Here is a 57,671-nt window from a genome sequence, read left to right on the forward strand (position 1 = left end):
TTAGTGAGGATTTTGTAGAAGGTTGTCCGTTTTTGTCCGGGTTCATCCCAACCCTGTTCCCTGTTACTTGCCCTGATGAGACAATTTACAATCTCATTTAGGACTGCTATAGCTATAATATTTTGGCGAAAAGTTGAAAATTTGCTTGAGTCATAAGTGTATGTGTTCAGACAAACACGACTTTGAGTTTGAGCAAATGCTAGAATCTACATTGATTCTACGTAAATCGTTAGAACAAAATCCCAAATCACAAACATTGTTGTATCATCTGCAACTCAACATTTCCGTTGAAAAATGTGAATGGGGAAAACTCTACACTACAAGCCAAAGATTTTAAAATTGAACATTCTTGCTTTTTTTGCAGTGGCTGTTCAGTCCACACGTAACTTATGGCGCATTGGGCAAACCGTACTGGGCATTATCTTTCGTCATCCCATTACTGGTACGAGCATCATCCCGATTTTACCTGATGGTCGAATTGTGCTGATCCGGCGGCGCGACAACGGTCTATGGGCATTACCTGGAGGTATAGTGGACTGGGGAGAAGATGTACCCAATGCTATCCGACGAGAGTTGATGGAAGAAACAGGACTAGAACTGCTATCAATTCGACGTTTAGTTGGTGTCTACTCCGCACCAGATCGTGATCCTAGAATTCATTCAATTTGTATTGTAGCTGAAGCAATAGTCCAAGGAAAAATGGAAATTCAAGATACTTTGGAAGTCATGGAAATTCAGGCTTTTCCACTGGATTCGTTACCTCCGGGACAGATGTCTCATGATCATAGTCGCCAGTTGCAAGACTATTTAGATGGCTTGACAACATTAGCGTAATCAAAAGTAGCTCAACTTAATTAAGGACAAAATATCATTACTTAAGCGCAAAGCCCACGAATCCAGTATTAGCCCAAGTGCAAAACGCACACCGGAGGCGTCCTTGAAGCGTGTCCCTTTGGGACTTACAAAGCAGCGTTCTTTGAATACAACAAGTGCATCTGCAAGTGGAGATACAAACCAGTGAGTAAGGGAAAGCACACGGAACATAATGTAGCTAAGTAATCGCAAACATTCTATTTTACGTTTTTATCTTTCTACCAATAAACAAAAGGATACATGCAAATGTATTTATTCATACACAAAAAACAAATGCACAAGCTAATCATTCAAGCCCCCCGATTTATGAGTCAATGGCATCTTGGGGGGAACCCCAAGAGGAGCATCTGGTGTCCTGGTTGTGCAACAATAGCGCAAATTTTGAATCAGTGAATGCCTAAATTAAGCAAAGGTGTTGACACAAACACCTCGCTTACTTCCTCCACTTTTCAGAGTATGTTTTGAGACTAATAATAGCTAAGTAGGAAAATCTTAGCGAAACCCGATCTACATTGGTTCGCTGCTTTTTGCTTTAACCGAACCGTATTGAGCTATAGTTAAGAATTAGTAGTTGGCTAAAAATAAAATGATTTTATAGTAACAATCTAGTACAGCTTTGACAAATCAAAATCACCGAAGTTGTGATCGGCGGAAGCCGGCGCTCAGACTTCTCTCAAAATTCAGAAATATGGCTGATATGGCAAGCTTTTAGCTAAATTTGAATTTTCAGTTTATTTCTGTAGTTTTCTATTAGCAATAACTCTTAACCTCAAAATAAAAATATATTTAATATAACGCTTACATTAAATTCTTAAATATGCATTCTATATTCCGTAACTCCCGGATAAAGACTTCTCAAGGAATGCTTTTCTGGCGTGAGATTGGAGAAGGAACTCCAATTATTTTCTTACATGGTACTTGGAAAGATAGCAGCCAGTGGATATCCGTTATGGAGATGCTAGCACAAGATTTCCATTGCTTTGCACCAGATTTGTTGGGATTTGGCGAGTCAGATTTTCCGAATGTTCATTATTCAATTGATTTGCAAGTGGAGTGTTTAGGACAATTGCTACAGGCTCTAAAGCGTGCTTTAAAGCAAGAAAGGGTATATTTAGTTGGAGATTCTCTTGGAAGTTGGATTGCAGCTAGTTATGCTTTGAAGTATCCAGAACAAATTAATGGTTTGGTGTTACTAGCCCCAGAGGGTGTAGAAATACAAGGGCAAAAAAAGCGTTGGGAGAAAATGCAGCGGATAGCAAACCGTCCACCACTTGTGTTTCAATTGTTGCGACTATTTCGTCCGCTCATGAAAATCTTTGGTTTGGATCAAAACATTAAACAGGATTGGCAGTTGCATCAGGTGATGCTGCAATACCCCACAGCTTGTGAGCTTCTCTTCCAACGCCAGCACTTAGAAATTCAAGCAGAATTGCTACACGATGAATTATCCTTTATAACAGTCCCAGTTTTAATTTTACAAGGTGAAAAAGACAACCAAGAAGCTATAGCCATGAGTCAGTTGTACGCTCAATATATTCCTCATACAAAGTTGAAAATAGTCGCTAGCACAGAGGATAATTTGCCAGAGTCTTGTAGCTCAGCTGTGGGTGGGGATATTCGTAACTTTATTAATAGTAAAAATAATGCTGAAATTTACTACTCATAATTCTTAAGTGTTTTTTGCATTCCCCAAAAAATCAAATTCGCTTCAACATTCAAACTATCTACAATCTCAGGAAACTGCGATGCTCCTTTAGGAGCCTTCATGGGCGATCGCATATAATTTACCAGCAAAGTGCGATCGCCCCCAGTCATCACAACATTCCCTTGCGGAAAATCCCGCCACCAAGCCTCTATAAAATCTTTGATTCCAGCAACTAGAGTGTAAATAACCCCGCTTTGTATTGCTTCTTTTGTATTTAGAGCATATCTGTAAGGAAGTTGCTGGGGTAACTCTACTGTTGGTAATTGTCCTGTTTTTCCAGCAAGAGTAGCAAGCTGCAAGCCCAATCCTGGAAGAATTGCGCCTCCAACCAAATGTTGGTTAGCATCCGCACCAGTGAAGGTTAGTGCTGTCCCCGCATCAATCACCAGTATAGGAAAACCCCAATTCTGCCCAGCACCCAATAAAGCTAACGCACGATCAATTCCGAGTGTGGGATAAATTCCCTTTATAGGAACTTGGTCTAAAGTAAGGATGCGAACATTAGGATAACTTTGCCATAGTGCGGTTTGACTAGGAACAACCGACGCTAGGATTATAGGAGGAGGAGAGGACACAGATGAGCAGAGTGTTTTTAGAGAATCTTCTATGTTTCCGTGTCTTGCTTTCCCAGTTGCTTCATCGTTTGGGAAAATCTCTAGTAATAAATCCTTCAACGTTTGAGATTGAGACAGTCGCTGAATAACATCTGCTGGTAGATAGTCTGTGTCCCAAGCATAAATAAGCGTATCGCCTGTAAAGTACGCCCAATGCAGTCGGGAATTTCCAATCATCAAAGCTAGCCACAAAGAGCTATTAGCCAGTGACATCCTCGTTTGCTAAGACAACGTTTGGGCTTGTAAGCAACAACATACTAACACTATTTGATACTTTTATTTTTTTTAACCTGAGGATAAAAATTTTAAACAAAATTTACAAAATAAACATGTCACAATAGGGACAGAGTAATAAATACTCAATTGCTAAGGAGACTAGTTATGGTAGCGCTCACCGAAAAAACCAAAAAAAAGCTAACCATCGAGACTGTAGAGATTGCCTCCGAGACGACGGCAATTCGGTCTTTGGATTGGGATCGCGATCGCTTTGATATCGAGTTCGGTCTACAAAACGGTACTACCTACAATTCATTTCTGATACGCGCTGAAAAAATAGCGCTGGTTGACACCTCCCACGAAAAGTTTCGTCAGCTGTATTTAGATACCCTTAAAGATCTTGTTGATCCAGCAGATATTCAATATCTTATTATCAGTCACACTGAGCCAGACCACAGCGGTTTAGTCAAAGATGTTTTGCAACTTGCGCCGGATGTAACGGTTGTTGGTTCTAAAGTTGCTATCCAATTTTTGGAGAATATGGTGCATCGTCCGTTTCAGCGGAAAATTGTCAAGAATGGCGATCGCCTGGATCTAGGCAACGGACACGAACTAGAATTTGTCATCGCACCAAATTTACACTGGCCCGACACCATCTTTAGCTTTGACCACAAAACCCAAACTTTGTTCACCTGTGATGCGTTTGGGATGCACTATTGCTCAGATAGCACGTTTGACGAAGACTTAAAAGCTATAGAAGCAGACTATCAATATTACTATGAATGTCTGATGGCTCCCAATGCCCGTTCAGTTATCTCTGCTCTCAAGCGGATGGATGAACTGGAAAAAATCAGCATGATTGCTACAGGTCACGGACCATTATTACAACATAACGTTGACGAACTCACTGGGCGTTATCGCACTTGGAGCAAAACACAAGCGAAGGCAGAAACTACCATAGGAGTCTTTTACGTATCAGATTACGGCTATGGAACTCGCCTAGCTCAAGCAATTGCCACGGGTATCACCAAAACTGGCGTCGCTACAGAAATGGTAGACTTACGTGCAGGCATTGACTTACAAGAATTACGGGAACTTGTAGGTCGTTGTGATGGTATTGTTGTTGGAATGCCTCCAGCTTCTGGTGCAGCAAATATCCAAGCTGCCATCAGCACTATTTTAGGCTCAGTTCATGAAAAACAAGGAGTGGGCATTTTTGAATCAGGCGGTGGTGATGACGAACCAATTGACCCGTTGCTGAGTAAATTCCGGAATTTGGGCTTAATAGCAGCGTTTCCAGGAATTCGGATCAAACAAACACCCACAGAAAACACTTACAAGCAGTGTGAAGAATCCGGAACAGACATAGCACAGTGGGTGACACGCGATCGCTCGGTCAAGCAGATGAAATCCTTAGGTGCTGACGTTGACAAAGCGCTAGGTAGAATCAGTGGTGGGTTGTATATTATCACCGCCAAAAAAGGTGATGTATCCAGCGCCATGTTAGCCTCTTGGGTTTCTCAAGCCAGCTTCAAACCTATAGGAATATCCATAGCTGTCGCCAAAGATAGGGCAATTGAATCACTGATGCAAGTGGGTGATAAATTTGTCCTAAATGTCTTGGAAGAAGGTAAATATCAAAAATTGATGAAACACTTCCTCAAACGTTTCGCCCCAGGTGCTGATCGTTTTGAAGGAGTGAAAACCCAGCCAGCCGAAAACGGTGCACCCATCCTTGGAGACGCCCTAGCATATATGGAATGCGAAGTTATAAGTCGGATGGATGGCGGCGATCACTGGCTTGTGTACAGCACCGTATACGCAGGACGAGTGAGTAAGCCAGAAGCGCTAACAGCAGCCCACCACCGTAAAGTCGGAAATCATTATTAACAACACCAGTCTGCTCTACTGATAACTGATAACTGCTTATGACTCTTTTCTGTTTAGTTCACGGTGCTTCCCTGGGCGCTTGGTGTTGGAAGCTACTCACCCAAGAGATAGAAGCGCGTGGTCATCAGACGGTAGCAGTGGATCTCCCAATTGAAGACCCCACAGCTGGTGTTGTTCAATATGCCGAAGTTGTGAACAAGGCGCTGCAAGGATTTGAAGACGATGTGGTGCTGGTTGGTCACTCTATGGCATGCTTAACTATTCCTCTGGTTGCCAGCCAGCGTCCAGTGCGTCAGCTTGTTTTCATTGCTGGGCTGATTCCACATATCGGTTTAAGTCTGTTCGACCAATTTTATGACGAATTAGATCCTAATTTCCTCCAAGCAATAGGCTATAACCTGCCAGAAGCTGATAAGTTCGAGCAGTTCAGCGATGAGCCAAATATGTTCAATCCGGCAGCACTGAGGATAACCTCTTTACAAGACGAGGCTGTCGCCAGAGAATTTATCTTTAACGACTGTACCTCAGATGTGGCGCATTGGGCGTTTCCGAAGTTGCGCAATCAGCAGTTTTTATATATAAGCGAGGTCAGTCCTCTACAAGCTTGGCCAGATATTGAGTCTACATATATCGTTTGTGGTGAAGACCGTTGGCTTTCACCTGCATGGTGTCGATATGCTGCACGCAAACGTCTTGGAGTTGATGCAATTGAGTTACCTCGAAGCGGGCATAGCCCAATGTTATCTCATCCTGTTCAGCTCGCCGATATGCTAGCTAAAGTCGCCTCTACATAAAACACACAGTTCAATATTAAACCTTATTAAATATGATCTATGCCAGAAACTAAACCTCGTGACGTTCAAGTTTACCCCATCGCAACAGACACAACTGTGCTTCGTTCCCGCAGTTGGACACGCCTAAGATTTGAGATAGAATACGCTTTGGCAAAAGGGACAACAGCAAATACTTATCTGATCAAAGGAGATAAAATCGCTCTGATTGACCCTCCAGGAGAAACTTTTACAGAAATTTTCCTCAAATCGTTACAGCAACGCTTTGATGTCAAAGAAATTGATTACGTCATTCTTGGTCACGTCAACCCTAACCGCGCCGCAACTCTCAAAGCTTTGCTGGAACTTGCACCGCAAATCACCTTTGTGTGTTCCAACCCAGGAGCAAAAAGTTTGCGTGCTGCACTGGAAAACCCAGAATTACCAGTGATGGTGATGCGCGGGGAAGAAACTTTAGATTTGGGCAAAGGTCATGATCTAGAGTTTATCCCCACTCCCAATCCTCGATACCCAGATCTACTTTGTACCTACGATCCGCAAACAGAAATTCTCTACACAGATAAACTTTTTGCAGCACATATTTGTGGCGACCAAGTTTTTGATGAAGGTTGGGAAATCTTTAACGAAGATAGACGCTATTATTTTGATTGCATCATCGCTCCCCATGCTCGTCAAGTCGAAACAGCACTGGATAAACTTAGCGACTTATCCGTGAGGATGTATGCGACTGGACATGGACCTCTGGTACGCTACAGCTTAATCGAACTAACAGAGTTTTATCGCCAATGGTGTCAGGAGCAAGCATCGCAAGAGACATCTGTGGCGTTGATTTATGCTTCTGCGTATGGAAGTACGGCGACTCTTGCCCAAGCGATCGCTCGTGGGATGACAAAAGCGGGCGTTGCTGTAGAATCAATTAACTGCGAATTTGCTGAACCAGAAGAAATCAGGGCTGCTGTGGAAAAAGCGTCTGGCTTTGTGATTGGTTCTCCTACACTTGGAGGTCATGCACCGACTCCCGTGCAAGTCGCTTTGGGTATTGTGCTTTCCACTGCGACTAACAACAAACTTGCTGGTGTCTTTGGTTCTTTTGGCTGGAGTGGCGAAGCAGTCGATATTATTGAGGGTAAACTGAAGGATGCTGGCTATCGATTTGGTTTTGATACTATCAGGGTGAAGTTTAAACCTGATGATGCCACCCTGCAAATGTGTGAAGAAGCAGGAACCGACTTTGCTCAAGCACTCAAGAAAGCTAAAAAAGTGCGCACTCCAAGCCAAAGCGCCACAACTACAGAACAAGCAGTCGGGCGCGTTGTTGGTTCACTGTGTATCCTCACAGCAAAACAAGGCGATATCTCCAGTGCAATGTTAGCCTCTTGGGTATCGCAAGCAAGCTTTAATCCTCCTGGTTTAACAATTGCTGTCGCAAAAGACAGAGCAGTGGAATCACTGACGCATTCTGGTAGTAAATTTGCCTTAAATGTCTTGAAAGAAGGAAATCACATCGGCTTAATGAAGCACTTCCTCAAACCTTTTGGTCCAGGACAAAACCGATTCGACGGCGTCGCAAGTAAAGAAGGTGAAAATGGTTCTCCTGTTCTGAATGATGCCTTAGCTTATTTAGAGTGCTCCGTAAAAAACCGGATGGAAGTAGGTGACCATTGGCTTGTTTATGCAACCGTGGATAATGGCAAAGTACTAGACGCTAAGGGAATTACTGCTGTGCATCATCGTAAGTCGGGGAATCATTATTAATTTGGAGTTTGAAATTTTGAATTGTAAGCAATGTAGAGACGTAACATGCTACGTCTCTACATTTCGCCAAAAGTAACTGACCACAATATCTTCAACAACGTTAAAATCAGAATGCGTTTTCATTCATTGAGTAATGAGTTCTCTTGCACAAATTAAAACAGCAATCGCACAACTGCCTGAAGTTGAAGCACGAAAGCTTTTAGAATGGTTCCAGGCATATCTGGATCAGGCTTGGGACAGACAAATCGAAGCAGATGTAAAATCTGGTCGCCTTAATAGTTTGCTGCAACGTGCTGAGGCAGATATTGCTGCAAATCGTGTCAAACCAATCGATGAAATCCTTAACAACTCCTGATTTTTGGCATTCCTATGCCGAACTTTCGTCAGAAATGAAAGACCAAGCAAGGAAAGCATATCGACTTTGGCGCGATAACCCGTTTTATCCATCGTTGCATTTCAAAAAAGTGGGAGATGGCTTGTGGTCTGCTCGAATTAGTGGTGGCTACCGTGCGCTAGCCCTGAAGAAGGGAGAAAATTATTACTGGATTTGGATTGGGTCGCATGATAACTATGAGAAGCTGATTGATTAAAACAGACAGTGTTCAATAAAAGCTAACAGGTTGTGTCGTGCACATTTCCCCACTGAGCGATGGCGCTTTTCTCCCGCTCCTCTGGAGCGATAACTTCGCTGCTGCCTAAGCGCAAAGCGCACGCATTCGCGTTCGGCAGATCACCAAGCTTGCAAGTATTTTGTGCAGGTCATCTTCTGTATTCCATAGGTCACGATGAGAATACCGTCACTGGAGTTAGTCGGGATGGTCACAACACCAACAACCAGCCTCACCTTAGACAAGCGAAATTTGTTCAGTCGGGGAAGTGTCAAGCCCAGAGCGTTTCTCCCTGTTTGTGGTAAACCCGACGGAAGAATTGCGGTTTATCAAATATTGCTATGCAGAAAATTGACACTGAAGACAAGGCAATGTTATATTTGTTCCGTTAACCCATATTTGTCTAATCAAGTTACAACGTAAGTTGTGCTTGTGACTGGCAAACAAATAGTTCGTTGAGTTGTTTATCGAGGCTTAGTGTGACGATGACTTAGTTTATTTCTCCCATGTTATTCAGAAATTCCGAATCATAGGATTCGTGTGTCTGAATGTACAAAAAAAGGGGGAAAAAATGCTAAATCGCAGCCAAGTCAACAACCAGGGGAAAAACGCAAGCTTTAAGAAAACTGAAAAGTCTTCTCAGACCTTATGCGCCTTCCATGCTACGGAAGAAACAACAGAATGGTGCGTGGAGTATACTGACAAATTTGGCGCGTGGTGGGATACTTTGAGCGAGGAGGAACAAATCGACGTTACAGCCGTAGTCGGTTTACTTGAGAAGATGGGACCGACACTTCGCGACCGCCATAGCTCTAAAATCAATGGTTCCAAGCTTTCTCGCCTACGCGAATTGCGTATTCAGCACGCAGGTCGTCCTTATCGCGTACTTTATGCTTTTGACCCCAACCGTACTGCCATTCTCCTTGTTGGTGGAGATAAGACTGGAGATAATCGGTGGTACGAGAAGAATATCCCTGTAGCAGAGGCGCAGTATGCAGTTCATCTGCGTACTTTGAAATAGGGAGGTGAACTGTAATGGCTAAATCTTTTAAAATACTTCGAGCGAAAATGTCACCAGAAGCTCGCAAAAGAGCCGAGCAGAAGACGCAGGAACTTCTACAAGAAATAGAAAAACTTGCTTTAGAAACAGCGATCGCTTCCGAGGACAATCAGGAATCTTCGGGTAGACCACCACCGTCAATCCCTGGGGAAGCATAATTGTGTTTTGAGATCCAGTTACTGAGCTTGGGGTAAGAAATTTTACTTTTTCCTTTAACCCTTACCCAAAGCCCCTATCCCTTGCAGTATTGAGGCATCTACGACTGCTGCACTGTTTTCCTGCCAGCACTCCATAATCGCATCTATTAAATCTTGTTTCGATAAGTCCTTGCCAGCCACTTTTTGTGATAATCCAAGGACTCTGGCAACTTTTCGTGCAGTTCGTAGGCTTAAATTTGTAATTGTTTCAAGGGTACTTCTTTCAGATTTTCAATGGTGTCAATGATGGCATCAACGCTAGCATTGACAGAGTGAGTCACGCGATCGCCGATTTCAATTTGCAAATGGGGCACAGCGATAGCCTGATGCTGCTTGGGTAAAATTGGAACGATGGGAAGCACTAACTGCTGAGCAGCGTAAAAAATTCCCGCCACTGATGCCTGACTTTGTGATTGAACTGCGATCTCAGAGCGATCGCCTCAAACCTCTGCAAGATAAAATGCAGGAGTATCTAGAAAATGGTTTACGTTTGGGTTGGCTTATCAATCCTCAAGATGAGCAAGTAGAGATTTACCGAACTGGGTTAGCCATAGAAGTCGTTCAAACCCCAGGGCTTCTTTCTGGGGAAGAAGTTTTGCCAGGGTTTGAGTTACAAATAACATGAGAAATTCTTTCTAACTCTCTACTCTCTTCTCCAAATATTGACCAATCATCACCTGTTCCCCAGCGCGAGATATGATAGATTGGCGTGTACGGTATTTGCTGCCAATCAGCTTTAACTCTTCGTCAAACACTGAATTGTTGTATTCTGTTCGCAAACACAATGTTTTGGAGTTGGGGAAGTAATATTGGGCGCTGATAGGTTTGGTTGTGGCAAAACCGCGATCGCGATACAACACATTCCCCAAAGCACCAAATATCGTGGAACCCTGAGATTCCTTCCTTCCCGTCACAGAATTCTCACTTTCCAAAATCACTTGGCTACCACAAATCAAACTAACTGTATCAGGTAGGTCGTGCATCTGAGCCAGCTTTTGCAATTCATCGCATCCCTGCATCAAAAACCGAATGGTGATCATACTCACCATTTCCTTAGTTTCTCCATCTGGTAGTGTGTAGTAGCGCCGTTCCGAACGCCACTTACCAACTGATTCTTGAAAAAATTCTGCCAGTAGAGATTCGTCAGCAGTTTGTGTAAATTTAATCTGTGATGTCACCGTTATTGTTCCTCGTATTAAGTCAACTTACAATCGTTTCGAGATTATATACACCATCTCTGTCTTAAATACTAATTTTCTTTACTTTTCTTAATTTTATCTTGCTCTTATGAAAATTGTTGATAGTTTTGCTACATTCAAAAACGCAAGAATTTGTGTTTTTTTGACCAAACTAAGGGTGTAGGGGTATAGGGGGAAGAGGAAACCCCCCTAGTTGTTGACAACTATCTTAAGCAAGAAGCTGAGAAAGAACAGTTTAGTTTTTTCACAAAAACATTTTGTGGTTATTGTTGGAACTTGTAGACAAAAAGCTTCGTCTACATAAACAAGGCTTATTTTTGCAGACATGAGTGCTTGTGCTGCTTACTGTTTTTTGATAAATCCTTAGACTTCTCTATCGTATAGAGTGTGGGTTTTGCGCTTACTAAGATGCCCTTATCGCAAAGCGTTTCTCTTTGAAACACGAGTCACACTCCTTGCGTAAAACTTCTGTACATAAAGCTGTCTCACCACCTTTTGGCTGTTTTAATCTGTAAAGTTTTCCTTTGCGACTAGATGAAATAGCTAACCCTTGGACAGAGTTAAGGAATCTTAAAAAATAGTTATAATAACTTAAAGAAAATTTGCATTCATAACATAGAAAAAACAAGATGTCCGGCAAAACTGCAGGAAGTAAGAGGGTTACTTTTGTTTTTTAAGTAATTATTTTTACTTAGAGTATGAAATTTTAGAGAACAAAACGACCCGGCTAACCTAAAACTGGCTGAGAGGGGAGTGTACAGATGATTTTGGAAGGAAATCAGCAGCGCAAAACAGCACACAAATTAACACGCGGTAATAGAGAAAACACAGACAGTTTTTTGAGACAGCCAATATTAAAAAAAATGCAAATTAATACAACAAAAAAGATTTTTATTGCTTCTATCCTAGGCGTGGGACTACTAACCGGTGGTTGCGGTTCGTTTCCAAATGAATCAGCAGAAGCTGAATCACAAAGTCCTAGAGGTAGGCAAGAGGCAGACAGTGGAGTCCCTGTGGATGCATCCATTGCCCGTAGTGGCATGTTGCGAGAAGAGCCAGAATATACAGGTACGACTACACCATTCCGTACAGTGTCATTGCGATCGCGAGTCGAAGGGCAGCTTTTAGCGTTGAATGTGGATGTAGGTGACGCTGTTAAGCAAGGGCAAATCATCGCACAGATAGATGACGCCTTACTGAGAACCGCTCAAAATCAAGCAGAAGCAGAACTAGCAGCACTCAAGTCAGAAGTCGCACGGACAAACGCTCAGATTAGTAACGCCCGTGCGCAAGTAGAAAGATTAAGAGCTGAACTTGTGCAAGCGCAGGCAGACTCACAAAGACAGCAGCAACTTTTGAAAGAGGGGGCGATCGCCCAACAAGTAGCCCAACAATCACGCACCGAAAGCCTCACTGCAGCCCAATCACTCCGCGCTGCACAAGAGACAGTCCGCACAGAACAGCAAGCCCTCGCAGCTGCACAAGGTCGAGTCGTCGCCCAACAAGCTGTCGTTGCGGAAGCAAAAGAACGCCGCTCTTATTCAAAGCTAACATCTCCAGTGACTGGAGTCGTCTTAGAAAAGATCACAGAACCGGGAAATCTCCTGCAAGCAGGAAACGAAGTCGTCAGGCTTGGTGATTTTAGCCGTGTCAAAGTCGTAGTTCAACTTTCAGAATTAGAACTGGGCAAAATCCGCTTAGGACAATCAGTTAAAGTGCGTTTAGATGCCTTTGCAAACCAAACGTACACTGGACAAGTGACACGTATTTCCCCAGCTGCTGACACGACAGCTCGTTTGATACCTGTTGAAGTCGTCATTTCCAACAGCGACAGAAAAATTGGCAGTGGTTTATTGGCAAGAGTCAATTTTGAAACCCAGACACAAGCGCGAGTCATCATACCTGAGACAGCACTTCAAGGAAGAGATGGGGGAGCAAGGACAGATCAACAAAAACAGAACACAACAGCTTCTTCCTCTTCTGCCCAATCTCCAAATTCCAATCGTCAAGGGACAGTATTTGTTGTAGCCCAAACAGGTGAGAAAGCAACGGTGACAGAGAGAACTGTAACGCTTGGGGAAAGATCTGATGGTAATGTAGAAGTTTTATCTGGCTTGCAACCAGGAGAAAAATTTGTAACTCGTAGTGGCAAACCGTTGAAAGACCGCAGTATTGTACGTCTTTCTATTCTTTCTGAGCAACAATCATAAAGCAGTACTCACCACTTAGTATCATGCAGCAGGTAAACCAGACTAGCGGATTTAGTATTAGCGCCATTTCAATTCGCCAGCATATAGGCACACTCATGCTCACCGTGGCGGTAATTGTTGTTGGGATATTTTTTCTAACAACCATCCAAGTTGATTTACTACCATCAATTACTTATCCGCGGATTGGTGTGCGGCTGGAAGCACCTGGTATATCACCTGAAGTGGCGGTAGATGAAATCACTAGACCTTTGGAAGAAGCTTTATCAGCTACTGAGAATGTAGTGCAAGTTTTTTCCCGTACTCGTGAGGGACAGGTTAGCCTTGATTTATTTTTCCAGCCAGGAGGCGATATCGAGCAGGCTCTAAATGATGCGACTGCTGCTTTTAACCGAGGTAGAGGACAACTGCCAGATACGATTGAAGAACCGCGTATATTTAAATTTGACCCTTCCCAACAACCAATCTACGAATTGGCGCTGACATCTTCCTCACTACAAGGTAAAGATTTGCGGGTATTTGCAGATGAGGAACTGTCTCGCGAACTCAGTGTTGTACAAGGAGTTGCTTCTGTTGATATTTCTGGTGCTGCTGAAGAAGAAGTACGAGTACTTGTTGACTTAAACCGTTTGCAAGCTTTGGGTGTTGGGTTAACTGATGTACTCAATCAACTTACAGCCAGAAACCAAGATATATCAGGTGGTCGAATTTTAGGGAAAAATTCTGAACCATTAACCCGCACAGTGGGACGGTTCAAAAACGCAGATGAAATCAGCAACCTCTCCTTTCAAGTCTCCTCATCTTCATCATCCCCCTCATCCACATCATCCACCTCATCCACATCATCCCCTCCTCGCCGCGTTTATCTACGAGACTTCGCTGAAGTCAGTGATGGTACAGAAGAACAGCGAATCTTTGTTTATTTAAACCGTCAGCCAGCGGTGAAAGTTTCAATTCAAAAGCAGCCTGATGCCAATACAATCAACGTTGTAGATGGGGTTAAGAAACGAATTGAGCAATTACGAGGTTCTGGCTTAATTGCACAGGATATGGTTTTGACTCCCACAACAGATGAATCTCGCTTCATTCGTAATTCGTTGAATGATGTGATCACCTCAGCAGTTTCTGGGGCGTTGTTAGCAGCAGTAGCTGTGCTGTTATTTTTAGGATCAATACGGCAAACATTTATTATTAGTTTGGCAATTCCGCTGTGTACTTTGGCGTCGATCGCCTTAATGAAACTATTCGGCTTGACTTTGAATGTGTTCAGTTTAGCAGGTTTTACCTTAGTAATTGGTCAAGCCATTGATACCTCAGTCGTCATTTTGGAGAACGTTGCTGAAAAAACAGCCATGACTCCCAATCAAAAAGAGACGGAGAAATTGGCAGATAAAGAAATGGGGAAAAAACCCAATTCAAAATTCTTTATCGACACTACAATTGCAGCTTCCCAAGAAGTCGAATCTGCATTAATCGCTGCCACTGCTGCCAACTTAGTTTCTGTAGTCCCATTCTTGCTCATTGGCGGCTTTATCTCACTGCTATTTAATGAGATGATTCTGACGATTGGCTTTGCAGTCGCCGCTTCCTTGGTTGTCGCTGTCACAGTCGTACCCATGCTGTGTTCTCGACTTCTGGCAATTCCTTGGTCTAGTCGTATCAGAGAGTTCTGGTTACTGCGCCAGTTTAATCATCGTTTTGAAGATGCAACAATCTTATACGGTAAGTTGTTAAAGAACGTTATACGTTATCGGATAATAGCCGTCACTATCGTTTTTCTGATTTTAGGCGGTGGCACCTTATTCATGGCAGGTCAAATTTCTCAAGAAATCTTACCACGCATCAATACAGGACAAGCCAATTTAAGAGTGCAGTTTCCTCCAGGTACACCTTTAGCAACTTCTCAGAAAGTTATGCAGGCTGTGGATGATATCTTGATGAAGCAGCCAGAAACTGACTATGTTTTCTCAACCGTAGGTGGTTTTCTCTTTGGTAGCAACACAACAGAAAATCCTCTGCGTGCCAGCAGCACTATCAATCTCAAACCAGATAAGGATGTTGAAAAATTTGTCCAAAAGGTTACTCGGGAATTTAACAAACTCAATTTAGCAGGAATTTTGCTGCGCTTGAGTCCTGGTCAGGTACGCGGTTTAATCTTGAGTAATACCCCAGCGCAAGGTTCAGAAGTTGATGTTATTCTGCAAGGTAACAATGAACAAAACTTACAGCAAGCAAGTAGGCAACTGCTGCAAGCTTTAGAAGAAAAGGCTACACTCGCTAGATTTCGACCAGATGCTGATCCGCGTCAACCAGAAGTACAAATTCGTCCTGACTGGGAAAGAGTTGCAACTTTGGGACTAACAGCGCAACAAATTGGTGAAACAATTCAAACTGCTATTGAAGGTTCAGTTCCCACGCAAATTCAACGCGGTAACCGCCTAGTTGATGTGCGTGTAGAGTTAAATCAAGAAGCAATTGAGCGTCCTTCTCAGTTACAAGGATTACCGCTATTTACACAAAATAACCAACAAGTCCGCCTTTCGGACGTTGCGCGTATTGAAGAAGGTCAAGCACCAGGAGAGGTTCAGCGAATTAACCAACGTCAAGTTTTTGTGATTGCAGGGAACTTAAGCGAGGGAGCTAGTTTGGGTGACGCCCTTGCACAAGTAAACGAAATAGTCAAGGGTATTAAGTTGCCTGATGGCGTTACAATTGTACCAAGTTCCGCACAGGAAACGAATCAGCAGTTACAAAACTCATTGAAAACTATGGGTGCGCTAGCGACGTTCTTAATTTTCGTCGTCATGGCTGTGCAATACAACTCGCTGATTGACCCTTTAATCATTATGTTGACTGTACCACTCGCTTTAGCTGGAGGGATTTTTGGACTTTACGTCACTAAAACAGCCATTGGTGCAACGGTGATAGTCGGTGCGGTGCTGTTGGTGGGTATTGTGGTGAACGCGGGAATTCTCATGGTAGAACTGGCAAACCAAATTCGTGAGGAGGAAGGTTGCGATCGCCGCACTGCCATTCTCAAAGCTGCCCCTCAACGTTTGCGTCCGATTATGATGACCACAGTCACGACTATCTTGGGGCTGTTCCCCTTAGCTTTGGGTATTGGCGAAGGTTCGGAGTTTTTGCAGCCATTGGGGATTGTTGTGTTTTTTGGGATGGCGATCGCCACACTGCTAACACTATTTCTCATCCCCTGTTTTTACATTCTGCTGCACGATGTACTGGGTGGGAAATGGGCAAAGCCGGTGTTCGGTAGGCTGGGTAAGTTGAGGAAATGGTGAGCCACTCCGTTGGGGTAACCAGCCTTTGTTGCTGTGACTCCCAAGGAGCTTGGTGATAGCTTAGATGAAATTGAAAAGCAACTTCAACCTGTATCGTTTCTATCTACAACCCGTGAGCCTAAAAGCATACAGAAAAAAGTAGGAAAAGCTATTGAAACTAAAAACACCTTACAAAACAAACAATATGATTTAAATGCGGAAAAAAACAAAGAACTCACAGCGCAACTTAAGCTCAAGCCCAGTCTTCGGAAGTATCGGTTTGAATATGCAGAAGTCGAACTTAAGTCCTCTAGACTATTCGGATTCGTAAAAAAACCAATCATCAACGCTCGTCGCAAGGAGGCTAGCTATTTTGTTGAAGATTTGGGTGGTGGAGTGGAATTGGAGATGATCGCCATTGCTAATGGAAATTTTTTTATGGGATCATCTGAACAAATAAATGCAAGTAGCTCAGAATATCCTCAACATCCGGTATCTGTTAATTCCTTTTTTATAGGGAAATATCCCATTACTCAAAAACAATGGAAAGCTGTAGCCTGCTTACCACAGATCAATCGCCCCTTGGTAGTTGATTGTTCTAAATTCAAGGGAGACAGCTATCCTGTAGAACAAGTTTGCTGGGACGATGCTGTTGAATTCTGCGATCGCCTTTCCCAAAAGACAGATCGCTACTACCGATTACCCAGTGAAGCTGAATGGGAATATGCCTGTCGTGCTGGGACTAAAACTTTATTTTACTTTGGAGATATTATTACTCCTGATTTAGCGAACTATAAAGATTGTGAAGATCTTAAATTTTCAAGAGGAGTTTTTCCTAATCAAACTACTCCTGTTGATAACTTCAAGTTTGCAAACACATTCGGATTATATGATATGCATGGGTTAGTTTGGGAGTGGTGCATGGATCACTGGCATAATAGCTATAACAAAGCGCCCAATGATGGTACGGCATGGCTCAATGATAGAGATAGCCAACTTCGTGTAATTAGAGGAGGTTCTTGGGCTGATCCTCCAGGAAATTGTCGTTCAGCATCTCGCAAAAAGGCTCGAATTGATGAACAAGGAACTTACCTCGGCTTTCGAGTAGTTTTTTCTTAAATAAATGTTCGCAAAAGAGAAACTAAATCGATATCGGTTGAAGTTGAATAATGGTTCGTCTACCTAAAGCAAAAAATGAAACTATCTAACCTTACGCTATTTGTAATAGTTTTAATTATTGCTGGAATAATTTTACTTGTAACTGGGAAGAAAAAAGAGAAAGAAACCAGCTATGTTCGTCCTTACAAAAAAACAATAACTGTCCCGGGACATTCTAGAAGCAAACCCAAAAACAAGAGGAAAAATCGTCGTAGCGGTAAACGATGAGACGATTAAAATTGCGATTCAAGCAAGCAGGCTCAACGTTTGCGTCCGATTATGATGACTACAGTCACGACTATCTTGGGGCTGTTCCCCTTAGCTTTGGGTATTGGTGAAGGTTCAGAGTTTTTACAGCCATTGGGGATTGTTGTGTTTTTTGGGATGGCGAATGCCTGCGGCACGCTACGCGAACGCCACAATGCTAACACTATTTCTCATCCCCTGTTTTTACATTCTGCTGCACGATGTACTGGGTGGGAAATGGGCAAAGCCGGTGTTCGGTAGGCTGGATAAGTTGAGGAAATGGTGAGCCACTCCGTTCTTTTCTCCACTCCTGCTTCTGTTGTTCTTCTTCCTCGGTGCTTGCAAGGGGATAGATACCGACACTACCGAACCGTATTGCCTGACTACCTGCTTGGTTTGACGAATTCCTAAACCTTTGTACGGTCAGTTAAGATTTCGTATCCATTGTCAGTCACAAGCAATGTATGTTCAAACTGAGCAGCTAAAGATTTGTCTAATGTGACTACAGTCCAACGGTCTGATAGAGTACGGGTCACTTTAGAACCAGCAGTCACAATGGGTTCGATTGTCAATGTCATTCCAGCTCGGAGTTTCACATTTGGCATTTCACGAGTACGAAAGTTGAACACTGAAGGTTCTTCGTGCATGTTGCGACCAATCCCGTGCCCAGTGTAGTTTTCAAGAACACTCAAGCCATGTGCCTCTACATAGTCTTGAACAGCGCCCGCAATATCCATCAGATACGCTCCTGCTTTGACTTGTTCAATTCCCTTGTAGAGTGCCTCTTCGGCAACCTGAATGAACTTTTCTGTCTTTGGGGGCACCTTACCCACGGCAATAGTGATACAAGAATCACCGTGAAAGTTCTGATAACAAGCTGCTGTGTCAACCTTCAAAACATCTCCAGAACGAATCATCCGCTTACAACTGGGGATGCCATGCACGGCTTCATGATTAATCGAAGCGCAGATAGAGCCAGGAAAGCCGTGGTATCCCTTGAAACTGGGTGCTGCGTCCATTTCTCGGATGCGTTTCTCTGCGTAAGCATCTAAGTCACCAGTCGTCATCCCAGGTTGCACTATTTGAGAAATCTCTTTGAGCACAGTTGCAACAATCGAAGCTGCTTGACGCATAATTTCAATTTCACGTTGAGACTTGACGCTGATACCACGACTTTGCCGTTGAGTAACGGGCTGGGTGAAGAGGTTATCAAGGATATTCATACCGAGAGAGGTAAAATTTAACTATGCTATTGTAGCATAGCTTAGCTTATATAAATATAAGACAATAAAAGCTATAGTAAAATGCTATGGTAAGTACTATCTACGCAATACATAAATTTTGAAATGGGCGGCAAAACTCTATTGTCTGGTGTAACAACCTACATTTCCCCGGAACTGAAAGCAGAGTTAGAGGCATGGGCACAAGAGGAAGAACGCTCTATTTCCTGGCTTCTTGCCAAACTGATTGAAAATAAACTTCAGGAACGACGACAAAAAGTATCACAAGCGTTGATTGCGGGCAACCAGGATTAGCGATCGCCCCCTCAGCAAAAATCTTGTTATTCTACCGGTTGTCACAACTATACGGTCTTCCTCGTCTAATTTAATGAGTCCTTTATGGAAGTAGACGAGGAGGAATTATGACGGTGCAAAGAATTGACCTAAAAACCGTTGAGCCTGCTGCCTATAAAGCAATGTTTGAGCTAGAGAAGTATCTTGCAGCAAGCAGGCTTAGTAAAACCTTGGTGGAATTGATCAAAATCCGGGCGTCTCAAATCAATGGTTGTGCCTTTTGCATCGATATGCACACGAAAGACGCTAGACATCACGGCGAAAGCGAGCAACGGATTTATGCGTTGAATGCTTGGCACGAAACTCAATTTTTCACGCCTGAAGAACGAGCCGTGTTGGCATTAACTGAGGCTGTAACCATGATTACGAAAAACCACGTTCCCAATGACGTGTATGAGGAAGTCAGTCATTATTTTGATGCCAACCAAATTGCACAAATCCTCATGGCAATTGTTGCGATCAATGGATGGAATCGAATAGCGATCGCCACACAGATGATTCCAGGTAGCTATCAGATACAAATACAAAAATCAGCCTAGGAGGTACATTATGACACGTCAAATTGCATGGTATGGAACAGCAGCAGTCATTGTTCATACCATCGTTAATATTCTACACGCGTTAGCACACGTATCGATTCCGGTTCCTGTCACTCCTAGTCAGGCAGTGTTTATTGTTACAGTTATCCTGACTGTTCCACTTGTGGCAATGGTACTCCTGTGGACACCATTGAGTCGCATGGGTGTTGTTCTATTGCTGGTTTCGATGTTGGGATCGCTAATTTTTGGCGTGTACAATCATTTCATTGCTATTAGCCCAGATCACATCTCTCAAATCCCACCTGGCAATTGGCAACTCCTATTCCAAGTCACGGCTGTCCTGCTTTTCCTCACTGAACTGTTAGGCTGTGGCGTAGGAGTGTGGGCAATACAAAAGCTACGAGATGAAGAGAGAATAGCATGAATCGGCTAGAGGAGTTCAACCAACATCGTCCTTTCCTGTTCTCAATCGCTTACCGAATGCTGGGCAGTGTGGTTGATGCAGAAGATATGGTACAGGAAACCTTTTTGCGATGGCAGCAAGTGGCAGAAGACACCGTACAATCTGCCAAAGCGTATCTCTCCAGCATTATCACACGACTCTGCATCGACCACCTGCGTTCTGCCCGTGTCCAACGAGAGCAATATGTGGGACCTTGGCTTCCAGAACCCATTCTTACCGAACAGATGCCAGATCCAGCAAAGACAGTCGAATTGGTAGATACTCTCTCAACCGCTTTTCTCGTATTACTAGAAACGCTCTCGCCCTTGGAACGGGCAGTTTTTTTGCTGCGGGAAGTGTTTGATTATGACTATGAGGAAATTGGACAAATTGTAGATAAAAGTCCAACGAACTGTCGGCAAATTGTGCGACGAGCAAAGCAGCATTTAACATCTAGGCGACCTCGTTTTGAAGTTTCATTACACAGCCGAGAACAGATGACCGAGAAATTCCTGCAAGCTTGCAATGTCGGAGACTTGCAAGGATTGATTGGTTTGCTAGCAGAAGACATTACCCTTTGGTCAGATGGTGGTGGTCAGGTGACAGCCGCATTGAAGCCACTACATGGAAGTGTTAAGGTTGCTAAATTCTTGCTGGCAATTCGGAGCAAGAAACTTGCAAATTATGTGTCTCGAATTGCTAAGGTTAATGACCAACCAGGCATTATTAACTATATTGGCGTTCGCGTAGGGGCTACTTTGCAGTATCATCTTCACAGTGTTATGACATTTGATTTTAAGGATGAGCGGATTCAATCTGTTTTTATTGTTGTGAATCCAGACAAACTCAAACAATTGGCTGACTCAAATATCAAATGTCAATTAGCACAGCCTCACTGAGTACACGTCGAACTTCAGGTTAAATGTGGTGATGTTACTGTCTTTTTTGATTGTGAAGATTGTGGGCGATCGCTGAAGATGATCGCAAAAGGTGATATTCTTTAATCTCTGACCATTTGTTGGTCTCCTGTATATTTTTGCTCCCGCGCCTTCGCTTCACCTGGCGCGGGATTTTTCTTTTTTACCTGCCCATCACCCGGCTTTCGCCATTACCTGGCAGTAGTCCCGCGCCTCCTCAACACAGAAAGTAACTTTTATATTCGAGGAAAGCGTGTGCCAAAACTTTGCGTGCGCGTTCGCCCTCTGGGCGTGCGCTTGCGCTTACGCATATCGCATTGGTGACAAAGCACGCGCTGTAACGATTGCAGCCCCCAGAGTTTGGGTTACTGGTGGTTAGGGAGAGGAAGAAGGGGTGTTAGGGTGTTAGGGTGTTAGGGGTAAGAGTATTTTACTTTCTTCCCCTAAATTTCGCTCATTGTGGAAACTAACTACACGTCACTATAAAAAGGGGTCGCAAATCAAAATTTTGACGACCCTAGACAAAGTTTATCCAACCAGCGAATTCCGTACCTCATTTATGGTGGGCTGTACTAACGAATAAATCATTTCCCCTACACCCCTACACCCCTGCACCCTTACACCCGCGCGTTCATTCCCCTACACCCCTACACCCTTACACCCCTAATTGTTGACGTTGTGGTTAAAAATTCTCTATTTTAAATGACTAGACTGTAAAGTAGTTATGGATTTATTATTGTTGATTGTGGATTTTTTTCCGGGACTATGAATACTCAAGAGATCATCCGCTCAATTGAAGCGGAACAACTAAAATCTAATTTGCCTGAAATATTTGTAGGCGATACTGTCAAAGTCGGAGTCAAAATTAAGGAAGGCGACAAATACCGCATACAACCCTATGAAGGAGTCGTGATTGGTAAGCGCAATGGCGGTATTAATCAAACGATTACTGTTCGTCGTGTTTTCCAAGGTGTGGGAGTTGAACGAGTGTTCCTTGTGCATTCTCCTCGCATAGACAACATCAAAGTCTTGCGTCGTGGTAAGGTAAGGCGTGCTAAACTTTATTATCTGCGTAAGCGTGTTGGTAAAGCTACCCGAATCAAGCAGCGTTTTGACCGCGCTTTATAATTCAACAAAGCAAGATATGGGAAGGGTTCAACAAAAAGCGGCAGCAGCCGCTCATTTGTTCCCTGAATCAAGCTCAAAGAAAAAAATTGCCAAGTTGTGTTAAAATGGGTTAGATTAAGTGCAATAACTGAATAAAAGCCAGCCTGTGCGCTCTTAGTTCAGTTGGTAGAACGCAGGTCTCCAAAACCTGATGTCGGGGGTTCAAGTCCTCCAGGGCGCGCTGTCACAAAAAAACCCGAAAATTATGCAACATCTGCTAAAAGAGCAGCATGATTGAAAATTTCGGGTATAATTTTTGTGTGTACAGCTTATTGCTTCGTCGGACAAGTTAAGTTTGAATACTAAATCTTAACAAAAGGTAAAAATTAACGCTTAACAGTTGTTTGTATCAGGAATAAGGGGAGAGAAGCGACGTGACTAAAAAAAACGAAGCAGAAATAACAGAGTCAAGCAATGGGTCTGGCGTAACGAACTTTGTAAATGGGATAAAAGAAGAGTTCGACAAAGTGGTTTGGCCCAGTCGCAAGCAGCTAGTGAGTGAATCAGCGGCTGTACTGTTAATGGTGACTCTCTCCGCATCTCTGATATTTTTGGTAGATAGATTATTTACTTGGGCAGCACAACAGGTGTTCGGATGAGTTTTGCAACAGACGGAGATTACAATGCGACGCTGCAGTCAGAGGATGCCGCAGATACAGCGTCAGAAGCTTCTCACGAAGCCCGCTGGTATGCAGTGCAAGTAGCCTCTGGCTGTGAGAAGCGTGTCAAGACAAACTTAGAGCAGCGGATTCAGACCTTCGATTTATCTGAGAAAATCCTTCAAGTGGAAATTCCACACACACCAGCCGTAAAAATCCGTAAAGACGGTAGTCGCCAGCATACGGAAGAGAAAGTTTTCCCGGGCTATGTGCTGGTAAGGATGATGATGGACGATGATAGCTGGCAGGTAGTAAGAAATACTACTCATGTGATAAATTTCGTGGGAGCAGAACAAAAGCGTGGCACTGGCAAAGGTCGCGGTCACGTAAAACCAATGCCCCTAGGTCATACAGAAGTAGAAAGAATCTTCAAACAGACCAGCGAACAAGAGCCAGTCGTCAAGATTGACATGGCTACAGGTGATAAGATAGTCGTGCTTTCTGGTCCGTTTAAAGACTTTGAAGGTGAGGTAATTGAAGTCAGTCCAGAACGGAGTAAACTAAAAGCCTTGCTTTCGATTTTTGGACGGGAAACACCAGTAGAATTGGAATTTAATCAGGTTCAAAAACAGAGCTAAATAAGAATGGCGAAGAAAATCGTAGCGGTCATTAAATTGGCCCTAAATGCTGGTAAAGCCAACCCAGCACCGCCAGTGGGTCCCGCTTTGGGTCAACACGGCGTTAATATCATGATGTTCTGCAAGGAGTACAACGCCAAGACATCTGATCAAGTTGGAACGGTAATTCCTGTAGAAATCTCGGTGTTTGAAGACCGGAGTTTTACATTTGTCCTCAAAACTCCACCTGCATCAGTACTCATTACTAAAGCAGCAAAAATTGACAAAGGCTCCAGTGAACCTAACAAAAGAAAAGTTGGGTCAATTACTAGAGAACAATTGAGGCAAATTGCCCAAACCAAACTGCCGGATCTTAACGCTAATGATGTAGAAGCAGCGATGAACATCATCGAAGGCACTGCAAAAAACATGGGCGTAACAGTTACAGGTTAGTTATAAGTCCTTGGCTTTAGACAATTGACTTAGGACAAATGAAAAATTATTCGGGGGAGAGGTAAAGCCTCGCAATTCACCCCAGGAGAGAGAAAAATGGCAAAAAAACTATCACGCCGAATGCAGGCGTTACTAGGAAAAGTTGAAGAGAGGGATTATACACCCATAGAGGCGTTATCCCTTCTTAAAGAAACAGCAACAGCAAAGTTTCCCGAAGCTGCAGAAGCGCATATCCGCTTAGGCATTGATCCAAAATATACTGATCAACAGCTGCGAACAACAGTCGTACTGCCCAAAGGAACAGGACAAACAGTGCGAGTAGCAGTGATTGCAAGAGGGGAAAAGGTCACAGAAGCAACCAATGCGGGTGCTGATGTTGTTGGTTCAGAAGAACTAATTGACGAAATTCAAAAAGGTAGAATGGACTTTGACAAGCTTATTGCCACACCTGATATTATGCCTCAGGTAGCGAAGCTTGGTAAGTTACTTGGTCCGCGTGGTTTGATGCCGTCACCAAAAGGTGGCACAGTAACATTTGACTTAGGCGGTGCGATCGCAGAATTCAAAGCAGGTAAATTAGAGTTCCGAGCTGACCGGACTGGCATTGTCCATGTTATGTTTGGTAAGGTGTCGTTCTCACCAGAAGACTTACTAGTAAACTTGAAGGCGTTGCAAGAAACAATCGACCGTAACCGTCCTTCAGGAGCTAAAGGTCGTTACTGGCGCACAGTGTATGTCTCTGCCACAATGGGGCCATCAATTAGCGTAGATATTAACGCCCTACGCGATTTGAAACTCACAGAAGCAGCATAATATCGTTATGTCATCGATTAGTACATGACAAACGACAAACAACTGAAGGTTGCTAACAAAATAAAATAGGCAATAGCCCAAGACAGCAGGTGCCATTGGCTTAATGTCCTGCCGAGGTTTTCGCCCCAATTGCTACCAGTGCCACGCATAACAAGCGTGAGTACTGCGGCATAAGGATGATAAGGTATACACGCACTGTATAAGGTGTCTATACCACTAAACCCCGGCTGCGAGAGCTGGGGTTTATTGTTTTTAAGCGATCACTGTCATAGTGGTCAGCAGTTGGCAAAAACCTAACAGCCAATACCTGAAAGCTGATTTGTTAAGGAGGTGAGATGGATGCCTAGAACGATAGAAGACAAAAAAGCAATAGTTACTGAACTCAAAGAAACTTTGAGTCAGTCTCAACTAGCACTGGTGATTGACTACCAAGGACTAACAGTTGCTGAAATCACAGACCTGCGGCGACGCCTGCGTCCCTCTGGTACTGTTTGTAAGGTGACTAAAAACACCCTGATGGGCATTGCCATTAAAGACGACGAAAAATGGCAAGTGTTGTCAGAATTGCTCAAAGGCTCTTCTGCCTTTTTGTTGGTTAAAGACGATTTCTCTGCAGCAATTAAGGCTTACCAAGATTTCCAAAAAGCCAGCAAGAAAACAGAAATTCGCGGCGGCGTTATGGAAGGTCGCCTGCTGCAAGAGCCTGATGTCAAAGCTCTAGGAGATTTGCCATCCAAAGAACAACTCATGGCACAAATTGCCGGAGCGATCAACGCCTTGGCTACCAAGATTGCTGTGGGTATCAACGAGGTTCCCGGTTCGCTGGCTCGTGCCTTGCAGGCTGTCGCTGATCAGGAAAAAGGCGGCGAATCTGAAAGCGCTTCTGACGCTGATCACGAAAAAGGCGGCGAATCTGAAGAAAGTGCTTCCTAGTTAGTTTTAGTGCTAGGCAGAACAACTAACAAATAATTTATCAACATAACAGGAGTTATATCCATGTCTACTGCAACTGATGAAATTTTGGAAAAACTAAAAACCTTGAGCTTGCTGGAAGCATCTGAATTGGTGAAGCAAATTGAAGAAGCCTTTGGCGTCAGTGCTGCAGCACCAGTTGGAGGCTTTATGGCTGCTCCCGGTGGTGGTGCACCTGCTGCTGCTGAACCAGTAGAAGAGCAAACCGAGTTTAACGTCATTCTCGAATCAGTCCCAGCTGATAAGAAGATTGCTGTACTCAAGATTGTACGGGAATTGACAGGCTTGGGTCTCAAAGAAGCCAAAGACTTGGTAGAATCTGCGCCTAAACCAGTTAAGGAAGCGATCGCCAAGGAAGCTGCTGAACAAGCTAAGAAGCAGTTGGAAGATGCTGGCGGTAAGGCAACTGTCAAGTAGTTCATAATTTGTAATTCTTAATTACGAAAAGGCAGCAGTCCAGTAACCAGTTTGGTGTGGGCTGCTGCCTTTTTTTCATTGAGAATAAATCAACGCGGTATTATGGAAAATTACTTGGACAAACAAAAACCAGGGGTAACAAAAAATCTTTGCTTGAACGAGTTGAGAACTTGACTATCAAGTTTCAGTGTCCTAATTTTTTTATTCCGAATTTAAAATTTGTGCAAATCTACCGTTATGAGTCTTTCACCTCTAGACTTACTGAATATTACCTTTCGCTCCTTGGGTAAAAACCCTTTGCGTTCTGCCCTAACAGCTTTAGGAGTGTTTATGGGTGTGGCTGCTGTTAGTGCTACACTTCAAGTGGGTAACATCAGTCGGGCAGTTATTGGTCAACAACTAGCAAAACGAGGCGCACCTCAAGCCTCAATCTATCCAGAGTGGGATTCAGGTGGTCGAACCACCCCACTTAAATTGGAAGACATGGAATTCTTACAAAAACGGCTGGTGGGCTTGCGGGCAATCAGTGCTTTTAATTGGGCTGGTTCTCTGCCAACCATATTTCAGGATAAGGAATTAACTCCACCTATGTCACCTGTTTCCCAAGGTTTTTTGCTGACTTCAGGAAAAGCACTGGTTTCGGGACGATTCTTTAGCGCTGAAGATTTTGCCAGCTACCGACCAGTGGTTGTTATCGATAAACTGTTGGCAGAACAACTTTTCGGTGGGCAAAAACCTCTGGGTCAGATGATTTACGCTGGGGACAGACCTTATGTAGTCGTGGGGGTAGTGGCGACAAGTCTGGATGAAAATGCACCTCCTAGTGGTCAACTTTATGTACCAATGTCTGTTTATAACGCCCTGACTGGTAGCCGCGATATTGGTAGTATCCAAATGCGTCCTTACAAACTCCAAGACGTGGAAAACTTGAGCAATCAAGCTGAAGAACTGCTAAAGCAGCGATTCCCCAGTCAAAAATTTAAGTCTTGGAACAATGTATCAGACATCCTAGAACAGCAGAAAACCCTTGAGATGGCGTCCCAAGGACTTGCAGTGGTAGGAGTAATCGCGCTATTGGTTGGCGGTGTGGGGATTGCGAATATCATGATTGCTTCAGTGGCGGAACGAACCGCTGAAATTGGTTTGAGACGGGCAATAGGAGCAACCCAGCAAGAAATCATGCTGCAATTTATTCTGGAGGCTACGCTTTTGAGTCTGATTGGAGGAACTGTTGGTCTTGGGGTAGTGCATGGATTAACAATTGTAGTCACCAATACCTTTAACTTGCCCTACGAGTTTGACGGGTCCATTGCAAGACTAGCGTTGGGTTCAGCACTCGTGGTGGGGGTAGGAGCCAGTTTGACCCCCGCCCTGCGAGCAAGCCAAATCGATCCAGTCAAAGCCTTACGCTCAGAATAATTTCACGGTGATTTAGATTTTGGTACTGGGGAAGCTGTGCCTCTTGTTGAGAATCTTAACAATGTTTCAATTCATAATATTTCTTATTTAGCTACAGTTGCGGCGGATAGTATAGCAGTCGCCAGGTAGATTAGGACACGAACTAATGAGAAAACATGGTCACCAAGAGACTTTCAAGTCTGTTAAGCGTTCCCTGCTATATTGGCAAATCCAACTTCGGGTGGGCAGTGGCTGCCCTAGAGATTAAGATTTTTAGTAATTTGCCAAGAACCTATCCGAACTGTAGTAATGTATATCCTTTTCTGTTTTTAGTTCTAACTAAAGCGTATTGATTTTTAACGTATTTATGCCTTGAAGTTGTGTTACACAACTTTACATAGAGACTGAGCAAATATCTGTTTTTAGAGCCATTGATCGCTATAGTGTTGAGAATTGTTAAAAATCAAAGTTTCAAGTAAAGTTTATTTTCTTTTCATGCGAAAAGAAACTAAATACTGTTAGCCTGTGAATTAAGATAAGCATTAATTAAATTGTAATTACAGATATTTTTAGATTCTTAGCCAAGCCAAATAGTTCTTGAATAATCTTTAGTTTTATACCAATTAATAGACTTCTCGCCAAAAACCCTAAAAAATTATATTCAGTTTCTAAACCTTATGCTGATTCCACTTTCCAGCCCAAACATGAAACATTATCATAATGAATGGATTGAAGAATGGTGCCAAGAAAATGGCTGGACAGATTTATTTGAAGAGCGGCGTAATAACTATTGGGCATTTCCTCCTGGGGCAGTTATGCCGGAGCCAATTCCTACCCATACGTTGAGATTGATAAAAACTCAAAAGGGATTGACATCTCAGGAAAAATTTTGGTCAATCTCAGCACTATTTGGGACAATTGTAGCCGTCGTTTCTACTTACTTATTAAAATGTCCAATACCTCTGGTTTTAGCTTTTGCTTTTGATGCAGTGACGGCAGCGCAACTTGAGGTAGAGTGATCTCAAGAATAAGTCATTTTCAGTAGTACTGAGTGTTGTAGACGCCACAGAATAATTGACACACAGTATTTTGCTTGGGGGCTATTTTTATGATGTGCTGGGATTAATAGCTAAGATTTAGATAAGTAAAAGCGTTCTCCTTAAAGGGGGGGCGTTTTTTGCATTTCTTGTTTTAGGGAGATTCAAAAAAATAAATCTCTAGCCTCAGTCCACAGGAGAAGGGCTTTGCGGAGTATGGTTGATTGTGGACGTAGCTGGTGATTAGTTTTAAAGCAGCTGGAGATTGATTTACGCACTATGTGTCTTAGCTGCTTTTGTCAGCTTCGTTTCGATCTCCAACTTGTAAAAAGAAAGACATCCTGAAAATACCTTACCTTAAAGTGTTAACCAGTGGAATGTGATCAAGAAGAATGTGAAATAAAATACTATATTGATTGATAAGATGTAGTGTAAACCACATTTATTTTGCTATAAAAGCATAACTAAATTACTAAAAAATCATTGTTGATAAATAATTATCCTATGCGACAATTCAATCTACAGAATGTGGAAAATACTCTACATATAAGAAAAAAAAGGAACTTAAATCTATGGATCTCTTATCTGAATCTGCCTTAGACAATCTTCAAGCTTCCCAATCTACATTCAACTTTGGTACTCCACAAGACATCATTAGTGGCGCAAACTTCCAAGGAAGCGGTAGTTCCATCTTTACAGTCAACAGCATTGCCGATGTGGTGGATGATGGTGATGGGGTGACGACGTTGCGTGAAGCGATTAATTTTGCAAACGCGCTGATTGGAGAAGACTCAATTGTGTTTGACTATTCGGTGTTTGCCTCTGCACAGACGATTACTTTAAGCCTGGGACAACTGAGTATCACCGACAGCTTGAAGATCAACGGCTTAGTCGATCCATTGACAGGTACAGACTTATTAACGATTAGTGGCAACAACGCGTCACGGGTGTTTGAGATTGGAACGGGAGCAACAGTCAACCTTTCGGGGTTGATTATTGCTGATGGCAAGGTGATGGATGACAACGGTGCTGGGATTAAAAACAGTGGCACTCTCACCTTAGACAACAGTATTGTTCGCAATAACACCGCGACAACTCTGAACTCGAACAATGCTTCTGGTGGGGGTATTTACAATATAGGCATCCTGACGGTGAACAACAGCACCTTCAGTGGCAACTCAGCAAACGGCAGTTCGACCATCATCAATAGTTTGACCTTCAATAACAGCGGCTTTGGCGGCGGTATTTACAACACAGGCACCCTGACGGTGAGCGACAGTATCCTCAGCAGCAACTCGGTAAGTGGGCCCAACAGCGGTAGGGGCGGCGGCATTTACAACACGGGCATCGTAACGGTGAGCAACAGCACCCTCAGTGACAACTCAGCAAGCGGCACCACATTCACCAGTGCCAACGGCTTTGGCGGGGGTATTTACAACACAGGCATCGTAACGGTGAGCGACAGTACCCTCAGCAGCAACTCGGTAAGAGGGGATTGGACACGTGGGGGCGGCATCTATAACGACAATGGAACCTTTCAGGTGAACAATAGCACCCTCACTGGCAACTTGGCAGACGGCGCTAATGGCAGCAACGGAGGCGGCATGTATAATGACAGTGGCAGCCTGACAGTGAACAATAGCACCCTCACTGACAACTTGGCAAGCGGCGGTTATCTTGTCGGCATCGGCGGCGGCATCGCTAACAGTAGTGGCACAGTCATGGTAAATAATAGCACCCTCACTGGCAACAGAGCACGCGGAAGGGGTGCTGAAGGCGGCGGCATTAACAACGACAGTGGCACATTTCAGGTGAACAATAGCACCCTCACTGGCAACTCCGCAGGAAACGGCGGCAGGTTTGGCATCGGCGGCGGCATTAACAACGCGGGCACGCTAACGGTGAGCAACAGCACTATAAGCAATAACTTGACAACTACCTCCTTCTTCAACTTGGGCGGCGGCGGCGGCATCCATAACACTGGCACTCTTGAGGTTCGCGACAGCGCCATCACCGACAACTCCGCAGTCCAAAGCGGTGGCGGCATCAATAACCGTGGCGGCACTGTGACAGTGAACAACAGCAACCTCAGTGGCAATTCGGTCAGCGGCGGCAGCTTCTCCCCTGGTGGCGGCGGCATCTCTAACAATGGTGGCACTCTTGAGGTGAGGAATAGTGCCATCAGTGGTAACTCAGTAACTGGGGATAGCACAGGCAGTGGCGGCGGTATTTACAACACAGGTACGCTTCAGGTGAGCGACACTACCCTCAGCAGCAACTCGGTAAGTGGGCGTAACGCAAGTGGCGGCGGCATCTCTAACGACAATGGCACCCTTCAGGTGAACAATAGCACCCTCAGTGGCAACTCAGTAAACGGCAGTTTGACCACCGATAACAACGCCTATGGTTGCGGTATTTACAACACAGGCATCGCAACGGTTAACAATAGTACCCTAAATGACAATAAAGCAAACAGCAATAATCCCAGCAGGGGCGGCGGCATCTATAACGAAAGCGGTACTCTTGAAGTCAACTACAGTACCATAAGTGCCAACAAAGCAACCAGCAATTCTGCCAATCCCAGTGGCGGTGGTATCTATAACGAAAGCGGTACCGTGATGGTGAAGTACAGCAGTTTGAATGACAACTTCACACAGGGCTTCAGGGATAGCGGTGCTGGTGGCGGTATCTATAACAGCAGCGGCATTCTTGAGGTGATTCATAGTAATATCACCGGCAACTCAGCAAGCGATGGCGGCGGTATCTTTAACGGTGGCACTGTTAAGGTCAGCAACAGCAGCATCAGCGGTAACCCGTCAATTCAGAGGACCTTCTTCTTCCGTGGCGGCGGCATCTCTAACACTGGCACTCTTGAGGTCAGCGACAGCAGCATCAGCGATAACTTGGTCGGACGCAGCTTCATACCAACCTATGGCGGCGGTATCTTTAACAGCGGCACTTTGAGGGTCACCAACAGCACCATCTCCGGCAACTTGCCAAGTGGTAGCTTTTTATCTGGCGGCGGTATTTATAACAGTGATGGCACTGTTGAGGTGAGCAACAGCGCCATCTCCAGCAACTCAGCAAGCCAAGATGGCGGCGGTATCTATAACGCCGGTGGATCCAACAAATCTACTGTAACAGTGACCAACAGCGCCATAGACAACAACTCGGCAACCAACAATGGCGGTGGTATCGCCAACTTCAGCGGCACCATTGAAGTCAGCAATAGCACTCTCCGTGGTAACATGGTAGAAAATAACGGTGGCGGTATATATAATAATGCTTCTCTGACACTAGTGTTCAGTACGAGCACGCTCAACCAAGCCGCAAATGGTGGAGGTGTGTTCAATAATACTTCTGGGACAGCCAGAGTGGGAAACACGATTATTGCCGCTAACCTCGTCAGTTCGGGTGGTGTCAACCCCGATGTGGCAGGCAACTTCATCAGCGATGGCTACAACTTGATTGGGGACAGTACTGGCAGCAGTGGATTTGGAGCCACAGGAGATATAATCGATACCACGATCAACCTGATCGCTTCTGGTGTAAACAGTGACGAAGCTGATATTGAGGCGTTGGAATTTTCCATTGCCTGATGGATATAGCGCAATATGGTGAGTCCAGCGCTGCGGGAGGGTCTCCCTCGTGCCGGCTCTGGCGAACCCTCCGGGTTGCTGTTAAGGATTGATCCTAAACTAGCCCTCCTTAAAAAGGAGGGAACTAAGCCCCTTTTTAAGGGGTTGGGGAATCTTACAAAACTAAATACCATTAACAGCAACTGTATTGGGGACTCCGAAGTCCCCGTTGTAAGCCCTCAACGGCTTACAGCCCTCTCTCACCTTCTAGCTGTGGGATGTGAATTATCGATATAACCAAACACGCAACAGCGAAAGCAACTGTTCAATGTCTACAGGTTTGGTAATATAATCTGATGCGCCTGCTTCAATACACTTTTCTCTGTCACCTTGCATTGCCTTTGCGGTGAGTGCGATGATTGGCAGGGATTTAAACTGATTGTTCTGCCGAATTAGGCGCGTTGTTTCGTAACCATCCATTTGTGGCATCATAATATCCATCAAAATAACATCAATGTCTGGTGTGTTTTGCAAAACTTCAATGCCATCTCTACCATTTTCGGCATATAAAATCTGCATTTGATAACGTTCTAGCATGCTCGTGAGGGCAAAGATATTGCGCATATCGTCATCTACGATGAGAACTTTTTTACCCGCAAGTACAGGATCATTGGAATGCAACTGTTCTAAAATTTGTCGCTTGGGCGCAGGCAAATTTGCTTGAACTCTATGCAGGAATAAGGCTGTTTCATCAAGAAGACGTTCAGGCGATCGCACATCTTTTATAATAATCGTCTCTGCCAAGCGCCTCAGTTGAGTGTCTTCTGCCCGACTCAACTCTCTTGCGGTATAAACAATAATTGGTAGTGCTTGACCATTGGGATGCTGTTTGATTCTTGTGATCAGTTCAAACCCGCTCATGTCAGGCAGACCCAAATCGAGAACGACACAATCATAATACTGGTTTTGTATCGCTTCTAGCGCCTCGCCAGCAGTTTTCACACCAGTCATTGCAACATCTGTGTTACCAATCAATTCCATAATACTATGGCGTTGATTATCGTCGTCTTCCACAATCAGCAGATTCTTGACTGGGCGTTCAACAAAACCTTTAATATTGCTGAGTGCTTCAGACAAGACCTCAGTGCTGATGGGCTTTTGCATATAAGCAATTGCACCTAGTTGCAATCCGCGCTGTCGCCCTTCCTCAACAGTCATGATATGTACTGGAATATGACGGGTGCTTGGATCATGCTTGAGGCGATCCAGTACCGTCCAACCATCCATTCCTGGTAGGCGGATATCCAAAATGATCGCTGAAGGCTGAAATTGTTGTGCCAGTGCTAACCCCCCGCTACCATTATGGGCAACAATAACTTTAAATTCTTGTTGCCGTGCCATGTCTAAAAGGATACGGGCAAAATTGATGTCATCTTCAATTATAAGAAGTATGCGTTCGCCTTGTTCAATATTGCCTCTGTCGTCGGTGAGGGGAGTTAGGGAGTGAGGAAATGAGAGAGTGTTAGCGAAGCGAGGCGTAGGCTGGGAGGGAGGGAGTAAGGGAGAAAGTTCTAATTTTGAATTGATTTGTTCTGCTTCCTGAGGTAAGTACAGTGTAAAAGTACTACCTTCCCCAAGACGACTGTGAAGTTTAATTTCTCCACCAAGAAGACGGGTGATTTCGCGACTCACCGATAAGCCTAACCCCGTACCGCCATATCTGCGACTGGTGGTGCCATCAGCTTGTTGAAACGCCTCGAAAATTATCTTTTGCTTATCTACAGCAATGCCAATGCCCGTATCGCTGACTGCAAATGCTATCACAGTTTGAGCGCGATTCAAACTTTCCTGGTCATGACTCCACCCTTGTGTTGTCACAAACACCTGCAAGCCGACTTCTCCACGATCTGTAAATTTAAAAGCATTGGCAAGGAGATTTTTTAAAACTTGTTGTAAACGCTTTGCATCAGTGTAGATGCTTCTTGGCAGTTCGGGGGCGAATTTGATCGTGAAATTCAGCCCTTTATCAATCGCGATTTGTCGAAAAGTTCGCTCAACGTTTTCTTGCAATTCTGCAAGCAGCATCTGCTCAATGTCAATTGACATTGTTCCAGATTCAATTTTTGCCAAATCCAAAATGTCATTGATCAGCGTCAAAAGGTCGTTTCCTGACGAGTAGATCGTACGACTATACTCGACTTGTTTAGCTGTGAGATTTTTGTCAACGTTATCTGTGAGCAATTTCGCCAAAATCAACAAGCTATTTAGCGGTGTGCGTAGTTCATGGGACATGTTCGCCAGAAACTCAGACTTATATTTTGACGAAAGTGCAAGTTGTTCGGCTTGCTCTTTTAAATCTAGGCTTGCTTGTTCAATTTCATTATTTTTGCGCTCAACTTCTTTGTTTTGCAAAGCTAATAATTCCGATCTTTCTTCTAGTTCAGCGTTCGTCGCTTGTAATTCTTCTTGCTGTTTTCTCAATAAATCCTCGGAGGACTGGAGCGATTTTGCTTGTTGTTCTAGGCGGTTGTTTGTTTCCCTGAGTTCGCTTTGCTGACTTTGTAACTCCTGTGCCAAAGACTGGGACTGTTTGAGTAACTCTTCAGTACGCATACTGGCAGCGATGGTGTTTAATACAATCGCGATGCTTTCGGTAAGTTGGTCGAAGAATGACAAATGAATTTCGTTAAAGCGTCGGAATGAGGCTAGTTCAATCACTGCTGTGACTTGTCCTTCAAATAGGACAGGTAACACAACAACATTCAGCGGAGTCGCTTCACCTAAGCCAGAACTAATTTTGATATAGTCGTGCGGTACCTCTGTCAGCAGAATTCGTTCTTTTTCCAAAGCGCATTGTCCGACCAAACCTTCACCCAACTGAAAGCGGTTTGCAAGATGCTTGCGCTCACGGTAAGCGTAGCTGCTGAGTAATTTTAAGTACTTAATATCTACTGTAATATCCATGATAAAAAAGACACCCTGCGAAGCCCCAACCAGCGGTGCTAACTCCGAGAGAATCAGTTTAGACACCGTTTCAAGGTCACGCTGACCTTGAAGCATGCGGGTGAACTTGGTTAAGTTAGTTTTCAACCAGTCTTGTTCAGTGTTTTTCTGCGTTGTCTCGCGCAGGTTAGCAATCATTTGGTTGATGTAGTCTTTCAGCATGGCGACTTCACCTTGCGCCTCGACGGAAATTGACCGCGTTAAGTCGCCTTTGGTGACAGCAGTTGCGACTTCGGCGATCGCCCGTAATTGAGTGGTGAGGGTAGCAGCCAGTTCATTCACGTTGTCGGTCAAATCTTTCCAAGTTCCCGCAGCCCCCGGCACTTTGGCTTGTCCACCCAACTTACCTTCAATCCCCACTTCACGTGCTACAGTTGTGACTTGGTTGGCAAACGTCGCCAGAGTACCAATCATCTCATTAATCGTTTCTGCCAAAGTTTCAATTTCTCCCTTGGCATCTAGCGTGAGTTTCTGTTTCAAGTTACCATTAGCAACCGCCGTCACAACTTTCGCTATACCCCGCACTTGTGCCGTCAAGTTACCCGCCATCGAGTTGACATTATCGGTCAAATCTTTCCAGGTACCTGCCACGCCAACAACCTGCGCTTGACCGCCTAATTTCCCTTCAGTGCCGACTTCCCTCGCAACTCGCGTCACCTCTGAGGCGAAAGACGAAAGCTGATCCACCATCGTGTTGATAGTGTTTTTCAACTCCAAAATCTCTCCTCTCACATCAACAGTGATTTTCTTCGAGAGATCACCATTTGCCACCGCCTTTGTGACTTCGGCAATATTCCGCACTTGTGCCGTCAAGTTACCTGCCATCAAGTTGAAGTTGTCGGTCAAATCTTTCCAAGTGCCTCCTACGCCTCTGACATAGGCTTGTACACCCAGCTTACCTTCAGTTCCCACTTCCCGCGCAACCCGCGTCACTTCCGATGCGAAGGAGTTGAGTTGATCCACCATCGTATTGATGGTGTTTTTTAATTCCAGAATTTCACCTTTAACGTCAACAGTGATTTTCTTCGAGAGGTCACCTGTTGCCACCGCCGTGGTGACTTCGGCAATATTCCGCACTTGTGCAGTTAAAGAACCCGCCATCGAATTCACACTATCAGTCAAGTCCTTCCAAGTGCCAGCAACGCCTCGTACTTCTGCTTGCACACCCAGCTTACCTTCAGTTCCCACTTCCCGCGCAACCCGCGTCACTTCCGACGCAAAGGAATTGAGTTGATCCACCATCGTGTTCACGGTGTTTTTTAACTCCAGAATTTCACCTTTGACTTGCACAGTGATTTTCTTGGAGAGGTCACCAGTTGCTACCGCGGTGGTGACTTCAGCGATGTTTCGCACCTGTGCTGTCAAGGAACCCGCCATGAAGTTGACACTGTCGGTTAAATCTTTCCAAGTGCCAGCAACACCTCTAACATCTGCTTGCACGCCCAGCTTACCTTCACTGCCCACTTCTGTTGCAACCCGCGTCACTTCCGAAGCAAAAGAGTTGAGTTGATCCACCATAATATTAATAGTGTTTTTCAACTCCAAAATTTCCCCTTTCACCTGCACAGTGATTTTCTTAGAAAGATCACCGTTAGCGATCGCCGTCGTCACTTCCGCAATATTCCGTACCTGGGCTGTCAAAGAACCCGCCATAAAGTTGACGCTGTCGGTCAAGTCCTTCCATGTACCAGCACCACCTTTGACATCTGCTTGTACACCCAGCTTACCTTCGGTTCCCACTTCCCTAGCAACTCGTGTCACCTCGCTGGCAAAGGAACTGAGTTGATCGACCATTGTATTGATGGTATTTTTCAGTTCTAAAATTTCGCCTTTGACATCAACAGTTATTTTCTTCGAGAGGTCACCTGTTGCTACCGCCGTAGTCACTTCGGCAATATTCCGTACCTGCGCTGTCAAGGAACCTGCCATGAAGTTGACGCTGTCGGTCAAATCTTTCCAAGTTCCTGCAACGCCTCTCACCTCAGCTTGTACGCCCAGCTTTCCTTCTGCACCGACTTCCCTTGCAACCCGCGTCACTTCTCCAGCGAAGGAACTGAGTTGATCGACCATAATATTGATGGTGTTTTTGAGTTCTAGAATTTCACCTTTAACATCAACAGTGATTTTCTTGGAGAGATCACCATTGGCGATCGCTGTCGTCACTTCTGCAATGTTTCGTACCTGCGCGGTTAAAGAACCCGCCATCAAGTTCACGTTGTCCGTTAAATCCTTCCAAATCCCAGCAACGCCGCGTACTTCTGCTTGCACACCGAGTTTACCTTCGGTTCCCACTTCTCTTGCAACCCGCGTCACCTCAGAAGCGAAGGAGTTGAGTTGATCGACCATCGTGTTGATAGTATTTTTCAACTCCAAAATTTCACCTTTGACATCAACAGTAATTTTCTTGGAGAGATCACCGTTTGCGACTGCTGTTGTCACATCCGCAATATTACGAACTTGTGCGGTTAAGTTTCCCGCCATTAAATTCACACTGTCCGTCAAATCCTTCCAAGTTCCAGCCACACCTGGAACTTCTGCTTTCACCCCCAGCTTACCTTCAGTTCCCACTTCCCTGGCAACTCGTGTGACTTCGCTAGCAAAGGAATTCAACTGACCCACCATTGTATTAACCATTTGGGCAGTTTGGAGAAATTCTCCTTTGAGGGGTCTACCTTCAATTTCTGGTGCAATCGCTTGAGATAAATCACCATTCGCCACCGCCCGGATCACACGCGCTGTTTCCTCTGTCGGCTGAACCAAATCTGTCACCAGGGTGTTGACAGAATCAACACAAACTGACCAAGAACCACGAACATTTCCTAAAGAGGCGCGTTCACTAATTTTGCCATCTTTACCAACAACATGACTAATCCTCTGTAGCTCTGTTGTTAGCCGCTCATTTTGTTCAATAATATCGTTGAGCGTATCGGCTATTTTTCCTGCCATACCAGTTTGGTCTATGGGCATACGGGCAGAAAAGTCACCTTTTTTAACAGCTACCAGCGTTTTCAGCAGCTGTTTTAAATCTAAATTATCGCTTTCTTTGGTTAACTGTTCAGTGGACATAGTGGCGGGCCAAGAATATCTATATTAATTATCTTTGCTATTGCTTGCTATCAGTTCCAATTGCGTTCTTTACACAAAAGGCATACCAAATTATGACGCAAAAAAGAAACTTTGGTCTTCAATAACAAGTTGTGCCAAAGAATATGTCGTATAAAATATAACTAATTTTAAACACTTTCAAAAAAATATTCTAAAAATCTATCTGAGGGATGAAAAGCATCGATCAGTCCGCTGAATTATTTATAATTCCTGCCTTCTTTCACCTTAACCCTAGGCAACTGTACACTGTCCTATTGGGCTGCGTTATATTCTATCCGAGTGAGAACTGGGATAATGGAGCATGACAAATAAGCTGCTTAACAATCGCTATCAAATTATCCAAGTACTAGGTGCGGGTGGATTTGGTGAAACTTTTTTGGCGGAAGATATACATATGCCTTCTCGCCGTCGCTGCGTGATTAAGCAACTCAAACCGATTCACAATAACCCCCAGATTTATCAACTAGTACAACAGAGATTTCAACGCGAAGCAGCGATATTAGAACAGCTAGGTGGAAGCAGTGATCAAATACCAGCTTTATACGCTTATTTTCAGTTAGATGAGCTATTCTACTTAGTTCAGGAGTATATTGAAGGCGATACGCTGACAACTAAACTCAGACAGCAGGGAGTATTTGGTGAAAATACTGTCCGGGAATTATTGGTAACTTTATTACCTGTACTGGAGTACATCCACTCAAAGGGCATTGTCCACCGTGATATCAAACCAGATAACATTATTTTGCGCTCATCAGATCAAAAACCAGTGCTGATTGATTTTGGTGCTGTACGGGAAACAATGGGTACAGTCATCAATTCTCAAGGGAGTCTTACTAGCTCAATTATCATTGGAACTCTTGGATATATGCCTAGCGAGCAGGCAATGGGTAGACCAGTTTATGTTAGTGATCTGTATAGTTTAGGCATGACTATTATTTATCTGCTGACAGGGAAATACCCGCAAGAACTGGAAACAGATCCACACACTGGAGAAATTGTTTGGCGCTCTTATGCTTTGAATATTAGCTCAACGATCGCATCTGTTATTGATAAAGCAATTGCTTACCATCCACGGGATAGGTTTGCCAGTGCTAGAGAAATGTTGCAAGCTTGTGCCGGAATAGCAAATACAATTTTACCGACACAACCGCCTTCTACTCAACCATCTGTCCGTACGCCATCTCCTGAGGCTGTTGTCTCGACACCTTCTAGAGAGCGCAATCCTGCTCACAATAATATTGTCATAGGAAGTGCAATTGCAACTGGGTTAATCGGTATATCTGTAATTATTGGTCTTGTGTTAACAAAATCTTCTCAACCATTTCCACAACAGCCAGTGGTAAAACAAACTCCAAATGATTCTTCTTGGCTTTCTCAAAGAACTGTAACAGATGCAGATTTAGAAGGTAAAAGCGGTTTCGAGCTTGATGTTATGCGAAATTCAATTTTTGCACGTCACGGTCGTCGTTTTGACACTACTGGCTTACAACAGTATTTTGATAAACAGCCGTGGTATCGACCTCTGTATTCACCAAAAGATTTTCCAACTAGCTTGCTCTCAAGTACAGAGCAGTGGAATGTAGAATATATTGCAGAATATCAAGACCGTTACAACCGCAGATATTTTCAGAAATGAGAGCAAAAAGCCAAAAACTCTTTCTTTAAGCCTTGCCCTTTAACTTTTTCCCAAGGAGCATTTGTAAATTAAGTTGTGCTTATCCGAACCGTATTAACACTACTCCTATTGAGTAACAATAATTGCCAACTCTAGATTGCCAAGTCGGATTTGACTACCCACTGTGAGCACAACGGGGACTGAGGGCTGATTGGCAGACTGGGGAATAAGTTGCTGTCCATTGACAAACGTACCATTGCGGCTGTGAAGGTCGATAATCTGAAGTTTATTGTTAGCCCACTGGATGACAGCATGGTAACGCGAAATTGTCCCAGGAATGGTTAACTCATAGGTACTCAGATCAATGTCAACAGTAATGTGAGGGAGATGACTACGCCCAATCAGCGATCGCAACCGATTCAGAGAAAAGGACTCGTTGGCTTTGGGACCGTTGAAGATAAACAAATAGGTTGTCTCAGGGTTAAGTTGAGCTAACCCAGGGATTGGATCGTAACCAAAGCCACCAGTCATCACAAATCTCCCAATTCACGAGATGCTCTGAGCAAGCCTGTTGCTTGATGGGCGCTAAGTTTGCCTGTTTTATAAAGATTATCCAGTTGCTGTGTTACCTCTGCCGCAATGGTTATCTGCCCAGATTTGAGAGCAGCCGCTTGGATGTGGCTTAGTAGTTCCACAGTTTGTAGAGGATCGTCCACATCTGCCAGTTCTGTGGTGAAGCGATTGATGTCCCAACAAAGGCGATCGCGATCTACTTCCAGATTAATTTGTTGTGCCTCTCGATAAGAGGGAGTAAATTGCAAGGCAGCTTGAGTCGTAACGGTTCCAAAATCTAATGTCTGCAACTGAATTTGTGCAATTGTGTAAGTACCGCTTAGTTGAGTTGCGTTCAAGGCAGACACCTCCAATGCCAACAGCACATCTGTTGAGGTATCTGCTCGCAGGTTGTGGATGAGAATTCCTGGGGAAGCAGTTTCCCCCAAAGGGAGGTAATGAGGACGAAACTGGCAACAGCTTTTGAGCGTGACTCCAGACGCTAGGTCTAGTTTGAGGATAACATTTTCAACTGCAACCATTTGTACTGCCTGTAAACGTTCTTGTAATTGGGTTGCAAGCAGTGTAGGGTTATCAGCATACATAAACGTACCTCGCCCGCGATCGCTAAGGCTAACCAAAAATGCTGTATTGAAGTGTGCAGCATCTCCCAAGCCTACCGTAGAAAGTGTAATGCCATCCACTGCCATCGTCTGTGCTTGCTCAATCAGTGGGTAGAGATCCTCTAAAATCTCTCCTTGATCAGTAGTTGGATGCCCATCTGTAATCAGAATTCCTACCCTTGCTCCGCCCGATCGCACTAAGGCAGACCGAATCCAGGAAAGAGCCAGGTCAGTTCGGGTAACTCCTTCAGGAACCAGGGTATCCAAAACAGCTTGGAGGTTGTCAAGTTGATTATTATGAAAATTATGCTCAACAGGAGTGACCCAGTCCGCAAATCCTGCCAGGGACAGGCGATCGCCTGACCGTAACTGCGCGACTAATTGCTGACAGGCTGCTTTCGCCCTTTCCCATTTTTCACCCTGCATCGAAGCGCTGGTATCCATAGCAACTGCCAATTGCAAAGGTAAGGTTTGGGTGCGATTTTCCTCAGCTACGATCCGAACTCGTAAAATATGCTCCGAGAGTTGTGAACTGATTTTAGCAGGGCGATCCCAAGCAAGTTGCAAATTGAACATGGCTTATCTAGACAAGCTTTCTGTTACCAATAGTACACCGTTGTTTTCCAGACTAATAATGAACTGCTTTTCTGCCAGGGTCTTGAAATCAGGATAGTTCTCAAAAATCCAGCGGTTAAGAGGGCGTTCAACCAAAGTTTCTAGTAAGGTTTTAATCCGCCGACCGCCAAACAGTAAATTATCAGTATTCTGCATACTAACACTTAGAACTTCCAGCACAGAAGTATGAAATAGCAGCAGCAGCCGATATTTGTCCCAAGCAGATTCGGCCAACTGCCGAAGAAACTTCTCACCAATTTTCCAAACAAACTCCGGACGAAGCAAGTCAAATACTACAATACTGTCACCCAGACGGTTCAGTAGTTCAGCACGACCAATACGACTGGTGAAGTGCCAGTGGACTTCTGAGCGAAAATGAGCATCGACCTGAGGATAAGTGAATGAACCGACACCTTGCCGATGCACCTCGGTCATAATGCCGTTACGGATGATAGCGCCCGTTTGGGGATCGGTTAAGTCAGAAGCGCCAAGGTTACTAGTAAAAATAATAACAGTCTGATTAAAATAGGCTGTCTGCCCTTTACCATCGGTAAGGCGACCGTCCTCCAAGATTTGGAGAAACTTATCCATAACTTTGGGATGAGCTTTTTCAATTTCATCAAACAGCAGAATGCTGTAAGGACGCTCTAAGACGCGGTTAGTCAGTATTCCTCCTTGTTCATAACCCACAAAACCAGGTGGAGCACCCGCTAACTTTTCGGCCGCGTGTTCTTCTTTATACTCACTCATATCAAAGCGGGCAAACGCTTGTTCATCTCCAAAGATCAGGCGTGTGAGTGATTTAGCTAACTCTGTTTTACCAACACCAGTGGGACCAACGAAAAAGAAAATTCCTTTTGGTTTGCTGTTACGACCGCTAACATTACTCAGACTAATGCCTACTTTGGCGCTCGTCAGGAGAGTGGTTACGGCTTCTACTGCGCGAGGTTGACCAATGACAGATTGAGATATTTCCTCCTTAGCATAAGCAATTTTATCTGCACTGATCTTCTCAAAGGGTTCATCCCGTTGCCCAAATTTGTAGAAGTCTACTAAGCGCAACACTGTTTTGGGACTCAGGGGAATGCGTTCTCGCCAAGAGGTGTGCCGGATAGCTTCTAGATCCATTGTCCCAAAGCCTTCAGTTAAGGCAGCAAATTCCTCGGCAGCTCGTTCAAGATCGCACAGTTGCTCTTGATTGGAACGTTGGACATTTATCTGGTCTCCCCCATAAAATCCCTGTTGCCCAAAGCGCAGGATAAACTGAAGTCTTTCGTCTTTGTTGGGACGAGTCACCTGCACTAAGGCTACAAAGGGATTGTTAGTGTAAAACCAGGCAGGTACTCGCCGCAGATCGCTTGCCAACAGGATGAGGGTGTTGCGATAGCCGGTGAGATGTCCCTCACGAATCACCTCCCCTTCCAGGGTGCATTTTTTCAGCAACATCAGTAAATGACGTTCATCCACCAGATAGCGTTCTGGGTCAGCAGTTAGCATATCCCCCAGATCGACAATCGCTACCACTGAGGTTTTCGGCTGAGAAATCACTGCCCGCAGATGAGCAAAAGCAGCATCTGGCGACAGGTAAGTGCTGGTCAGGCGTTGCACCACTGATGCTGGATTAGCACGGGATGGGGGCAGCATAGGATCTGCTGCAGGTGCTATTGGAGTGGAGGACTGTCCTAGCCGTTCTTTGTTGCTTTGTGCCAATCGCACTCGTGCTAGATCATCAAACAATTGCCGCATCTCTGACTGGGGAAAGGTCAGACCGTCTACTGGATCGTAACGAACAATCAGGTCAAATCCCATGTTGAGGAAATAAGCATTGAGGAATTCTCCCATCCCTTGATAACTACCCTGCCAGAGAAATTGATCGTGAATGTTGCTATATAGAATCTGGTGTTGACGGCGATACAGGTGCTTTTCAAACTCTTGAATCCAACGGGCTGAGATTGGGAACATGGCAAATAATAATTAAGTTTGAGCATTATCAACAAAATATTAAAAGCAACAAAGTAATACGCAAATATATTTTTTAAAGTACGTCAAAAGCATAAAAATAAGCTTTTTTAGACTATATCGTAACAGCAAACTTACAGCAATTTTCAGGTAATTGAACCACAAAATGTGAGAAACTATGCATAGAGTGATTGTTGAATTAGATGCCAGTAGTTTACTCAGAAGATTTGCGTTCTCGCGTGATTGCAGCGTGGGAAGCGAAAGAAGGCTCTCAACGCTAGGTAGCTCATGTAACCCAGGTCTTAGCACCTCAGTTGTGGTCAGGAGCAATAGTTGTCATGGATAACCTTAGGGTTCATCACGCAGAGCGTGTGCGAGTTGCGATTGAATCAGTCGGTGCAAAAGTCAAATCTTTACCACCATTATCTCCAGATTTATCAAGAAAGGCAGAGGGCAGGAGGCAGGAGGCAGAAGGGAATACTGGCTCCTGACCTCTGCCCGTGACCGTTAGCTCCGGCCCCTCTTAGGGGCTAGGGAACAAGGGTCTAAAACCCCACCGTCTACACGGGAGCCAGTACTGTAGGAGGGTATCCCGACAGAGGATAAGAGCGTTGCTCACAATTGGTTGGGGTCCCAATACCAATACATTTGTTCCTTCTGCCCTCTGCCCTCTGCCTCCTGCCTTCTTCAAAACGAAGAGACGGATTGGAGGGCGAGTGCCTGCTTTTAGTCTAAACTCCAGTGATAATATAACGTATACAATTCTAGGGAAAACACGTAATGCGATCACCAGCTCGACAACAACGACGCCAGCAATTAATCCAGCAATACGTTCTATCGCGCCGGACGATGCTGGCGCTAATTGGTCTAGCTTGTGCCCCTGCTTTGGAAATGTGCCTAGGCAATAAATCTTACGCAACAGCACCCGACCTGCCTGCCAATCAGGATATTCCAACTTTACCTCAAAAAAACAACTCGGCAATCCAACTTGAGCGTCAAGAGCAATTATCAGCAGTACGCCTTCAATATCAACTGGCGTTTCGGCTACCGAACGCTGTCCGCGTGGCGACTTTACCCCTCCAAGAAGTTTTTGATCAGGCATATAAGAATAATCGAGAAATTTTGAGCCAGAAAATCGCCGCAAATCAACAAGCTTTTCAACAGAGTCCCAAGCCCTTTGTAACGCTGGAAGATTACGCAGCTGTCTTTAAAGTCCTGCCTCTACCAGATATTGCCAAGACCTTTAAAAGCAACGATACATTCGCAAAACAAAGGCTTTCAGGTCCCAATCCAATGGAACTAACCAATGTTTTATCACTCAATTACAATCTCTTTGAAAAACTTGGGATCACCGATGAGATTTTTCAAACTGTTCTCTTATCTCAAACGGGAAAGGCTGACGAGAGCGAAACCCTCAACAGTGCTACCCAAGAAGGTCGTCTATTTGTCACTGATTATGCGCGACTCGATTCTACTCACGTAACTCTAAAATCCAATCGGTTTCTCACTGCCCCAATCGCCCTTTATTATGCTGATCGCAGTCGTAGTCATTCGCGCTTAATCCCTATTGCCATCCAACTGGGACAGGTGCCTAAAGAAAGTCTGCTTTGTACGCCTATGGATGGCGTAGACTGGACTCTAGCAAAGCTGATCGCTCAGATGGCTGATTTTAATGTCCACGAATTGGTACGTCATTTAGGTCAAACCCATCTTGCTCTAGAGCCAATCGCATTAGCTACGGTACGCGAGCTAGCTGCTCGCCATCCGGTGAATGTGCTATTAAAGCCTCATTTTGAGTTCACAATGGCAATCAATGCTCTTGCCGATCAGGTACTGATTAATCCGGGGGGATATGTGGATATCATTTTCGGAAGCACTATTGAAAGCTCACTCAACCTTACAACTCTTGGGATCTCGGAATTTTTCAACAACTTCAGCAACTTTGCTCTTCCGAACAATTTACGTCAGCGTGGTGTTGATGAGCGTTCTGTATTGCGAGATTTTCCTTATCGGGATGACGGGTTGCTGGTGTGGGATGCCTTACTCGACTATGTCAGTCAATATGTTGGGATTTACTACAGATCAAACCAAGATGTCATTGAAGATTTCGAGCTACAAAATTGGCTACAAGTTTTACGGAAATCCGTTAGTGATGGAGGCTTTGGTATCGTTTCCTTACCACCCCGCCTGACTAACCGCGACCAGTTAATTAACCTGCTGACACAAATTATTTTCACCGCCGGTCCACAACACTCAGCCATTGCTTGGATTCAATATCAATATATGTCTTTTATTCCTAATATGCCCGGAGCTATTTACCAGCCCATTCCCACGGTTAAAGGGACGATGCAGGACGAATCAAGCCTAACTCATTTTCTCTCTGGCATAGAGCAAACTTTTGCTCAGGTCAATGTGATAGCATCAATTAGCAACAAGGTCGATATCAAGGCATTTACAGATTTTGGGGTAAATAGTTTTCAAGATCCACGAGCGATTAATGTTCTAAAAAGCTTACAAGACCGTCTAGAAGTGGTGGAGAAACAAATCTCACAACGCAATCAACGCCGCGAGGAATACTACCCTGGTTTTCTGCCCTCCCGCATGGCTAACAGTACCAGTGCCTAAAAACAGCCAACGGCTACACCCATGCAGATGCTGAGTTTTGCCGTTAAGTCTCTCAACTGGAGTTTAGATTAGGGTGTGTCATCAATTAGGTAAACTGGAATCAAAAGTATAATTTAAAAAAATGATATAAGGCAAATTAATAACAGTCACATTTACTTTTTTAAATCAGGATGTCACCACACGAAAACCGATGCTAGAGTATCGGAAATTGGCATCAAAGCAAAAACGGTGGGCACAGCGACAATCGTCTGCTAAGCTGTACCAAGAGCCACCCCGTACTACATGCTTTGTCGGATGCCCTGCTTCGCTCCAAGCACTACCATCCATAGGTGCGCCACTGTAACTCTCATGCCAGGTATCTTCACACCACTCCCAGACTAAGCCATGCAGATCGAAAAGCCCCCAGGCATTTGGCTTTTTTTGTCCTACCTGTTGAGTTTTGTTCCGGGCGTTCCAGGTGTACCAGGCATAGCTTGGGAGCAGCTGTTTACGGTTACTGAAACTGTAGAGGGTTTGGGTTCCGGCGCGACAAGCATATTCCCATTCTGCTTCGGTGGGCAGGCAATAGGGTTTGCCTGTGAGTTGAGAGAGGCGATCGCAAAATTCCAGTGCATCCCTCCAAGAAACATTTTCCACCGGACGCAACGGACTGCTAAATTGGGAAGGATTGTTCGTACATACAGCTTGCCATTGCTCTTGAGTAATCGGTGTCTTACTCATACAAAATGCAGGTACACTAACCCGATGCTGGGGCATTTCCGGGCGCAACCACTTTTCAATGTCAGAGCGTTTAAACCAACTTTCCAGCCGTAAAACCTGCTCAATATCTTCTGTGGCACTTCCCATTAAAAAACTTCCTGCAGGAATGGCAATCATATCCAAGATTGCGCCACCAGGAAGACGTTCTTGGTAGTTGACTCGTCGGTTTGGCAGGGCGATAGCGCCTTGCGCGGCTCCCTTCGGGAGCATCGGTTGACTCTTGTGTTTGCCCTGCTTATCTGCACTGATATCTTCTGTTAACCTAATATTAGGCTGGTCTTCAACTTCAATCCGAATCCCGGAGTTTGGAATTGAGACATATCCTTGCGCTTCTGCTCCTGCAGGCAGGACTTTGCGAAAGCTGGGCGAAAGAGGCAATAGCACCGTTACTCTGCCTAAATCTGAAGTGGGGTCGAGAGCAGCGAGAACTTGAGCAGCCGTCCAGCGCTTTGTGTAGTCTTTGACCAAGCAACCCTGGACAATTACAGTAAAAGGAGCAGGTAGTTCTGAAGCAAAGTTAAAGTCTTCAATTCTCACCCGTTGCATCATCTGTTCGATGGTATTACCTGCAAAAGGATGTTTGCCTGTCAGCGTCTCGGCGATGACCATCCCTAATGACCACAAGTCCCAGGTCAGACTAATCTTGCCAGTATATGATTCTGGAGGTGCATAAGCGATCGTTCCCACTTGATGACTGGGAAGGGTTTCACTGCCATTGCGGTTTTCCAAGAGCCGGGAAATCCCAAAATCTGTCAGCTTCCATAGCCCACCCACTTGCATGATATTAGCGGGTTTGAGGTCTCGATGCACAATGCTCCGACCGTGCAAATAATCCAAAGCACTCGCCAAATTTTTCACCATCGTTTTGACTTCTGCTAGGGGTAAACTGCCCCGTTGCAATCGCCGCCCCAATGAGTCTTGAGCCAGTTCCATGACTAAACCCAGACATTCAATTCCTTTAAGCCAACCCTGCTCGGGACTGAAACCCTCTAGTAAGTTAGGATGTTTGAGAGAAATCGCAGTTTGCAACTCCGCAATTTGACGCTCTTGCAGTCCGCTTTCATCGGAAAAAATTTTAATCGCAACTTCTCTCATGACGCGATCAGCAACGACATCGTCTGCAAGAAATACAGCACCAAACGATCCCGCGCCTAAGAGTTTTTTCAGGCGATATTTAGGAGTAAACCACTCGTCTTCAAACATTCGCCAGAACTGATTCGGGTTCATTGGTCTGTGGTTCGTGTTTAATTACTGATCAGGTCTACGTATCAAATGAGTTGAGGCTAACTGCTATGGGCTGAGCCAGTTTCAGGAGTGGGCGTTGTTCCCCAAACATAATCTTGCAAAGCTGCTACATAAGCTGTTCGCTGCTGTTGCTGTTCGAGCCAAACTTGCTGCTGTTGCAATCGCGTGTCCTGTAGAAAAGCAGCAACCTGCTGTTGACGTTCACGAACTTCCTGTTGACGTTGCACTCTTGCGGCGTACCATTCTTCTCTGAGAGACATAATAATATAAAGTCTTTTCCTCCTATGTTACAAAAAATTATAAATTGCTACCGTTTTCAATGGCAGTCGTCGTCTTGAGGCTATATCCTCAATGCACACCTTTCACCACTTGTTATACACTACGACTACGCGTTTGCTGACTGCTTGGCAACTGATCGGCTTGACGGAGGACACGATTGGTATCTTTACCCTGCCATAGCACTTCGCCCATTCTGACGCCAAAATTATCCTCTAAGGCGGTGTGCATTTGGGTAAGCACCTGTTCAGCTTCGTCACAAATGGCAGCGGTATTGCCATCAACGGTCGCAACGCTGTGCTTAACATAACCGTCTACGTCATAAAACACCTGTCCCGCTATAGGGACGCTGACACTAATTCCTTTTCCTGCCTGAGTGGTGGCTCCCAAAATCATAGCACTGGCTGGATGCTCTGGATGCTCTGGTTGATGAAAGGTAATGCTGAAACCCATTTCCTGCAATGTCTGAGCAATGCTATCAGCAATATAATCCCGTTGCTCTGCCTGTATTTGAGCCGTGTTGGCAGTGTCAATAATGATTTGAGAGCGTTGCTGGCTTTCGCTTAAGCTGAAGATAACCTGTTTGAACTGACCGTCTGCGATTGCAAGTTTCGCTGCATTCGTCTGGTTTTCTAATTCTGTCACTGCTTGCCTTTGCCAGCGCATCACTACGGGGTCAGCCTTCAAGCCAGCCAAAATGACCTGCAGTTCTGCCAGTTGCTGATTTGCCTGTGCCTGTAGCTGTCGGCTGTCTGCTTGCCCTTGGACAATTTGACGGACGTGCTTTTGCACTAATGCCGTTGCTTCTGCTAGAGGTCGGCGCACTGCTACCGGGTTCCCCACGGCGATCGCTTCTTGCACATTTTGGAGGACGGATTGCAAGAGTTGCCGACCCGCTGCATCGAACTTCAAGGCTTCTGCCTCTGGAATTTGCGCCACTCGCCGTTGCAGTTCCTCTAGTTCAAACTGTTGTCGCTCGATGTCTGCCCGTCGTTTCTTTTCTGCCTCATCCCACCGCTTGCGCTTGCTAGCTTCTTGCATTGCCAGTTCAATTCTCACCAGTTCTTCTGAGATAGCCAGCAGTTTTTCTGGTGACTCTGCGGAGGCGATCGCCTCCAACTGATTCTGACAACGATATTCCAATGCCACTGCTTCTTGAACATAAAAATTTGCCCATTGCCAGTGTAAATCTGACAGCAGCACATTTACCCGGACATGGGTTTGGTAACGAGACATTTCCAATTGTCGTTGTCGCTCCTGCTCCTCGGCTTCCTGCCGTCGTCTAGCTTCTGCTTCTGAACGACGCTGTCGCTCAGCTTCCAGGATTTTTTGCTTCCACTCCGCAATTTCAGCTTCGGAAAATTTGGGGCTTCCACTCATAAAACTGTTTTTTTGTCAATGGACTACATAATTATTAAAGTTTTCATTGCTGTTGCTTCTTCAGCATAGCTACATCGTTTTCAGGGCTATACCGCCGTTCTAGCAGAGATTGATAGGCAGTTTCAAAATCTGCAGCGATAATGCTTGCAACAGTTGGGTTGGTGAATCCTTGGACACGATAACGTCGAATAGCTTGCAGAGTAGCCTGATTGCTAAGGAGTGCAAGTTCCGCACCGTTCCAACCTTCTGTACGCACAGCCCAAGCTGCCAAGTTTACATCTTCTGCCAAGGGGCGATCGCGGTTGTGAACCTGCAAAATTTCCAGCCGACTTGTGAGATCCGGCAGATCCACTTTTAGTTGCAAATCCAAGCGACCAGCTCTTAACAGAGCAGGGTCAAGCATATCTGGTCGATTGGTTGCAGCAATAATCAGAACGTTGTCACACGATTGGATACCATCAATCTCCGTAAGAAGCTGACCAACGACACGAGCGCTCACACCAGAGTCACTGTCATAACCCCCTCTAACAGGAACAAAGGTATCAATTTCATCAATAAAGATGACACAGGGCGCTGCTTGCCTTGCTCTAGTAAACAAATCCCGCACAGCTTGCTCTGATGCACCTACCCAACGACTGAGTAGTTCTGCCCCATTGACAGCAATAAAATTTGCCCTTGCTTGAGCAGCTACAGCTTTTGCCAGCAGAGTTTTGCCAGTTCCCGGCGGCCCCCAAAGTAGAATACCACGTGGAGATATGGCTCTCATCAGGCGGTAGAGTTCGGGATAAAGCAATGCACCTTCTACAGATTCCTGTAAGATGGATTTAATAGTTTCTAGCCCACCAATTTGATCCCAAGTAACGCTGGGTGTTTCAATCGCCACTGGACGCAAGACCGAGGGCTTGACATCCTTTAATGCTTGTAAAAAATCTTGCTGATTGATGCCCAAATCGGTAGGTATTGGTGAGTCCAGAGAAAGAGTAGAGCGGTGCAAGGCATTATACGCTGCCTTCTGACAGAGTCCTCGCAAATCAGCACCAACAAATCCAATTGCCAAATCTGCGATCGCCTCCAAATCGACAGAGACATCCATTGGCATCGAGCGAGTGTGAATCTTGAGAATTTCCAACCGACCATTGCGATCGGGGACACGGAAATACACTTCGCGGTCAAACCGACCTGGGCGACGCAGGGCAGGATCTACGCGACCGGGACAGTTAGTTGCTGCTAAAACCATCACCCCATTGAGTTGAGCAAAGCCATCCATAAGACTCAGGAGTTGAGCAACGACGCGCTTCTCGACTTCACCTTCCACGCTTGCGCGATCAGGTGCAAGGCTGTCAATCTCGTCAATAAAAATCAGGCAAGGCGCTGACCCCATAGCTTTCTGGAAAATCTGCCGCAGACGCGCCTCTGCTTCACCATAGTACTTACCCACGACCTCAGGACCTGCAATTGCGATGTAATTCACACCCAATTCTCCTGCCAGGGCGCGAGCAGTTAGGGTTTTACCTGTCCCTGGTGGACCGATTAACAACACTCCCCGCGTCGGCTCTAATCCTAGTTTGTCTAGCAAATCCGGGCGCTTGAGCGGTAGAGCCACCAAATCCCGCAGTTCTGCAAGTACTTCACTTAAACCCCCAACTGCTTCCAGTGATTGTATAGTAGACTTTGGCTGAAGAGTGTGATTATCAGCTTGCGATTGAGGTTTCTGCCCAGCAGATTTAGGACGACCCATAGCTTTGACCGACGGTTCTTCAGATTTGGGAAAATTGGTGGCATTTGCGATCAACACTTGCCGTTGAGCCTTTTTCTCCAGAGTTTTTGCCAGTATTAATAATTGTTCAAATTCTCGCAATAACCTACTCACTGTTCGCTGCTACTAGCCTATCCCTGTAGTCTATATAATTGAGCCAGCAGTTCCGGTGGAAGGGCTGCCATTCCGGGTGGAAGTTGAGATGCTATTCCCCGAGCTTGCTGTGCTGCTGCTGCATATACTTGTGCAAGCTGTTGAGGTGATAGACCAGTTATTCCTGAGGCTTGCTGTGCTGCTGCATATACTTGTGCAAGCTGTTGAGGTGATAGACCAGCAATTGGGGACGGAACTTGAGGTACAATTCCCAGAATTTGCCGTGCTGCTTCATGGAGTTGGGCAAGCTGTTGAGGTGATAGAGCTGCCATTGGGGATGCAACTTGAGGTGCCACTCCAGGGACTTGCTGTGCTGCTGCATATACTTGTGCAAGCTGTTGAGGTGATAATTGAGCAAGCTGTTGAGGTGATAATTGAGCAAGCTGTTGAGGTTGTAACATCCCCACTGCGGCAGATTGATTGGCTATTCCAAGTTGATTGAGCATCTGACCGAGCTGAGCGATTAACACACTCAACTGATTGACTAATCCAGCTAGTTGGGCAACGACTTCGACGGATAGGGCAGTTGCTCCAGCAGGATGGTTTCCTGAACTTGCGGCAGATTGCCCTGGTAATCCGCCCGCCAATCCTGCCACTTGACCGGCTAATCCACCAACCAATTCGGCTGGGTTACCCGCAGCACCTGCCACCTGACCGGCTAACCCACCGACCAATTCAGCAGGGTTTCCGGCAGCACCTGCCACCTGATTGACTAATCCACCGACCAGTCCGGTAGCGTTACCCGCAGCACCTGCCACTTGACCGGCTAATCCACCGACCAATTCAGCAGGGTTTCCGGCAGCACCTGCCACTTGACCGACTAACCCACCAACCAATTCAGCAGGGTTACCAGCACCACCTGCCACTTGACCGACGATACCTGTGACTGGAGATAGCAATCCGCCTAGCAGCCCACCACCTTGACCGCCTTGAGCTTGTTGTGCGTTTTGGGAAGCTGGTTGATTGCCTCTAGAACGGGGCTGATTACCTGAGGGCAAAAGTTGGGACGTGAGGTTGGAAAGCATAGGTTTAAAGGTTTGGAGTTGCAGGTAGTCGATGACGTGTGCGCTATCAGCACTGTTTGATACTGTAATCGAGAGGGTGTGAAGTCCTTTGAAAACGACTCCTAGTGGAATTTGAGTTTGCTTGAGCTGGACTTTGTCTGCACCAGGTGTCCTAGCAATGAGTTGCCCGTCTAGAAATATATTGTCTTCCCCAGAACCGTAGCGATCATAACAAAGGACTAAATATCCTTCAGTATAATCCTCTGCCAGGACAAAGTGAATGTTAAGCTGGCTGGTTGAGTTGGGAATTTTGCTGGCACTAGGAGGAACCAGGCAAGAGGGAATGATCGGACGATTAAGGGGGTCAGGGTCTGCGCTAATAGTATAATTATATACTTGTGTCCAGGCACCTGTCGGGACTGGTATTCCGGCTTGACCAGGTCTACCAATTTGCCAGAGAACAGATGGGGGGTCAGACATAGAAGTAACTGTGCTGGGTTGCTTCAAAGCGAGAGGTTGTTCGACAACTGGCGGAGTAATAGGTTTTTCACTATTTGGCTTTGAGGGAGTAGGGGTAACGCTCGGCACAGTACCAGTACCCTGTTTTGATGAATCTGGGGTGGGAGTATCCTTATTTAGCAATGGTTGTGTGGCAGTGCCGTGGATATCTTGCTCCACAGAAGCAGACTCAGGAGAGTCGATTTCGGTAATGGGTTCTGCTTGAATTTCGATTGACTGCTGGGCTGAAAGTGCTTCAATCTCAATGGGACTCAAGACTCTGTCCCAAATATGAACCTCAGCAATCTTGCCGCAGAAAAAGCAAGGACTTGCCCCCAACTGCTCTGTAGCGCCTGCGCCGACGCGCATGGGATTGCGGTCATTAGGCTGGTATTGCACGTCAATCTGTCGTCCTACTTCCTGCCCATTGACATAGAACGTCATTATCCGAGAGTGTTGGTTATAAGCTCCTGCCAGATGTGTCCACACACTGGGTATTACCTTTGGTCCAGTTAGTACTCGCCAAAATGCGCGTGGCTCCCCATTACCCAACCAAAATTGCCATTGTCGTGAAGGCGTGACGCAAAAAAGGTAGCCCTTGCGTCCTTCCAGGGGAGATCCTCCTACCGAGGTGACAATAGTCTGGTAGCCTGTGCCGCCACCAACCATAGCCCACATTTCTACTGTGAAACTGGTAGGGTTTAGCTCGGGAGCATAGGGCATATCCAATTTGTCACTGACTCCATTAAAGGCAGGAGCTGTTGGAAAAGAGTCATTTTGAGGCGTTTCCTGCATTGTTGTTTGGGAGAGCGCAGCTTGCTGTGCCATACGGTCAATGGGAGGATTGCCACGTCGCAGGGTGCCAATGGAAATTCCTGCAACTCCAACCCTTAACTTGTCGATTGTCAGCATCTGCTTGGTGCTACTCTAAGCATATGTGAACGTGCCGCTCGCTAATGCACATTATGGTTGATTTGTACAGTGTATAACTTTTACTCCTTTACCGGATTCATAATGATGCCTCGACTAAGCATCCGAGACTCAAATTCTTGACGAAAACCTGGTTCCTTGGGAATCCCCACAAACTGGATTTCTCCGGTTGTTTCCATGAAAAACTGTAAACCTACCGAGCGCTCTGGCTGCGCTAATTTGGCGAAAATTAGAGCTTGATAACGCTCTGTCATCGGTAACAATCGCTGATTACCCGATCCACGCCAAAGTAAATCTGTGTGCTGTTGTTCGATGTAAACACCATCTATCAACAGATCGATTCGCTGCAACAAATCTTGCTGTTCTTGTGTACCTTGCTGCTGTAGCTGCTCTAGACGATAGCCTGTATAGCATACTACTCCCAGATCTGCCTTCGCTCGAACTAAGTCTACTAGATTAGCCAGTGCCTTTGCTTGCAGCATCGGCTCTCCTCCAGAGAAGGTCATCCCCTCAATTCCACGTTGAGCTAGTACCCAAGCTGCCATTTCTGTCACGCTCACCAGCTCTCCCGCTGACTCATCCCAAGATTCAGGCACTATACAATTTTTACAAGCGAACCTACAACCTTGTACCCAAATTACGGCTCTTTGCCCCGGACCAAGTACGCTCACAGGGGATTGACGACTAAATAGGCGTAAAATTTTCTCATTCATAGTTATCCGAGCGAATTCCTAATAGTTCGCCAAACGGATTTAGAAGCTCATCTGAGTGCGATCACACTCAGATGAGCTTCTAGTAGCGACGCATTTCAGCAAGGAATTTGTAGTAGTAGCGCAAAAATTCATTGCGCGATTCCTGAGAACGACGTTTGTGATCTACGTAGATGCTCTTGCGTAGGTTCTCAAGCTCGCGAATTCGATTATGCTGATCTTTGAGAAACTCGCGTTGATGCCTGAGAAACTCGCCGTGCCATTCGCTAAAGCGACGTTCGCCATCTCGGACAAGCATTTGACGATAATGTTCGCTGTCAAGCCTGTCTACTGGGATATTATTAAGATTTGCCATGAGTAGAAACCTGCTACATAGAACTTATTTATAGCTGTACAATACAACTACTTGTCTACTTCGGTGCTTCATCCAAAGGAGACATATCCAACAGTCTACAGGCGTAACTATGGCTTCGCCAAGCTGCGCTATCGTAGCTAGCCGAGACTACCGTTAGTCCACTGGAAGATTCTCAAATACTAATTTTTATTAGGAATCTCTTTGCCATTGTCTAAGGAGCCACTGTCTGCGAGCTTCACTTGCCAGCATTTTTGCTGATGCACCAATGCAACGGGCGCGATCGCTCTTCGACAAGTCCAAACGGCTCAATGTTTGGCAGGCACGGAAACTAGGAATCATTCCACCAGTACGAATTTGCCGCATGGTACGAATAAGGATCATTGTTTCACCTCCGTTTAGCAGAAAGTTTTTTTGCTGACGGAATTTCCTGAAACAGTTCCCCAAGAATCAAGCTTGCTTCACTCTGGGACAGTTTGGAACGCGACAGCAAGACATCTACACAGACATCTTGAAAGTCAGTGCTGGTTGGCACAACAGGAACATTATTGCTGTGACAGACTTTAGCTACGATCAGACACGCTCGCAAACCGGAGGACTTTTCTTTTTGCTGTGTGCGCTCCCGAAACTTCTTGACAAGAGAGACAATAACTGAGGCATCCGCTCGTGTCAATCCTGATTTTTGGACAACAATCTCCTCCTGAGTCAGTTGGTCTGGCTCTGGAATATCGATCGTTACCAAGCGATCCATCAGTGCATCCTGAGTTTCATGAACTCCGCAATACTCCTCTGGATTCGAGGTAAAGATGACTCGGAACTGGGGATGGGCACGAATATATTCCTGTTGCTGGGCAGCGCTTGGTAGCACCAGTAGCTTTTCCTCCAATACGGAGAGCAGCACATTATTCACCTCAGGACGGGAGCGATTGAACTCATCGTAGACCAAGGTGAAGCCCTCACGGCAGGCAGTGGTCAGGCGAGCATCGACCCAGGTCTGGCGGAATTCATCTTCCAGCTTGACAACGGTGTGAATAAAATTATCAACAACTTTCTTGCGGTTATAGCCCCGTTGATTACCAATCAGATCGGAGGACTTGTGCTCATCATCTCCAAACATCAGCAAAATCGGACGCTCCAAAAGATTCGCCAAATGTATTGCCAATGTTGTTTTGCCGGTTCCAGCCGGACCGCGCAGGTGGACAGAGAAGCCAGCGTGAAGATAGCGCAACGCACGCTGAGTCAGACGATTGATTGTTGGTGTATCGACAAAATTATGGGAGTTTGCTTGCAGAACTGTGGTCACAACTAACTCCCTGGGATCATATTTGTTGGGGTAGCAGTGGAAGGTTGCGAAGGTGAAACACCTGTTGCATAACTGCCATTCTCAGGAATGGGCGTTGTCCCCCATACATAATTTTGTAGTGCTGCTACGTAGGCTGCTCGTTGCTGTTGCTGCTCGAACCAGACTTCCTGCTGATGTAATCGCGTCTCCTCTAGGAAAGCAGCCACATCGGCTTGCAAAGTGCTGCGGAAGTTACTCAACATTGTCCGCTGATATTGATGCAGTGCTGCCATCTCTGCTTGAATCTGCTGACGATACTCCAGCACATCCTGTTGACGTTCGCGGACTTCTTGTTGGCGTTGCACTCGGGCAGCGTTCCATTGTTCTCTAAGAGACACTATCTAGGCTCCTTTGGCGCTATACCTACCAAAAACAAAAAGGTACGCTACAACAACTCAGATGGCTGGTACAGCGGCTTGAGCTGTTAAGCCAACAGCTTCTGCATACTTCAAATAGGTTTCTACTGATGCTAGCACAATCCTTGCTTCCACTGCTAACAGTTCGATTCCCACAAGGGATACCCGTACCCACACATCGATGACGACACCCTTATCGAGAATGCGATCAATGACTTCAGCCAGACTGGAAGATGAGTTTACTTTTTCAACTGCCATAATTACTTGTCTCGATATATATAGAATTTCTGTAACAACTTATTAGCCACAGATTTTTTGAGTAGCCATTTTATCTTAATCCCAAAATAGAAATTTTTAAATCCAGATGTATGCATGTCATAGATTTTTTTTTGAAACTTAAGAAAGAAAATTTTCTGACTTATTGCTGCCAAACCCTAGCAAATGCGTGGAAATAAATATTTTTCGTTAAGGGTAGGCAGAAGGAAAGATGGTT

The 57,671-nt window shown here is 45.1% G+C and carries 49 protein-coding genes, 1 tRNA gene, 3 pseudogenes and 1 other annotated feature; of the genes and pseudogenes, 34 read left to right on the plus strand and 19 right to left on the minus strand.

The window, feature by feature from the left end; genetic code table 11:
- Positions 1-160 precede the first annotated feature (160 nt).
- From AC5590_RS02695 to AC5590_RS02705, 3 genes are all read left to right on the plus strand, one after another.
- Positions 161-337, plus strand: a complete 177-nt coding sequence (locus AC5590_RS02695) for a hypothetical protein (RefSeq protein ID WP_169262934.1) — start codon at positions 161-163, stop codon at positions 335-337.
- A 2-nt stretch (positions 338-339) separates the two neighbouring features.
- Complete coding sequence (locus tag AC5590_RS02700; RefSeq protein WP_169262935.1) at positions 340-834, plus strand: NUDIX hydrolase; 495 nt, start codon at positions 340-342, stop codon at positions 832-834.
- A gap of 856 nt (positions 835-1,690) precedes the next feature.
- A complete protein-coding gene (locus tag AC5590_RS02705; RefSeq protein ID WP_169262936.1) occupies positions 1,691-2,539 on the plus strand; it encodes an alpha/beta fold hydrolase in 849 nt (282 codons plus the stop codon).
- Here AC5590_RS02705 and AC5590_RS02710 read toward each other — a convergent pair.
- Complete coding sequence (locus AC5590_RS02710) at positions 2,530-3,405, minus strand: pantothenate kinase (protein WP_211178235.1); 876 nt, start codon at positions 3,403-3,405, stop codon at positions 2,530-2,532. The two genes, AC5590_RS02705 and AC5590_RS02710, sit on opposite strands and share 10 nt — an antisense overlap.
- Positions 3,406-3,573: 168 nt before the next feature.
- Between AC5590_RS02710 and AC5590_RS02715 the strand changes: the two genes are divergently transcribed.
- From AC5590_RS02715 to AC5590_RS02750, 8 genes are all read left to right on the plus strand, one after another.
- Positions 3,574-5,298 (plus strand): diflavin flavoprotein, encoded by a 1,725-nt coding sequence (locus AC5590_RS02715; RefSeq protein WP_169262937.1) that lies wholly within the window; start codon positions 3,574-3,576, stop codon positions 5,296-5,298.
- A 38-nt stretch (positions 5,299-5,336) separates the two neighbouring features.
- Positions 5,337-6,092: an alpha/beta fold hydrolase gene (locus AC5590_RS02720; RefSeq protein WP_169262938.1), complete on the plus strand. Its 756-nt coding sequence runs from the start codon at positions 5,337-5,339 to the stop codon at positions 6,090-6,092.
- A 39-nt stretch (positions 6,093-6,131) separates the two neighbouring features.
- Positions 6,132-7,844, plus strand: a complete 1,713-nt coding sequence (locus tag AC5590_RS02725; RefSeq protein WP_169262939.1) for a diflavin flavoprotein — start codon at positions 6,132-6,134, stop codon at positions 7,842-7,844.
- 133 nt (positions 7,845-7,977) lie between these two features.
- A complete protein-coding gene (locus tag AC5590_RS02730) occupies positions 7,978-8,199 on the plus strand; it encodes a hypothetical protein (RefSeq protein WP_169262940.1) in 222 nt (73 codons plus the stop codon).
- Complete coding sequence (locus AC5590_RS02735) at positions 8,177-8,434, plus strand: ParE family toxin-like protein (protein WP_169262941.1); 258 nt, start codon at positions 8,177-8,179, stop codon at positions 8,432-8,434. Before AC5590_RS02730 ends, AC5590_RS02735 begins: the two co-directional genes overlap by 23 nt.
- Positions 8,435-8,493: 59 nt before the next feature.
- Entirely contained in the window at positions 8,494-8,757 is a 264-nt protein-coding gene (locus AC5590_RS02740) for a hypothetical protein (RefSeq protein ID WP_498822780.1), read from the plus strand.
- A 266-nt stretch (positions 8,758-9,023) separates the two neighbouring features.
- Positions 9,024-9,473 (plus strand): type II toxin-antitoxin system RelE/ParE family toxin, encoded by a 450-nt coding sequence (locus AC5590_RS02745; RefSeq protein ID WP_169262942.1) that lies wholly within the window; start codon positions 9,024-9,026, stop codon positions 9,471-9,473.
- A gap of 14 nt (positions 9,474-9,487) precedes the next feature.
- Positions 9,488-9,670, plus strand: a complete 183-nt coding sequence (locus tag AC5590_RS02750; RefSeq protein ID WP_169262943.1) for a hypothetical protein — start codon at positions 9,488-9,490, stop codon at positions 9,668-9,670.
- 54 nt (positions 9,671-9,724) lie between these two features.
- Here AC5590_RS02750 and AC5590_RS02755 read toward each other — a convergent pair whose 3' ends face one another.
- Positions 9,725-9,850, minus strand: coding sequence for a hypothetical protein (locus AC5590_RS02755; protein ID WP_256379292.1), 126 nt, complete (start codon positions 9,848-9,850; stop codon positions 9,725-9,727).
- Between the two features lie 151 nt (positions 9,851-10,001).
- On the opposite strand from AC5590_RS02755, the pseudogene AC5590_RS02760 reads away from it, so the two are divergent.
- Positions 10,002-10,334: pseudogene (locus AC5590_RS02760) on the plus strand (Uma2 family endonuclease); the annotation flags it as partial.
- A gap of 10 nt (positions 10,335-10,344) precedes the next feature.
- On the opposite strand, the gene AC5590_RS02765 reads toward AC5590_RS02760, so the two are convergent.
- Positions 10,345-10,887, minus strand: a complete 543-nt coding sequence (locus tag AC5590_RS02765; protein ID WP_169262945.1) for a phycobiliprotein lyase — start codon at positions 10,885-10,887, stop codon at positions 10,345-10,347.
- An 884-nt stretch (positions 10,888-11,771) separates the two neighbouring features.
- Between AC5590_RS02765 and AC5590_RS02770 the strand changes: the two genes are divergently transcribed.
- From AC5590_RS02770 to AC5590_RS02785, 4 genes and pseudogenes are all read left to right on the plus strand, one after another.
- A complete protein-coding gene (locus AC5590_RS02770; RefSeq protein ID WP_248277110.1) occupies positions 11,772-13,118 on the plus strand; it encodes an efflux RND transporter periplasmic adaptor subunit in 1,347 nt (448 codons plus the stop codon).
- 23 nt (positions 13,119-13,141) lie between these two features.
- Positions 13,142-16,414, plus strand: a complete 3,273-nt coding sequence (locus tag AC5590_RS02775) for an efflux RND transporter permease subunit (protein WP_169262947.1) — start codon at positions 13,142-13,144, stop codon at positions 16,412-16,414.
- 33 nt (positions 16,415-16,447) lie between these two features.
- Complete coding sequence (locus tag AC5590_RS02780) at positions 16,448-17,512, plus strand: formylglycine-generating enzyme family protein (RefSeq protein WP_246162871.1); 1,065 nt, start codon at positions 16,448-16,450, stop codon at positions 17,510-17,512.
- Positions 17,513-17,812: 300 nt separating this feature from the next.
- Positions 17,813-18,083, plus strand: a pseudogene (locus AC5590_RS02785) (efflux RND transporter permease subunit); the annotation flags it as partial.
- 121 nt (positions 18,084-18,204) lie between these two features.
- Here the strand turns inward: AC5590_RS02785 and map are convergent.
- On the minus strand, positions 18,205-19,020 hold the full coding sequence (gene map, locus AC5590_RS02790) for a type I methionyl aminopeptidase (RefSeq protein WP_169262948.1): 816 nt from the start codon (positions 19,018-19,020) through the stop codon (positions 18,205-18,207).
- Positions 19,021-19,143: 123 nt separating this feature from the next.
- Between map and AC5590_RS02795 the strand changes: the two genes are divergently transcribed.
- The 15 genes from AC5590_RS02795 (at position 19,144) to AC5590_RS02865 (ending at position 32,341) form a co-directional block, all read left to right on the plus strand.
- On the plus strand, positions 19,144-19,332 hold the full coding sequence (locus AC5590_RS02795) for a ribbon-helix-helix domain-containing protein (protein ID WP_171977791.1): 189 nt from the start codon (positions 19,144-19,146) through the stop codon (positions 19,330-19,332).
- A 107-nt stretch (positions 19,333-19,439) separates the two neighbouring features.
- Positions 19,440-19,910: a carboxymuconolactone decarboxylase family protein gene (locus AC5590_RS02800; protein ID WP_169262949.1), complete on the plus strand. Its 471-nt coding sequence runs from the start codon at positions 19,440-19,442 to the stop codon at positions 19,908-19,910.
- Between the two features lie 10 nt (positions 19,911-19,920).
- Positions 19,921-20,334, plus strand: coding sequence for a hypothetical protein (locus tag AC5590_RS02805; protein ID WP_169262950.1), 414 nt, complete (start codon positions 19,921-19,923; stop codon positions 20,332-20,334).
- Positions 20,331-21,251, plus strand: coding sequence for an RNA polymerase sigma-70 factor (locus AC5590_RS02810; protein WP_169262951.1), 921 nt, complete (start codon positions 20,331-20,333; stop codon positions 21,249-21,251). The genes AC5590_RS02805 and AC5590_RS02810 overlap by 4 nt, the downstream gene beginning before the upstream one ends.
- Before the next feature lie 783 nt (positions 21,252-22,034).
- Positions 22,035-22,397, plus strand: a complete 363-nt coding sequence (gene rplS / locus AC5590_RS02815) for a 50S ribosomal protein L19 (protein ID WP_169262953.1) — start codon at positions 22,035-22,037, stop codon at positions 22,395-22,397.
- Between the two features lie 147 nt (positions 22,398-22,544).
- Positions 22,545-22,617: transfer RNA gene (locus AC5590_RS02820), tRNA-Trp, on the plus strand.
- 193 nt (positions 22,618-22,810) lie between these two features.
- A complete protein-coding gene (secE, locus tag AC5590_RS02825; protein WP_169262954.1) occupies positions 22,811-23,035 on the plus strand; it encodes a preprotein translocase subunit SecE in 225 nt (74 codons plus the stop codon).
- Positions 23,032-23,673, plus strand: coding sequence for a transcription termination/antitermination protein NusG (gene nusG, locus AC5590_RS02830; RefSeq protein ID WP_169262955.1), 642 nt, complete (start codon positions 23,032-23,034; stop codon positions 23,671-23,673). The genes secE and nusG overlap by 4 nt, the downstream gene beginning before the upstream one ends.
- A gap of 6 nt (positions 23,674-23,679) precedes the next feature.
- Complete coding sequence (rplK, locus tag AC5590_RS02835) at positions 23,680-24,105, plus strand: 50S ribosomal protein L11 (RefSeq protein ID WP_169262956.1); 426 nt, start codon at positions 23,680-23,682, stop codon at positions 24,103-24,105.
- A gap of 96 nt (positions 24,106-24,201) precedes the next feature.
- Positions 24,202-24,918 (plus strand): 50S ribosomal protein L1, encoded by a 717-nt coding sequence (rplA, locus tag AC5590_RS02840; protein WP_169262957.1) that lies wholly within the window; start codon positions 24,202-24,204, stop codon positions 24,916-24,918.
- A gap of 58 nt (positions 24,919-24,976) precedes the next feature.
- Positions 24,977-25,175 (plus strand) — a sequence feature (ribosomal protein L10 leader region).
- 82 nt (positions 25,176-25,257) lie between these two features.
- Positions 25,258-25,851, plus strand: a complete 594-nt coding sequence (gene rplJ / locus AC5590_RS02845) for a 50S ribosomal protein L10 (protein ID WP_169262958.1) — start codon at positions 25,258-25,260, stop codon at positions 25,849-25,851.
- 63 nt (positions 25,852-25,914) lie between these two features.
- Complete coding sequence (rplL, locus tag AC5590_RS02850; RefSeq protein ID WP_169262959.1) at positions 25,915-26,307, plus strand: 50S ribosomal protein L7/L12; 393 nt, start codon at positions 25,915-25,917, stop codon at positions 26,305-26,307.
- A gap of 237 nt (positions 26,308-26,544) precedes the next feature.
- The gene (locus tag AC5590_RS02855) at positions 26,545-27,726 is read left to right on the plus strand and encodes an ABC transporter permease (protein WP_169262960.1); all 1,182 of its coding nucleotides are present in this window, start codon (positions 26,545-26,547) and stop codon (positions 27,724-27,726) included.
- Between the two features lie 683 nt (positions 27,727-28,409).
- The gene (locus tag AC5590_RS02860; RefSeq protein WP_169262961.1) at positions 28,410-28,724 is read left to right on the plus strand and encodes a slr1957 family protein; all 315 of its coding nucleotides are present in this window, start codon (positions 28,410-28,412) and stop codon (positions 28,722-28,724) included.
- A 590-nt stretch (positions 28,725-29,314) separates the two neighbouring features.
- A complete protein-coding gene (locus AC5590_RS02865; RefSeq protein WP_169262962.1) occupies positions 29,315-32,341 on the plus strand; it encodes a beta strand repeat-containing protein in 3,027 nt (1,008 codons plus the stop codon).
- Positions 32,342-32,605: 264 nt separating this feature from the next.
- Here the strand turns inward: AC5590_RS02865 and AC5590_RS02870 are convergent, their stop codons facing one another.
- Positions 32,606-38,389, minus strand: coding sequence for a HAMP domain-containing protein (locus AC5590_RS02870; RefSeq protein ID WP_169262963.1), 5,784 nt, complete (start codon positions 38,387-38,389; stop codon positions 32,606-32,608).
- A gap of 340 nt (positions 38,390-38,729) precedes the next feature.
- Here AC5590_RS02870 and AC5590_RS02875 point away from each other — a divergent pair, with 340 nt between their 5' ends.
- On the plus strand, positions 38,730-40,064 hold the full coding sequence (locus tag AC5590_RS02875) for a protein kinase domain-containing protein (protein ID WP_169262964.1): 1,335 nt from the start codon (positions 38,730-38,732) through the stop codon (positions 40,062-40,064).
- A 105-nt stretch (positions 40,065-40,169) separates the two neighbouring features.
- Here AC5590_RS02875 and AC5590_RS02880 read toward each other — a convergent pair whose 3' ends face one another.
- Genes AC5590_RS02880 through AC5590_RS02890 form a run of 3 tightly spaced genes read right to left on the minus strand, consistent with a single transcriptional unit; the run spans position 40,170 to position 43,795 of the window.
- On the minus strand, positions 40,170-40,574 hold the full coding sequence (locus AC5590_RS02880; RefSeq protein WP_169262965.1) for an FHA domain-containing protein: 405 nt from the start codon (positions 40,572-40,574) through the stop codon (positions 40,170-40,172).
- On the minus strand, positions 40,574-41,794 hold the full coding sequence (locus AC5590_RS02885; RefSeq protein WP_169262966.1) for a vWA domain-containing protein: 1,221 nt from the start codon (positions 41,792-41,794) through the stop codon (positions 40,574-40,576). Before AC5590_RS02885 ends, AC5590_RS02880 begins: the two co-directional genes overlap by 1 nt.
- Positions 41,795-41,797: 3 nt before the next feature.
- Positions 41,798-43,795: an AAA family ATPase gene (locus AC5590_RS02890; RefSeq protein ID WP_169262967.1), complete on the minus strand. Its 1,998-nt coding sequence runs from the start codon at positions 43,793-43,795 to the stop codon at positions 41,798-41,800.
- A gap of 293 nt (positions 43,796-44,088) precedes the next feature.
- On the opposite strand from AC5590_RS02890, the pseudogene AC5590_RS02895 reads away from it, so the two are divergent.
- Both AC5590_RS02895 and AC5590_RS02900 read left to right on the plus strand, forming a co-directional pair.
- Positions 44,089-44,283 (plus strand): annotated as a pseudogene (locus tag AC5590_RS02895) (transposase); the annotation flags it as partial.
- 289 nt (positions 44,284-44,572) lie between these two features.
- Positions 44,573-46,417 carry a lipoxygenase family protein gene (locus AC5590_RS02900; protein WP_169262969.1) on the plus strand — a complete coding sequence of 615 codons (1,845 nt, stop codon included), beginning with the start codon at positions 44,573-44,575 and terminating at the stop codon, positions 46,415-46,417.
- Between the two features lie 165 nt (positions 46,418-46,582).
- On the opposite strand, the gene AC5590_RS02905 is transcribed toward AC5590_RS02900, so the two are convergent.
- From AC5590_RS02905 to gvpA, 11 genes are all read right to left on the minus strand, one after another.
- Positions 46,583-48,403, minus strand: a complete 1,821-nt coding sequence (locus AC5590_RS02905) for a bifunctional serine/threonine-protein kinase/formylglycine-generating enzyme family protein (protein ID WP_169262970.1) — start codon at positions 48,401-48,403, stop codon at positions 46,583-46,585.
- Between the two features lie 56 nt (positions 48,404-48,459).
- Positions 48,460-48,681 carry a hypothetical protein gene (locus AC5590_RS02910; protein WP_169262971.1) on the minus strand — a complete coding sequence of 74 codons (222 nt, stop codon included), beginning with the start codon at positions 48,679-48,681 and terminating at the stop codon, positions 48,460-48,462.
- A 112-nt stretch (positions 48,682-48,793) separates the two neighbouring features.
- Entirely contained in the window at positions 48,794-50,077 is a 1,284-nt protein-coding gene (locus AC5590_RS02915) for a coiled-coil domain-containing protein (protein WP_169262972.1), read from the minus strand.
- Between the two features lie 43 nt (positions 50,078-50,120).
- On the minus strand, positions 50,121-51,947 hold the full coding sequence (locus tag AC5590_RS02920; RefSeq protein ID WP_169262973.1) for an AAA family ATPase: 1,827 nt from the start codon (positions 51,945-51,947) through the stop codon (positions 50,121-50,123).
- A 17-nt stretch (positions 51,948-51,964) separates the two neighbouring features.
- Positions 51,965-54,400, minus strand: coding sequence for a LamG domain-containing protein (locus tag AC5590_RS02925; RefSeq protein WP_169262974.1), 2,436 nt, complete (start codon positions 54,398-54,400; stop codon positions 51,965-51,967).
- A gap of 80 nt (positions 54,401-54,480) precedes the next feature.
- Complete coding sequence (locus AC5590_RS02930) at positions 54,481-55,131, minus strand: 4Fe-4S single cluster domain-containing protein (RefSeq protein ID WP_169262975.1); 651 nt, start codon at positions 55,129-55,131, stop codon at positions 54,481-54,483.
- Positions 55,132-55,210: 79 nt separating this feature from the next.
- Positions 55,211-55,483: a hypothetical protein gene (locus AC5590_RS02935; protein ID WP_169262933.1), complete on the minus strand. Its 273-nt coding sequence runs from the start codon at positions 55,481-55,483 to the stop codon at positions 55,211-55,213.
- Positions 55,484-55,672: 189 nt separating this feature from the next.
- On the minus strand, positions 55,673-55,864 hold the full coding sequence (locus AC5590_RS02940; RefSeq protein ID WP_169262976.1) for a hypothetical protein: 192 nt from the start codon (positions 55,862-55,864) through the stop codon (positions 55,673-55,675).
- Between the two features lie 4 nt (positions 55,865-55,868).
- Entirely contained in the window at positions 55,869-56,783 is a 915-nt protein-coding gene (gene gvpN, locus AC5590_RS02945; protein WP_169262977.1) for a gas vesicle protein GvpN, read from the minus strand.
- Positions 56,784-56,785: 2 nt separating this feature from the next.
- Positions 56,786-57,160 (minus strand): hypothetical protein, encoded by a 375-nt coding sequence (locus tag AC5590_RS02950; RefSeq protein ID WP_169262978.1) that lies wholly within the window; start codon positions 57,158-57,160, stop codon positions 56,786-56,788.
- A gap of 57 nt (positions 57,161-57,217) precedes the next feature.
- A complete protein-coding gene (gene gvpA / locus AC5590_RS02955; RefSeq protein ID WP_169262979.1) occupies positions 57,218-57,436 on the minus strand; it encodes a gas vesicle structural protein GvpA in 219 nt (72 codons plus the stop codon).
- Positions 57,437-57,671 lie beyond the last annotated feature (235 nt).

This window comes from Brasilonema octagenarum UFV-OR1 (assembly GCF_963888615.1).
Taxonomy (GTDB): Bacteria; Cyanobacteriota; Cyanobacteriia; order Cyanobacteriales; family Nostocaceae; genus Brasilonema; species Brasilonema sennae.

Bases quoted from the DNA above. Each gene is read 5' to 3' on its own strand.
- AC5590_RS02745 (WP_169262942.1), top strand. From the start codon at position 9,024: ATGCTAAATCGCAGCCAAGTCAACAACCAGGGGAAAAACGCAAGCTTT.
- AC5590_RS02775 (WP_169262947.1), top strand. From the start codon at position 13,142: ATGCAGCAGGTAAACCAGACTAGCGGATTTAGTATTAGCGCCATTTCA.
- rplL (WP_169262959.1), top strand. From the start codon at position 25,915: ATGTCTACTGCAACTGATGAAATTTTGGAAAAACTAAAAACCTTGAGC.
- AC5590_RS02865 (WP_169262962.1), top strand. From the start codon at position 29,315: ATGGATCTCTTATCTGAATCTGCCTTAGACAATCTTCAAGCTTCCCAA.
- AC5590_RS02695 (WP_169262934.1), top strand. From the start codon at position 161: ATGTGTTCAGACAAACACGACTTTGAGTTTGAGCAAATGCTAGAATCT.
- AC5590_RS02715 (WP_169262937.1), top strand. From the start codon at position 3,574: ATGGTAGCGCTCACCGAAAAAACCAAAAAAAAGCTAACCATCGAGACT.
- AC5590_RS02725 (WP_169262939.1), top strand. From the start codon at position 6,132: ATGCCAGAAACTAAACCTCGTGACGTTCAAGTTTACCCCATCGCAACA.
- AC5590_RS02940 (WP_169262976.1), bottom strand. From the start codon at position 55,864: ATGATCCTTATTCGTACCATGCGGCAAATTCGTACTGGTGGAATGATT.
- rplJ (WP_169262958.1), top strand. From the start codon at position 25,258: ATGCCTAGAACGATAGAAGACAAAAAAGCAATAGTTACTGAACTCAAA.
- AC5590_RS02930 (WP_169262975.1), bottom strand. From the start codon at position 55,131: ATGAATGAGAAAATTTTACGCCTATTTAGTCGTCAATCCCCTGTGAGC.
- rplA (WP_169262957.1), top strand. From the start codon at position 24,202: ATGGCAAAAAAACTATCACGCCGAATGCAGGCGTTACTAGGAAAAGTT.
- AC5590_RS02905 (WP_169262970.1), bottom strand. From the start codon at position 48,403: ATGAACCCGAATCAGTTCTGGCGAATGTTTGAAGACGAGTGGTTTACT.
- nusG (WP_169262955.1), top strand. From the start codon at position 23,032: ATGAGTTTTGCAACAGACGGAGATTACAATGCGACGCTGCAGTCAGAG.
- AC5590_RS02910 (WP_169262971.1), bottom strand. From the start codon at position 48,681: ATGTCTCTCAGAGAAGAATGGTACGCCGCAAGAGTGCAACGTCAACAG.
- AC5590_RS02870 (WP_169262963.1), bottom strand. From the start codon at position 38,389: ATGTCCACTGAACAGTTAACCAAAGAAAGCGATAATTTAGATTTAAAA.
- AC5590_RS02915 (WP_169262972.1), bottom strand. From the start codon at position 50,077: ATGAGTGGAAGCCCCAAATTTTCCGAAGCTGAAATTGCGGAGTGGAAG.
- AC5590_RS02805 (WP_169262950.1), top strand. From the start codon at position 19,921: ATGACACGTCAAATTGCATGGTATGGAACAGCAGCAGTCATTGTTCAT.
- AC5590_RS02800 (WP_169262949.1), top strand. From the start codon at position 19,440: ATGACGGTGCAAAGAATTGACCTAAAAACCGTTGAGCCTGCTGCCTAT.
- AC5590_RS02740 (WP_498822780.1), top strand. From the start codon at position 8,494: ATGGCGCTTTTCTCCCGCTCCTCTGGAGCGATAACTTCGCTGCTGCCT.
- AC5590_RS02750 (WP_169262943.1), top strand. From the start codon at position 9,488: ATGGCTAAATCTTTTAAAATACTTCGAGCGAAAATGTCACCAGAAGCT.
- AC5590_RS02770 (WP_248277110.1), top strand. From the start codon at position 11,772: ATGCAAATTAATACAACAAAAAAGATTTTTATTGCTTCTATCCTAGGC.
- AC5590_RS02735 (WP_169262941.1), top strand. From the start codon at position 8,177: ATGAAATCCTTAACAACTCCTGATTTTTGGCATTCCTATGCCGAACTT.
- map (WP_169262948.1), bottom strand. From the start codon at position 19,020: ATGAATATCCTTGATAACCTCTTCACCCAGCCCGTTACTCAACGGCAA.
- AC5590_RS02855 (WP_169262960.1), top strand. From the start codon at position 26,545: ATGAGTCTTTCACCTCTAGACTTACTGAATATTACCTTTCGCTCCTTG.
- AC5590_RS02705 (WP_169262936.1), top strand. From the start codon at position 1,691: ATGCATTCTATATTCCGTAACTCCCGGATAAAGACTTCTCAAGGAATG.
- AC5590_RS02885 (WP_169262966.1), bottom strand. From the start codon at position 41,794: ATGTTCAATTTGCAACTTGCTTGGGATCGCCCTGCTAAAATCAGTTCA.
- AC5590_RS02890 (WP_169262967.1), bottom strand. From the start codon at position 43,795: ATGTTCCCAATCTCAGCCCGTTGGATTCAAGAGTTTGAAAAGCACCTG.
- AC5590_RS02710 (WP_211178235.1), bottom strand. From the start codon at position 3,405: ATGTCACTGGCTAATAGCTCTTTGTGGCTAGCTTTGATGATTGGAAAT.
- AC5590_RS02875 (WP_169262964.1), top strand. From the start codon at position 38,730: ATGACAAATAAGCTGCTTAACAATCGCTATCAAATTATCCAAGTACTA.
- AC5590_RS02795 (WP_171977791.1), top strand. From the start codon at position 19,144: ATGGGCGGCAAAACTCTATTGTCTGGTGTAACAACCTACATTTCCCCG.
- AC5590_RS02720 (WP_169262938.1), top strand. From the start codon at position 5,337: ATGACTCTTTTCTGTTTAGTTCACGGTGCTTCCCTGGGCGCTTGGTGT.
- AC5590_RS02935 (WP_169262933.1), bottom strand. From the start codon at position 55,483: ATGGCAAATCTTAATAATATCCCAGTAGACAGGCTTGACAGCGAACAT.
- rplS (WP_169262953.1), top strand. From the start codon at position 22,035: ATGAATACTCAAGAGATCATCCGCTCAATTGAAGCGGAACAACTAAAA.
- AC5590_RS02900 (WP_169262969.1), top strand. From the start codon at position 44,573: ATGCGATCACCAGCTCGACAACAACGACGCCAGCAATTAATCCAGCAA.
- AC5590_RS02880 (WP_169262965.1), bottom strand. From the start codon at position 40,574: ATGACTGGTGGCTTTGGTTACGATCCAATCCCTGGGTTAGCTCAACTT.
- AC5590_RS02860 (WP_169262961.1), top strand. From the start codon at position 28,410: ATGAAACATTATCATAATGAATGGATTGAAGAATGGTGCCAAGAAAAT.
- AC5590_RS02925 (WP_169262974.1), bottom strand. From the start codon at position 54,400: ATGCTGACAATCGACAAGTTAAGGGTTGGAGTTGCAGGAATTTCCATT.
- AC5590_RS02810 (WP_169262951.1), top strand. From the start codon at position 20,331: ATGAATCGGCTAGAGGAGTTCAACCAACATCGTCCTTTCCTGTTCTCA.
- rplK (WP_169262956.1), top strand. From the start codon at position 23,680: ATGGCGAAGAAAATCGTAGCGGTCATTAAATTGGCCCTAAATGCTGGT.
- AC5590_RS02730 (WP_169262940.1), top strand. From the start codon at position 7,978: ATGAGTTCTCTTGCACAAATTAAAACAGCAATCGCACAACTGCCTGAA.
- gvpA (WP_169262979.1), bottom strand. From the start codon at position 57,436: ATGGCAGTTGAAAAAGTAAACTCATCTTCCAGTCTGGCTGAAGTCATT.